The organism is Clostridium perfringens ATCC 13124 (assembly GCF_000013285.1).
Classification (GTDB): domain Bacteria; phylum Bacillota; class Clostridia; order Clostridiales; family Clostridiaceae; genus Sarcina; species Sarcina perfringens.
In genome coordinates this window covers 3,188,701-3,245,757 of the sequence record NC_008261.1, presented here as the reverse complement: position 1 = coordinate 3,245,757, position 57,057 = coordinate 3,188,701, and the positions used below count along the sequence as shown (strand labels likewise).

Genomic DNA, 57,057 nt, shown 5'->3' with positions numbered 1-57,057 from the left:
AAACAGTATGTCAAAAGCATTTTTTTTATTTCATATAAAATGGTTAAAATTCTATTGCTGTAATTAGAGTTAAGATAATTAGACAAAGTTTTACTAAAGTTAATAGTGTTTAATTCCTTTGATAAAAAATAAGTTGATAGTACAGTAAAAATAAGAAGCATAAAGGTATAAGGTAAATAACTTATTAATAAAAAAACTTTTTGAATTAGTTCAGTTCCAAAGGAAAGAATAAGTACAGTTATTTCTTTAAATGAAGATATTAAAGTATTTTTTATTAAGTTTAAAACTGCATTATCAATAAAGTTTACTTCAATCCAATTTTGTAGTGATATAAAATAATTTTGAAATTCCTTAGAGTTAGTATTTATTATTTCTTGAATATAGTTTGTTAAAGATGAAGATTCATAAGCTAAAGATGTAATAAATAATGTAAATAAAATTATTATTATTAAGAAAAAAATAAATGTACTTATAAAGGAAGCAAGCCCAACATTTAATTTAAATTTTTTTATTAAAAATTGAGTGGGTGTCTTTAGTAGCAATGAAAATATGAATGCTAGTAGAAAGGGTAAAGTATATTTTAATGTATTAAAAAATGTAAAAAATATAAGTGTGTATAAAATAAAAAACACACTTATTTTTTCACTTTTGATTATTAAATTTTTCATAGGTCAGAAGTCTACCTCCTTGAAATTAATTCTTTTATAACCTCAACAAATCTATAGACTTCTTCTATTGTATTAAAGTACCCTAAGCTTATTCTTATGCTTCCAGCTGGATATGAACCAACTGTCTTATGAGCAAGTGGAGTACAATGAATTCCTGTCCTACATGTTATGTTAAATTCACTATCTAACAAGAATCCCGCAAATTCAGGATCTATACCTTCTATATTGAAAGATATTGTTGAAGTTTTCTTTTTGGCATCCATAGAACCATAAATCTTAACTTCTGGAATTTCACATAATAAATCCATAGCTTTTTGGCATAATACTTCTTCTTTTGCTTTTATATTTTCAATGCCTTCTTTTTCTATGAATTTTATTCCCTCTAGAAGCCCTATTATTCCTGGAGTGTTTAAAGTTCCATATTCAAATTTATCAGGCAATTCTTGAGGATGTTCTATTAGTGAGGAATTACTTCCTGTTCCGCCAGAAAAGATATTTTTACATATAGAATTTAATTTATCATCTATAATAAAACCACCTATTCCTTGAGGTCCTAAAAGAGACTTATGACCTGTAAAGGCTAATGCATTTAAATTAAGTTCAGTCATATCAATTGGAATAACCCCTGCTGTTTGAGCAGAATCTAAAATAAAAAAGATATCATTTTCTTTACAAAGCTTCCCTATTTCTTTAATTGGTTGAATTGTTCCAACTAGGTTTGATGCATGAGATAAAATTATAAGCTTTGTGTTATTTTTTATTTTTTCTTTTATCTTTTCAACTGACACTAAACCTTCATTATTACATTGAACTATATCTAGTTCTACATTAGGAAGCTCCTCGCTAATTTTTACTAAAGGTCTTAAGACAGAATTATGTTCCATAGATGTAGTAATTATATGCCAATCAGATTTAATTATTCCTAAAAGTAACATATTTAATGATGTTGTAATATTATTTGTGAAAATAACATTTTCACTTTTAGGAAAATTAAAGAATTTAGCTATTTCATATCTACATTCATAGACAGCTCTACTACTTTGTAGAGCTGTAGATGAGGATCCTCTATTAGCACTTCCGCCTTCAAAACTCATATAATCAAACATAGCTTTTATTACAGAGTCAGGTTTAGGGAAAGTAGTTGCTGCATTATCAAAATATATTTTATTCATAAGCAAAAACCTCACATGAAAATTTTAAATATTCCGTATATAGTAAATCCTAATCCAAGTAAAATCATAAAATATTTTACACTTTTATCAGCCTTACCAGTAAGTTCTTTTTTTACTAGACTTCCACCTTTGGCAGCCATAAAATTTAATAATATAAACCAAGCTAAAGTTGTTATAAACATAGCACTTATGGCTACTAAAAAGAAATGTCTACCTGAAAGTTTCCATATACTCATTATTCCAGCACTTACAGCCATCCATACTGATAAAGTCATAGGGTTTACAAAGGTTATTAAAAAACCATTTATAAAACCATTACCAGTTTTATGACTATCTATAGTTTCAACACATTTTTCGTCTAAACTTTTTTGAGAAGATTTAAATATTAAATTAACTATTATAAGAACTAATCCTGAAATAATCCAAAAGGCACATTCTACATACCTATTTAAATTTAATAATTGGGCTACTCCGAAGTTTATTAATAATATGTACAAATAGTCAGCAGCTATTGCGCCTAATGAAACTTCAAAGCCTTTTTTAAATCCTTTATCTAGAGATTGTGTTGCAGCTTCTATTGCAGCTGGACCTAATGGTATAGAAACTAATAGGCCTGTTACAATTCCAGATAAAATAGCCTTTAAATAGAAAAAAGACATACTCAAACTCCTTTTACAGTTGTTTTTATAAATTTACATAATTATATTATAGTTCAAAATAGAAAAGCTTTCACCCTTATTTTGAAAGTGTTAACTTTTATGATATATACTTATAATATATACTAATAAAACGATATACTTTTTAGGAGGAAAAATAGTATGAAAGACTTTATCATGGTTTTTAATAATACACACGAGGCTATGGAAGGAGAAAGAATACTTAAAGAAAATGGAATATCATTTATAATAATGCCAACTCCAACTTACATAACAAAAAGTTGTGGAATAAGTTCAGCCTTTAATAAAGATCAATTAGAAAAGATAGAAACTTTAGAAATTAAATTTAAAAATATATATTCAATAACCAATAAAGGATTTGAAATATATAAATAATTATTTATTTCAAAATCATAAGGGGTGGTTTAATGTTATTAGATAGTTTGCTTGGAATTAATTTTGAATTTGATCACATTAAGCTTGGGAAAATAAAGATATCTTTATCTACTATTGATTTTCTATTAAAAAAATTTATAACAATATGTGTCATAGTTATTTTTATGATTTTGGTAATTAAAATAGGAAGCAAATTAATAGATAAAGCTGTACAAAAACAAATAGATACAAACTTTAAGTTCTCCTTAGACACAAGAAAGGCAAATACATTGGGAACTTTATTAAAAAGTATTTTGATGTATTCAGTATATTTTATAGGTATAACAACTATATTATCTATTATATTTGGAAATATATCTTGGGCCTTTGCCTCTGTAGGAGGAGTAGCCGTAGGTTTAGGAGCTCAAAGTTTTGTTAAAGATGTAATAAATGGGATATTTATACTTTTTGATAACCAATACAACGTTGGGGATTATGTAACCATAGAAGGTGTAAGTGGAATTGTAGAGGTAATAGGTCTTAGGACAACTGAGCTTAGGGATCAAGATGGTTCTCTTCATATTATTCCAAATGGAATGATAAGAATAGTAACAAATAATTGTAGAGGTGATATGAGAGTTCAGATTGATATTGGAATTTCATATAGCGATGATATAAATAAAGTAATAAACACTATAAACTCAGTTTGTGATACATATAATAAAGAAAATAATGATATAACAGAACCATTAAAGGTTTGGGGAGTTACAGACCTAACAAGTTCTAGTGTTAATCTTAGAATTTGTGGAAAAGTAAAATCCATGAAACTTTGGGAAACAGAAGTAGAGTTAAGAAAGAGAATAAAAATGACTCTTGATAAAAAGAAATATATGAAAGAAATAATTACAGGTTAATTTATATAAATTTTATTTTAGAGGAGGTTATTTAATTTGATAAACAAATTTTATATTGGTGATATAGTTAAAATGAGGAAAGTACATCCTTGTGGAAGTGATGAGTGGGAAGTTATAAGAGTTGGAGCTGATATTAAAATAAAATGTTTAGGATGCTCAAGAATTGTAATGATTCCTAGATCTAAATTCCAAAAGGGAGTAAAAAAGATTATAAAATCAAATGCTCCAGAGGAAGAAATTAATGAATAAAATTTTTAAAAAATAAATTTATAAAAGTTATGTTTACATTAATAAAGAGGGTTGCAATAACCCTCTTTTAATGTTAGAATATTTAATTGTAATCCCTGCTATGCTAGAGCATAGCCGTAGTCCAGAGGGAGGAGGTGTAAATGATGAGAAAATATGAAACTATATTCGTAGCTCACCCATCATTAGACGAGGAAGCTGTTAAAGCTTTAATCGAAAAATTCAAGGGTGTTATAGAAAACGGAAATGGTACAGTTGACAACGTTGATTTCTGGGGTAAGAGAAAATTAGCTTACGAAATCGCTAAAGTTAACGAAGGTTACTATACTTTAATCAACTTCACTGCTAACCCAGAATTACCAAAAGAGTTAGACAGAGTATTCGGAATAACTGACGGAATAATCAGACACATCATCGTTAAAGAAGAGCAATAAGAGGTGGTCGTAAATGAATAAAGTAGTTTTAATTGGTAGACTTACTAAAGATCCAGAGCTTAGATTTGCAGCAGGAAGCGGTACAGCAGTTGCAAGATTTACACTAGCTGTAAATAGACAATTCAAAAAAGATGAAGCTGATTTTATCAGTTGCATAGCTTTTGGAAAAACTGGTGAGACCATAGCTCAATATATTACTAAAGGCAGACAATTGGCTGTTTCAGGAAATATAAGAACTGGAAGTTATGAAGCTCAAGATGGAACTAGAAGATATACTACTGACGTAGTTGTTGAAAGTTTTGACTTTATCGATTCAGGAAATGGCGGAGCAAGAGGAAACTCAGGCTTTGGTTCAGGAAATGATTTCGGTGGTTCTTTCGGTATGCCAGACAATTCATTTAGTGATTCATCATTCAATAGTAATGATGATATGACACCAATTGATGATGGAGACATTCCATTCTAATTCAGATTTTAGGTAAGGAGGGAAATAGTGATGAGTAACGTAAAAAGAGGCGGAAAATTCAGAAGAGCAAGAAAAAAAGTTTGCATATTCTGCGTTGATAAAGCTGAATCAATAGATTACAAAGATGTAGCTAAATTAAAGAAATACATCACAGAAAGAGGTAAAATATTACCAAGAAGAATTTCTGGAACTTGTGCTAAGCATCAAAGACAATTAACAGATGCTATCAAGAGATCAAGAAATATCGCATTATTACCATTCACAACTGAGTAATGGTTGCAAACCCCTGATATTTTCAGGGGTTTTTTTATTATATATTAAATTATTATAATCATTAAAGTTTTTAAATAGTCTTATTAAATGGTTTAAGAAAATTTTATTTGTGTGGTAAGTATATTAAAGTGTATACTTATTAAAACATGTACACTTTAATATAAATGCTACTATAATTTAGAGTTTTTAAGGCTTATCTGAATTAAGTCTCATTTATTGCATAAGACTAAAAAAATAAATAAAATAAAGGTATATAATAAAGGGTATAATTGGGAGGGAAATATGAAAAAAGATAACTTTAATATCATGGGAGATATAAAGATTATTGAAGAAATAAAGGCTCAAATTATCTGCATATTAGGAGAACTATTTACACTTTTAACAAGAGGAAGTAATGTAGCAAAGGATGCCATAGTAAACTGCATAGCATCTTTAATTATTTTATTATACATTTTAGCAGATAAGTTAGGCCATTCTGCAATAGAAGTAGATGAGACAATTAAAAAAAGTTTAAAAATTGGTATAGTTGAAGAAGATAATTTAGAAAAACAAGGAGGTAACTTAACTAAATTATTTAATCATTTAAAAGAAAGAAGATAATTTATTTGGAGGAACATATGGAAGAAAAGAATAAGAGTAAATCTATAGTTGAAGCTGGAATAATGTCAGCAATAACATTTGTACTTATGATGCTTACTAGCTTACCAGGAATAGGTACAATAATAAGCTTTGCTATTCCAATTCCTATAGCTTTATTGTATTTAAAGTATAATCTTAAAACCTCTATTTGTTCTATTGTTATTAGTGGAATTTTGATTGGATTTTTCATGGGGTCTATATATGGAATTCAATTAGCCGTAACAAATGGAATTATAGGTTTGGTTTTAGGAACCTGTGTTAAAAAGAAATTCTCAGGAATAAAATCATTTATATATTTAATTGTAGCAAATACAATTGGTGTATTAATAGAAATAGCATTATTATTTTCAGTATTTACAGGAATTACATTTAATCAATATATAAATGAATTAGTAAATGTTTTTAATGAAGCTGCTAAAATAAGTGAACAAATGATGGGAAGTTCACAGGCCAACAATCAAATGATAGAGCTTATGAAGTCTATGGATGCAAGTTTTATAATTAATATGATACCTATGGTATTAGTTGTGGTTATAATAATGAGAGCATTTTTAAGTTATACTGTTGGAAAGTACATTATTAATAAATTAGGATTTAAATTAAACAGCTTACCACCTTTTTCAAAGTGGTTTTTTAACCCAATATTAATTGCGGCAGTTGTATTAATAAATCTTTTTGTTATGCTTTTAGTAAGCAAGGGATTAATAAGTAATAAGGGCATATATATGCTTACATTAAATTTATTATTTGCTATGCTTATAATTCAAGGATTGGCTGTAGTCTCAAATTTATTAAAGTATAGATATAGATTTAGCAATTTTTTAATAGTTTTTATAAGTATATTAATGGTTACTTCAATACCACAATTATTTGGAATATTAGGATTGATTGATGTATTAATTGATATAAGAGGTGTAGATCCAAATAGTTTAGGAAGTTACATTAAGGAGAAACTAAAAAAGAAAGTGCAATAACTAATATTTATATTTAGTAAGGGGCTGTTAAAATGAAATCAATATTGGAAGATTATAATAAATTTTTAGCTTACTTTGCATTTGTAGTTTTAGCATGCTTAGTATTTTGGAAATTAAACTTTAAAATAGTATCTTTAGTAATAGCTTTTATATATATAATATATTTAATCTATAAAATATCTGACTTTTTAAGAGAAGAAAAGGATGAGGAAGAAAAGATAGATAAATTATATAAAAATGTAGATGAGAAAGTTAAAGACAATATTTTTAATTTGATTTTCCCATTAACTATATTAAATTCTACTGGTGAAATAATATGGTATAACCATAAGTTTAGTAAGCTTATAAATAGTGAAGATTTACTAGAAACGAATTTAGTATCTGTTATAAAAGGTGTTGCTTTAGATAAGATCATTAGAACAGGAAAAGAAAATTCTCAAAATATAAAAATAAAAAGTAATATCTATGAAGTTTATAGTGAGGGTTTAAAATTAGATGAATCAGATAAAAAATATTTTTTAGTATTTTTTAATGATGTTACTTATTTAAAGAAGGCCACAAAAGAAAGTATAATGCTTTTAGAAGTTGATAATTTTAGTGAAGTTTTAAAAACAATAGATGATGACAAAAAACCATTACTTATAGCAGAAATAGAAAGAACAATAAATAACTATGGAAATTCACTAAATGCCATGATAAAAAAATATGATAATAGTAAATATATTTTATCAGTAGACGATGCTATTATTGGCAAGGAAATTTCTAAAAAGTTTGATATACTAGATACTATAAGAGAAATTAACTTAGGAAATGAAATAGAAGTAACCTTAAGCATAGGTGTTGGAAGAGGTGGAGAAACTCCTGCACAAAACCAAGATGATGCCACAAAGGCTAAGGAATTAGCTTTAGGTAGAGGTGGAGATCAAGCAGTTATTAAATCAGGTAAAAATATTGAGTTCTTTGGAGGAAATGCTAAGGAACTTGAAAAAAGAACAAGAGTTAGAGCTAGGGTTGTAGCCCATGTATTAAAAGAACTTGTCTATGAAAGTAGTACCGTTTATATAATGGGACATAAAAATCCTGATATGGATTGTTTTGGTGCTTCATTTGGTTTAGCTTCAGTAGTGAAGAAGTTAGGAAAAAATGTTAATATAGTATTAGAAAAAGATACTAATGCTATAGAATTTTTCTTAGATAGAGTTAAAGAAAAAGAAGAATATAGTAAACTATTTATATCTACTGAAGAAGCTAAAAAGAATATAGATGACAATACTTTATTAATAATAGTAGATGTTAATAGTGCAAATTATGTATTAGATAGAGAGTTAACAGAACTTATTGAAAGGGTGGTTGTAATAGACCATCACAGAAGAAGTCCTGAGGATATAAAAGGAGCACTATTAAATTATATTGAGGTATATGCTTCATCTACATCAGAACTTGTTACTGAAATGGTTCAGTATATGTTAGATAAGCCTAAATTAAATAGAATTGAAGCAGAAGGTCTTTTAGCTGGAATTTATATAGACACCAAGAATTTCTCTTTTAAAACCGGTGTAAGAACCTTTGAAGCAGCTTCATTTTTAAGAAGATTAGGTGCAGACACAGTAGAAATCAAAAAAATATTTAGTAATAACTTAGAAAATTATATAGCAAAAGCAGAAATAATAAAATCTGCAAAGGTAGAAAATAAAATAGCAATAGCAGTTTGCCCAGAAAATATTACTGATACTGTTGTGGCAGCTCAGGCTGCTGATGAACTTTTAAATATTACTGGAATACAAGCTTCATTTGTATTAATAAAATTAGGTGAAGATGTTGCTATAAGTGCAAGATCTTTAGGGGATATTAATGTTCAAGTGATTCTTGAAGAACTTGGTGGCGGAGGTCATATGACTATGGCTGGCGCTAAGATTAAGGATACCACTATTGACGAGGCTATAGAAAAAATAAAAGAAGCTATTGCAAAAAACTCAAGGGAAGGTGAATAAAATGAAAGTAATATTACTTCAAGACGTTAAAAAATTAGGTAAAAAAGGCGATGTTATAAATGCATCAGATGGATATGCTAGAAACTTTTTATTTCCAAAGAAATTAGCTCAAGAAGCTACTGATAATAATCTTCATATATTAAATAATAAAAAAGAGAACGAAAGAAGACAAAAGTTAGCTGAATTAGAAGCTGCTCAAGCTTTAGCTGCTGATTTAAAAGATAAAGTAATAAAAATAGATGGTAAGGCTGGAGATAATGGAAAATTATTCGGAGCTATAACTAGCAAAGATGTAGCAGGACTTATCAAAAAACAATTTAATGTAGAAGTTGATAAAAAGAAAATTGTTATGGATACAATAAAAATTGCAGGAACTTATAACATAGAAGTTAAACTATATCCAGAAGTTTCAACAAAAATGAAGGTTATGGTTGTTCCTGTTCAATAAGAGGAGGATTCTATTTTGAAATCAATTAAAGAATTAGAGGTTCTACAAGATGTTATGAATAGTGAACTTGGAGTAGAATCTCAAGTTGAAGCACTAAAAGATATAATAAATAATATATTAGACGAAGGTGCATTTAGAGCGAGAGTTATAAGATTTAAAGTACAAAATTATATAAATTCAACTGATCCTTATGAAAGACTTTATGGATTAAGTAAAATTGTTTCTGAAGGAAAGGGTTTAAGTGAAGTTCCAACTGAAGAAACTATAAATGAAGCTTTAGAAGATGTTTGTGCTATGATATCAGATGCTATTGCTAGAAGATATGTCCAAAATAAAATAGAAAAAGAAGTTGAACAATTCTTAATGGAAAAGCAAGAAAAGTATGTTGATGAACTTAGAGTAAACATAATGAAAAAGAAAAAAGGTCCAGAAAATGCTAAGACAGAGAAAAAGCTTGAGGAACTTGAAGAACTAGATGAAAGAGTTCCAAATAAGAATATAATGTCTTTATTAAGACCTGATTCATTTGATGAGGTAGTTGGTCAAGAGAGAGCTGTTAAGTCACTTCTTTCAAAACTAGCTTCACCATATCCTCAACATATAATACTTTATGGACCTCCAGGGGTTGGTAAAACAACAGCTGCTAGAATTGCTTTAGAAACAGCTAAGAAATTAAAATCAACTCCATTTGATGATAGATCAAAATTCATAGAGGTTAATGGTACAACTTTAAGATGGGATCCAAGAGAAATCACAAACCCACTTTTAGGTTCAGTACATGATCCAATATATCAAGGTAGCAAAAGAGACTTAGCTGAAATAGGAGTTCCAGAACCAAAACCAGGTTTAGTTACTGAAGCTCATGGTGGTATATTATTCATAGATGAAATTGGAGAATTAGATGAAATACTTCAAAATAAACTTTTAAAAGTTTTAGAAGATAAGAGAGTTGAATTCTCATCATCTTACTATGATCCAGATGATGAAAATACACCTAAATATATAAAATATCTTTTTGATAAGGGAGCTCCAGCAGACTTTGTTCTAATAGGAGCAACTACTAGAGAACCAGGAGAAATCAATCCTGCTTTACGTTCAAGATGTACAGAGGTTTATTTTGAACCACTATCATCAAGAGATATTGAAAAGATAGTATTAAATGCAGCTAAGAAGCTTAATGTTAAGCTTGAAGAAGGTTTAGAAAAGAAAATAGCTTCTTATACTATAGAAGGTAGAAGAGCTGTAAATATATTAGCAGATGCTTATGGTCATGCCATTTATGGCTTAGAGGGAGAAGTTCCAGAAGACTTAGAAATAACTTCAAAGGATTTAAATGAAGTTGTAAGCATAGGAAGATTTACTCCGTATGAAATACTAGAAAATTTAGAGGAAAAAGAAGTAGGTCATGTTTATGGACTTGGAGTTTCAGGATTCTTAGGCTCAACAATAGAGATTGAAGCCACTGCTTTTAAAGCTAAGAAAAAGGGTGCTGGAAAAATAAGATTCAATGATACTGCTGGTTCAATGGCTAAGGATTCTGTATTTAATGCTGCATCTGTAATAAAAAGGCTAACTGATAAGGATATAAATGACTATGATATACATGTTAACGTAATTGGTGGAGGAAAGATAGATGGACCATCTGCTGGAGCTGCCATTACCATATGTATAATGAGTGCTTTATTAGAAAAGCCAATAAGACAAGACTTAGCTATAACTGGAGAGATTTCTTTAAGAGGAAAGATTAAACCAGTTGGAGGTATATTTGAAAAAATATACGGGGCTAGAAGAAAGGGAATTAAGTTAGTAACTGTTCCTAAAGATAATGAAAATGAAATCCCTAAAGGATTAGAAGATATAGAAGTTAAAGCTATAAGTTCTATAGAAGAGCTTATGGAAATTGCTTTTAATTAAAAATAAAGAACCTAGATTTATTTCTAGGTTTTTTATTTTGTCTTTTAAATTTACCTAGTATAAATAAAACTATAGGTTTTTTACAAGATTTCATGTATTATATATATTGTGATAAAGCATTTTTTCTTGTTATTTTTCTATATATATTGATAAATTTTAATGTATTATATATAGTGGAGTAGTATTTTATTAATTAGTTTTTATAATTAAAAAATTAATTATGTATTATGTCACTAAATTATATTTTTTTGTATAAAGTAATTTATTTGGGATATATTGGATAATAACTGATGAAATTATAATAGAATATTTAATTATAAAAAGTTTAAGAAAAGTTTATAAGGTTTAAAATATCTTATAAACTTTTAATGATATTAGAAAATTATTTTAAGGGAAAGGAGGAAAATTAGGAATAATGGAAGCACCAGTAATGAAGAGTTTGCCACAAAGTATAGAAGCGGAACAATCTGTTTTAGGGGCAATGATAATAGATAGAACAACCATAGCTCAAGCCGCTGAGGTTTTAAACAAGGATTCATTTTATAGAGATGCTCATAAGGTAATATTTCAAAGTATAATAGAAATGTACCAAAGAGATCAAGCTGTAGACCAATTAACTCTTTTAGAGTATTTAAAATCTACTGATAGACTTGAAAAAGCCGGTGGTATAAGTTATGTAACAGAGATAAGTGCATCTGTACTTAGTACAGTTAACATAAAATCATACATAAAAATAGTTGATGAAAAAGCTATGCTTAGAAGACTTATAAAATCTTCTACAGAAATTATAGAGAATTGTTATAACAATCAAGAAGATGTTGAAAAAGTTATAGATTCAGCAGAGAAGAAAATATTTGATTTATCTGAAAAGAGATCATCAAATGATTTTGAACCTTTAAGTGTTGTTCTTGAAAGAGGTTTTGAGCAAATAGAGGCTATATTTAATAATGAAGGAGAACTTACAGGTGTTGGTTCTGGATTTAAAGACTTGGATGAGATGACCTCTGGATTCCAAAAGGGTGATATGGTGCTTATAGCAGCAAGACCATCTATGGGTAAAACAACCTTTGCTCTTAACATAGCAGAACATGCTGCCTTAAGAGAGGGAAAGAGTGTTGTTATATTCTCTTTGGAAATGTCAAAGGAACAGCTTGCATATAAGTTATTATGTTCAGAGGCTAATGTAGATATGTTAAGTCTTAGAACAGGTAAATTAACTCCTGAGGATTGGGACAATATAGCTAGAGCATCAGGCCCACTAGCATCAGCTAAGATATACATAGATGATACTGCTGGGGTTTCTGTAATGGAAATGAGATCTAAGTGTAGAAGATTAAAAATGGAATATGGAATAGATCTTATACTTATAGACTACTTACAACTTATGAGTGGAAGTGGTGAAAGTAGACAACAAGAAGTTGCGGAGATTTCAAGAAATATAAAAGCTATAGCTAAGGAAATGGAATGTCCAGTTATAGCCTTATCTCAGCTTTCTCGTGCTCCAGAGCAAAGAGCAGACCATAGACCTATGTTATCTGACCTTAGAGAATCTGGATCAATAGAGCAGGATGCTGACCTTGTTATGTTCTTATATAGAGATGAGTACTATAACAAGGAAACAGAAGATAAAAATGTTGGAGAATGTATAATAGCTAAGCAGAGAAACGGTCCAGTTGGAACAGTTAAGCTTGCATGGCTTGGTCAATACAGTAAATTTGCAGATTATGAAGCTATTCATAAGGATGTTTAATAAATTTAGGGTGTATCAGAATGCTGATATGCCCTTTAATTTTATTATTGGTAGCTACATATTAAAAGGTATATAATAATTAAAGTATTTATAATTAGATACTAAATAGTTAAAATGACTATTAAGAAATTAAGTTAATAAAATAATTACCATCTGTATTAAAAAGGAGAGGATAATATGAATAAAAAAATTGGATTCATAGGCTGCGGTAACATGGGAAGTGCTATGGTTTTAGGAATATTAAAGTCAGGTATTGTATGCAAAGAAAATATTATTGCATCATGTTCAAGAGAATCAAGTGCAGAAAGAATAAAAAATGAATTAGGAATAAACACAACTCTTGATAACAAAGAAGTTTGTAATAACAGTGACATAATATTTCTTGCGGTAAAGCCATATATGTATGAAAAAGTTATAAAAGAAATAAGAGATTGTGTAGACTTAAATAAGACTATTGTTACTATAGCAGCAGGAATTAATTTAAGTGATGTTGAAAAATGGTTTAAGAAAGAAACAAAAATAGTTAAGACTATGCCAAATACTCCAGCTTTAATAGGAGAAGCAATGAGCGCTATTTGTCCTAATGAATTAGTAAATGAAGAAGAATTAAAAGAAGTTATGGATATATTTAATGCTTTTGGAAAATCAGAAGTGTTAAGTGAGAAAGATTTCCATGGATTTATAGCACTTTGTGGGTCATCACCAGCTTATGTTTATATGTTTATAGAAGCTATGGCAGATGCTGCTGTTAGAGAGGGAATAAGTAGAGATAAGGCTTATAAATTAGCTGCTCAATCAGTATTAGGATCAGCTAAGATGGTTTTAGAAACTGGAGAGCATCCAGCTAAGTTAAAAGACAATGTTTGCTCACCGGGAGGAACAACTATTGAAGCTGTTTTAGAGTTAGAAGAGACTGGATTTAGAAGCTCTGTAATGAGTGCCATGAAAAAATGTTCAAAAAAATCTAAAAAAATGTAATGTTTTTTATTGACAAAAAATAAAAAAACATATATACTTTAATCATGATAATCATTATCAATTAGAGATTGATTATTATTCATGAACTGGATAAAGACAAACAAACACAAACATAACAAACACAAACAAACATAATAAAACTCCTACAAGAACTCCTAGATTTTCTAGGAGTTTTTTTCGTTTAAAATAATAATTTAATTATAAAATTATTATAAAGATGTATTACTAGATTTTTAGAGTCATATAATAGTACAAACAATATTAAGGAGGATTTAAAATGCCAATAGTACATTTCAGAGTTGACGGAAGACTTATTCATGGACAAGTAGCCTTGGCTTGGTCTAAAATGACAAATCCAAATCATATTATAGTTGCCAATGATATGGTTGCTAGTGATCCAAATCAACAAGCAATACTAAAATTAGCTGCTCCAAAGCAAGTAAGAATATCAATGCAGCCAGTTGATAAGGTTATTGCATACTTAAATAGAGGACTAGCTCCAAATGAGAGAGTTTTTCTATTAGTTAAGGATGTGGTAGATGCTAATAGGATTTATGAGGGTGGATTTAAATATATGGACCTTAATATAGGCAATATGACTCATAAACCAAATGCTAAAAAATTAAGTGAAAAACTATTTGTTACAGAAAAAGAGTTTGAAGCATTAAAAAGTTTGCTAGATAAAAATGTTAATTGCTACTTCCAAATGATTCCGACAGACTCAAAGCAAGATATTAGACCGTTAGTAGAGGCTTTTAAAAGTTAATTATTTTAAGGGGATTATACAATTTAATAATTAGGGGGATATGTTTATGCAAGAAATAGGAATTATACAAATTTTACTACTCTCTGTATGGGCTTTCCTAAGCATTAATGAGATGCTAGGTCCTTATCTAGGTTTATGGCATAGGCCGTTAATAGCTGGTTTTGGAGCAGGTCTTATCTTAGGAGATATTCAAACTGGTCTTTTTGTAGGGGCTACTTTAGAAATGATGTCTCTTGGAGTTCACTCATATGGTGGAGCTGTTGTTCCAGACTATACTACTGGTGCTATTTTAGGAGTTACTTTTGGTTATTTAACTGGAAGTTATGAAAGTGGTATTGCACTAGGAGTTCCAATAGCTTTATTAGGATCATACTTAGATGTATTAGCGAGATTATCTACTGGAATTTGTGCTCATAAAGCTGATTCACATGCTGCAAATGGAAACTTAAAAGGAATGTGGAGATGGCATTTATTTGGATCAATTCCATGGGGATTATCAAGAGCAATTCCTGTTTTCGTAGGTGCATTCTTTGGTTCAGAGGTTGCTACTGCATTTATAGAAAAGGTTCCTGTATGGTTAACTAATGGATTCGCTGCTGCAGGACGTGCAATGCCAGCATTAGGGGTTGCAATATTATTAAACTACCTACCAATAACTAAACAATGGTATTTTGCTATTATGGGATTCATATTAGTATGTTTCTTAAATTTACCAATGATCGCAGTTGGTTTAATAGGTCTTATAACTGCTGTTATTTACGTTGAGTTATATCATAAAAATGATGGAGCTAAAGTAAATAATGAGGAAGATTTTGAGCAGATAGGAGGCGAATTCTAATGGAATCTAAAATAACAAAAAAAGATTTATGGCAAGTCTTTTTAAACCATTTATTATTACAAATTTCTTGGTCATATGAAAGAATGCAGGCTTTAGGATTTGCAATTTCTATATCACCAATTTTAAAGAAGGTTTATAAAGATGACCCAGAGGGTATGAAAAAGGCTTTAACTAGACATATGGAATTTTTTAATACTTGTCCTAACTACGGTGCAACCGTTATCTTAGGTATAGTTGCTGCTTTAGAAGAACAAAAAGCTGATCCAGAGCTTATAAGAGGTATTAAAACTGGTATGATGGGGCCTTTAGCAGGTATCGGAGATAGTATGATGTTTGCAATCTTAGGACCATTATTAATATCTATACCAGCATCTATGGCTTTAACTGAAGATTTTACTGGTGCCTTAGTAGCTCTTATAATTACACAAATCATATTCATAAGCTGGAACTTATTTGTTAAGTGGAAACTTATAACTTTAGGTTATCAAAAGGGTGCAGATTTAGCTACAAGCTCAGCTGGCATGATGGATAAGGTTACTTTTGGAGCTGGAATCGTAGGATTAATAGTTGTTGGAGGTATGATTGGTTCAATAATCAATATTACAACTCCAATCCAAGCTAACTTTGGAGGATATGAATTTGTTCTTCAAACAACTTTAGATAGTTTATTCCCTAAACTACTTCCTGTTTTAGCTGTTTTAGGAGTATTCCACTTATTAAGAAATAAAAAGTGGAGCCCAGTCAAAATTGTTATATGTATGTTCATATTATTCACAACTTTAGGTGCTTTAGGAATAGTTGCATAATTTAAATAAGTATATTTTGTTTTGATTTAAGGTGGGCTGTATCAAAGGAGAGTAATAAAGCTTAAAAGAATATTATTAAAATTACTTATTAATATTGTTTATGAGTTTTATTAAAAAGTTATTTTGATACAGTCCATATATTAATAAATAGGTTTTTAGGAGGCAAAGAAGGATGATAGGTGTACTAGTAGCAACTCACGGTGAAATGGCAAAAGGGTTATTTGATGCAATAGATATGATTTGTGGAACCCAAGAGAAATTTAGCATAGTATCTTTAAAAAGAGGACAAGATGCAGAAAGTTTTGGTGAAGAGCTTGGAGAAAAAATAAATGAATTAAATAGTGGTGAGGGAGTGGTGGTTCTTGTAGATTTATTAGGAGCAACTCCAATGAATCAATCAGCCTTAAATTTATATAAATCAGATAAGGTAGAGGTAATAACAGGGGTAAACTTGCCTATGGTTGTTACTGCAACAATGGAGAGAGATTGTTTTAGTGATATAAAAGAATTAGTTGAAAAGATAAAAAATGATGGCAAAGATAGTGTTTGTAGTGTGAGAGAATTATTAAACATATAAGAAAGTGGGGAGACCAATGAAAACTTTTATGATTATTTTATTAGTTCTAGTAGCAGTATTTTTAGTTTGGTATATTGTTAGTTTTAAAGGTGTTAACAAAGATAAAGCTAGGATAATAGAGCAACAGATTAATTTAAAAGTAGGCTCAAATGTTGTTTTAAGTAGTGGTATACATGGAAAGGTTTCAAAGGTTAATAAAGAAACTGTAGAGATTATAATAGACAAAACAAAAAATATTACTATGACTGTAGAAAGGTATTGTGTCTCTAAGGTTTTATAAAATTGAAAATAATTATTTTTAAAGACTCACAGTTTGTATATACTGTGAGTTTATGCTTTATAGAGAAAAACATTGAAAAAAAATAGTAAATATGATAACACTATAAATAGTATTATTAGAATTTAGGGGTGGAAGAATGTTTAAGAGAAGCAGGGGCATAGCCCTGTATCATCAATTAGAAACAGAGCTAATTGATCTTATAAATAGCGGAGAACTTAAGGAAAATGATAAGTTACCATCTGAAAGAGAATTATGTGAGCAATATAATGTTAGTAGAACAACAGCTAGGCAAGCCATTGGAGAATTAGAAAGAAAAGAGTATGTATATAAGGTCCATGGAAAGGGAACTTTTATATCTCCTAAAGTGTATAAACAACAATTATTAAAATTTTATAGTTTTACTGAAGAAATGAAAAAGCTTGGGAAAAATCCATCTTCAAAAATATTATCCTTTGATTTAATAAGAGCTGACAATAAGATTTCTGAAAAATTAAAAGTGGAAGAAAACTCACTGGTATATAAGATAGTAAGACTAAGAATAGCAGATGAAGTTCCAATGATGGTAGAGTGTACTTATTTACCTGAATATAGATTTATTGATTTGAAAGAAAAGATGCTTAAAGAAAAGCCTATGTATGATATATTTAGAGAAGTCTATAATGTTAGTCTAACTAAGGCTAAGGAAAGTTTTAAACCAATATTAATTTCAAAGAGTGATTCAAAATTATTAAATGTGGAAGATGGTACAGCTGCAATGAGAATTGAAAGAGTTACCTTTGAAAATGAAAGAGTTATAGAGTATACAGTAAGTGTTTCAAGAGGAGATAAATTTGAATATACTGTAGTTTTAGAAGAAGATTAATAAAGTAAAGAGACATCAAAAAAATTGATGTCTCTTTTATATATAAAATTAAATAATTAAGCTTTACCATTACTACCACAAAGAAGAATCTTGTGTTCAACTATTTTCTTCATAGCCTCTTTACCTGGAGTCATATATTTTCTTGGGTCATTAGCCTTTGGATTAGCTATGAAATAATCTTTTACTGCATCTGAAAATGGAATCTTTAAGTCTGTAGCAACATTAACCTTGCATATTCCAAGTTCTATAGCTTTTTTAACTAATTCATCTGGAACATCAGATGCACCATGTAAAACTAAAGGTACAGATACCTTTTCTCTAATTTTAACTAATCTATCAAAGTCTAATTTAGGAGTTCCTTTATATAATCCATGAGCAGTTCCAATTGCTATAGCAAGTGAGTCTACACCTGTTCTTTCAACAAATTCTAAAGCTGCATCAGGGTCTGTATATGCTCCTTCATTTTCATCTACCACTAAGTCATCTTCAACTCCAACAAGTTTACCAAGTTCAGCTTCAACAGTAGCGTCATATCTATGAGCAAAGTCTACAACTTCTTTTACCATGTTTACATTGTCTTCAAAGGAAAGATGGGAAGCATCTATCATACAAGATTTAAATCCAGTTATTATATGACTTTTTATAAGCTTTGGATCTTCAAAGTGGTCAAGGTGAATTGCTATTGGAATATCATATTTTTGAGAGGCTACTTCAGCCATAGCTACTATATAATCTGGACCAGCATAATCAATAGTTCCAGGAGTACCTGCGATTATGACAGGAGAGTTAAGCTCAGCGGCAGTCTCAACAACTACTTGAAAAGTTTCTAGATTGTGTATGTTAAAAGCAGGAATAGCATATCCTCCTTTTTGAGCTCTTAAAAGCATATCTTTAGTAGATTTAATTTTATTCATAAAAAACACCTCTCATAAATTAATTATTATATTCGTGAATTATAACCCCTTGAACAACTCTATTAACTGTTCCATCAGGTCTTGGATTATCAGGAGAAATTCCAAGTCTTAAAGAGTTAAAGAAAGAAATCATTTGACCAAATATTATATAATTAAATGCTATAAATGTATCATCTAATTTAGATCCATTAGCTGTTATATATTTATGAGAAATTTCCTTAAGATTTTCTCTGTCAAAATAATTTAAAACAGCAACCTTTTGAGTACCTTCATCATTATAAACTTCTTTTATTAAGTCATAATCATAAAGAGCTGTATAATCATTTGTAGAGCATAAGAATATAACTAAAGTATTATTATTTATTATTGACTTAGGACCATGTCTAAAGCCTAAGATTGATTCACAAACAGTAACTTGTTTACCAGAAGTTAATTCTAAATTTTTAAGAGCCATTTCATGGCAAAGACCCTTTAAGGCGCCAGAACCTACATAAACAATTCTTTCTGCTCCTAAATCTGAAATTGCTTTTGCATCTTTCCATTGATTATCAAGAGAAGCTTGTCCTTTAGTAGCTAATTCTTCAACGATTTTTTTATTTTCTTCTAGATTAGCTATATCAAATAAAAGTAGAGTAGCTAATGTCATACAAGTAAAGGAACTTGTCATAGCAAAACTCTTATCATTTGATTTTTCTGGCATTAATAAAACTAAGTTTCCTTCTTTTTCTTGAGACTTCTTAGCAAGCTCACCCTCTTTATTACAAGTAACAACTATGTGTGCTAGATTTTTAACTTTCTTTTCAAATAAATCATAAGTTCCAACACTTTCTGGGCTATTACCAGAACGAGCATAAGAAACTAAGATGGTATTTGCATTTTCATCTATATATTCATCTGGATTTGAAACGAAGTCAGTAGTTGCTATAGCTTCAACTCTTTTACCTAACTTTTTAGCTAAATAAAGATATATGGTATCTCCAACATAGGCAGATGTTCCTGCTCCAGTTAAGATTATTCTTACATTGTCTTTATTTAAATTTTTTTCTAAGAATTTATTTATAGCTTCTTTATTATTTTCTACTATGTTTAAAGTCTCTTTCCATAATTCTGGTTGTTGATATATTTCATTGGCTGTATAAGTGGCTTTTAAGCTGGATAATTCTTCTTGAGTAAATCCAAAAATTTTATTCATAAATCTCACCCCTATTATAATGTTGTCATTACCAGTTGGTAGAAATAAAAAAGCACCAAAGATAATGATGTTATTACAAGTTAATATTACAATATTATCATAATAAATGTCAATAATTTACTAGTAACTTTGAAGAAATACCAATATAAAATTAAAAAGCGTATATTAATATTGAATGCTAATTATTTAAAAATAAAATGAGCATATATAATTACATATGCTCATTAAAAAATAATTATTTATCTTTACCAAAAACTTTTTCTTTTAATTTAAGTCCTGTTTTAGTAATTGCTAAACCACCTAAGGCAGTTTCTCTTAGAGAAGCAGGTAAAGATTTTCCTACTCTATACATAGCTTCAACTGTATCATCAAAAGGTATCTTGCTATGTATGCCTGCCATAACTAAGTCGGCAGTTGTTAAGGCGCTAACTGCTCCTGCAAAATTTCTTTTAGCACAAGGTACTTCTACTAAGCCAGCTATTGGATCACAAACTAGACCAAGTATATTTTTAAATACTATTGCCCCAGCATCTAAAGCCATTTCTGGAGTTCCACCCATCATTTCTACAGTGGCAGCAGCTCCCATAGCAGCAGCAGACCCACATTCAGCTTGGCATCCACCTTCAGCACCGGCTAATGTTGCATTTTGCGCAATTATCATACCTACAGCAGAGGATGCTAATAAACCTTGAATAAGTTCTTCATCACTTAGATTTAATCTTTCTCCTACAGTCAATATTACAGCTGGTAATATTCCGCAAGAACCAGCTGTTGGGCATGCCACTATTCTTCCCATAGAAGCATTTACTTCTGAACAAGATAAGGCTCTTGCCATAGCGCCAACCATAACATTCCCAGTTAAAGTATCCCCTTTTTCTAAGTATTTTTTTAATTTATAAGCATCTCCGCCAATTAATCCACTTACAGAATAAACTTCTTTTTCTTGCCCTTCATTAGCTGCTTCTTTCATAACTTGAAGAACTTTTTCCATACCTTTTATTACATCTTCTCTAGTACAGTTTTTACTTTCCATTTCATATTGAATAGCGTATTCAGCTAAGGAGAAATTATTCTCTCTACATATTTCTAATAATTCAGCACCGCTTCTTGCAATCATCTAAATATCCTCCTTTACTGGGTTTATAACAACTAGTTTTTCAACAGCTTCAACTTTCTTAATTTCATCAATAATGTCCTTTGTAATAGGGCTATCCATTTCAAAGACCATTCTTGCAGCCTTTCCTCTTTCTGTTCTAAAGACTTTCATGAAAGCTATATTAATATTATGCTCATAAACTATGGCTGTTACTTTAGATACAGCTCCAGGAACATCTTTATGTGAGATTATTAGTGTTGGGTATTCACCAGTAAATTCAACAACGCTACCATTTACCTCAGTGATTTTAATACTTCCACCACCTATTGATGATCCTACTATTTCATGAAAAACACCATCAATATCTTCAATTATAAATTTAACTGTATTAGGATGTGCATCTCCTAAATCAACTTCTTTAAACTCTATTTCAATATTTTTTTCTTTTGCTATTTCTAAAGAATTTCTAAGGTGTGTATCAGAAGGTTCCATTCCAAGGATACCTGCTACTAAAGCTTTATCTGTACCATGACCTTTATAAGTTTTGCCAAAAGAACCGTGTAAAAGAAAAGTAACTTTTTTCATTGGTTTACCACAGATTGCTCTAGCTACTTTTCCAAGTCTAGCAGCCCCTGCAGTATGAGAGCTAGATGGTCCAATCATAATTGGTCCAAGGATATCGAAAACACCATATGTATTCATTTTTTATCCTCCTTTGTTATATTTAATAAAATAAGATTTTTAGTGTCTAATTAAGTAATTCTTTCGTTAAATATAGTATAACATTTTTAAAAATCAAAATTGAAATTTTATCTAAATTTAATGTTAATAATTTAATTAGTTTTAGAAGTAAAAATATTTAGTAAAAAATCAATTTATTGATAAGAATAAGTATAAGGAAAAGAGTAATATTAATGAGAATTTTGACGAAGAAATATTATTAAATTAAATATTATTTAATTGAATTAAATAAAATGAACTTTAGGACTAAAAATATGTTAAAATATTCGTTTTTATTGCCTTGACCTAAGAGTTTTACTCTGTTAATATGGTATAGGACAATGAAATTTATAGCAAAAATACCTATAAATACGAACGTTGTCTACTCGGAAAAAGTTAATCAACCGTTATGGTTTATAAAAAAAGAATGTTAATGTTCTTTTTATAAGGAGGAAATAAAAAATGTCAGCATTTGTTGTATTAGGAGCTCAATGGGGAGACGAAGGAAAAGGAAAGATGACAGATTACTTAGCAGAAGAGGCAGAAGTAGTTGTTAGATTCCAAGGAGGAAATAACGCTGGACATACAGTTGAAGTTGAAGACAAACAATACAAGTTACACTTAATACCTTCAGGAATATTACATGACGAGAAATTAAACGTAATAGGAAATGGTGTTGTAGTAGATCCTAAAGCACTATTTACAGAAATAGATTATTTAGAAGGCTTAGGAGTAAAAGTAACTCCAGAGAAATTAATAGTTAGTGATAGAGCACATCTTATAATGCCATACCACATAACTTTAGATAAGTTAAAAGAAAAAGCTAGAGGAAAAAATGATATAGGAACTACTTGCAAAGGAATAGGTCCTTGTTATACAGATAAATATGAAAGATCAGGAATAAGAGTTTGTGACCTTATGCACAAAGATTCTTTTGCTGAAAAATTAAGAATAAACATCGAAATGAAAAATGGATACATCAAATTATTAGGTGGAGAAGAGTTAAACTTCGATGAAATATACAATGAATATATGGCATTTGCTGAAAGATTAAGACCATATGTTAAAGATACTTCAGTTGAAATATACAACGCTATCCAAGCTGATAAAAATGTATTATTTGAAGGAGCTCAAGGAATGCTTCTTGATATAGACTATGGAACTTATCCATATGTTACATCATCAAACACAACTTCATGTGGAGTTGCTAGTGGAGCAGGTATAGGACCAAACATGGTAACTAATGCTGTTGGTATAGCTAAAGCTTATACTACAAGAGTTGGTAAAGGACCATTCCCAACAGAGCTTGAAAATGAAACTGGTGATTGGATAAGAGAAAAAGGTCATGAGTACGGAGTAACTACAGGAAGATCAAGAAGATGTGGTTGGTTAGACCTTGTTATCTTAAAAACTACTACAAGAGTTTGTGGATTAACTTCATTAGTAGTAACTAAAATAGATACATTAGCTGGATTAGATAAAATACAAATGTGTGTTGGATATGAATTAGATGGAAAAGTTATAGATTACTTCCCAGCTAGTTTAGAAGATTTAGCTAGATGTAAACCAGTATATGAAGAGTTCGAAGGATGGGGAGAAGAAGTTGCTGATGCAAGAAGCTACGAAGAGTTACCAGAGAACGCTAAAACTTACTTAAGAAGAATAGAAGAGTTCACAGGAACTAAAGTTTCTATAGTTGGTGTTGGACCAAAGAGAAACCAAACTATAAGAGTAAGAGAAGAACTTTAATAAGTAGTAAAGAATAATTACTTTAAAATAGCTTAAGATTATTTAATCTTAAGCTATTTTTTATTTTAGGGTATAATATTTTTAAATTAATTTAGAATAAAATTATGTAATTTAAGAGGAGAATTGTATGGGATATATAATGGATTTAAGAAAAGAACTTCCTAATCCACATAGACCACTTATAATGTGTTCAGCTGGAATAATAATAATTGATAAAAAGGGAAGGGTATTATTACAAAAAAGAACTGACAATAATAAATGGGGACTTCCTGGAGGAAGTTTAGAGCTTGGCGAAAGTTTTGAGGAAGCTGCTATTAGAGAGGCATACGAAGAAGTGGGGCTTAAGGTCAAGAGTTTAAGCTTATTTAATGTTTACTCTGGTAAAGAGTGTTACAATAAATATCCTAATGGGGATGAAATTTATAACGCATCTTCTATATTTATTTCAAATGATTATGAAGGAGAAGTAATCTTAGATGGAGAAGAAAGTGCAGATGCTGTATTTTTTAAAAAGGTAGATATTCCTTCACTAGAAGAGGTTAATCCTCCAGATAGGATTGTGATAAAAGATATAATAGAAAAATTAAATATAGAAAAGTATATATAAGTTTTATTTTAAATATTATAATTCAGAGTGAAATACTTGTATTTGAAATTTATAGGGAGTATAATTAAGGATATAACTTTTAATTTAATTAAGAGAGGTGTAGTTTATTATGATAACTAAAGACATGACAATTGGAGAAGTAATAAGAAAAATGCCAACAGCTGCTGAGGTATTAATGAGCTTTGGTATGGGATGTGTTGGATGCCCATCAGCTCAAGCTGAAACTTTAGAAGAGGCTGCAATAGTTCATGGAATAAACTTAGACGATTTAATAGAAGCTATAAATAACATAGAATATTAATTTTAAGCTCTGTTTAAAATAAGAAGTGCTTTTTTAATAGGTGCTTCTTATTTTTATACTATTTACTTTAAAAGTTAATTATTAAGTTTAAATATAAGATTAATTTAAATACATTGTTTATAAATTATATATTTAAAAAATTTTTTTGAAAAAAATAAAAAATAACTATTGATAAATAATAATTATTATTATATAATAATGACATAAGGTTGATGAGGAAATACATCAACAAAAAAACACTTAAATAAAGACTTTTAAATTATGATATAAATTGAAATTAGATAAATTGTTTGTTTTGTAGGAGGAATAAGATTATGAAAAAATTTGTTTGTACAGTATGTGGATATGTTTATGAAGGAGAAAAAGCACCAGAAAAATGTCCAGTATGTGGAGTTGGAGCTGACAAGTTCATAGAGCAAGGAGAAGACCTAGCATTTGCAGATGAGCACAGAATCGGAGTTGCTAAAGGTGTAGATGAAAGAATAATCGAAGGATTACAAGCTAACTTTGTAGGAGAATGTACAGAAGTAGGAATGTACTTAGCTATGTCAAGACAAGCTGACAGAGAAGGATTCCCAGAAGTTGCTGAAGCTTATAAAAGAATAGCTTTCGAAGAAGCAGAACATGCTGCTAAATTCGCAGAAATGTTAGGAGAAGTTGTAGAAGCTGATACAAAAGCTAACTTACAAGCAAGAGTAAATGCAGAGCATGGAGCTTGCCAAGGTAAGAAAGATTTAGCTACTTTAGCTAAACAATTAAACTTAGATGCAATCCACGACACAGTTCACGAAATGTGTAAAGATGAAGCTAGACACGGAAAAGCTTTCGCTGGATTATTAAACAGATACTTTAAATAAGAATCCATCACAAATTGTTTGTATTGATATATTTATAAAGAAAACACCACTAAAACACCTAGTTTAGTGGTGTTTTTCTAGTTTGAAAGGTATTTTTTGATTTGATATACTTCCAAATGAGGAGTGATTAAAATGGGGAAAGCTTATGAAAAAGTTTATGAAGTTACTTATGGAGAAACAGATGGAAGAAAAGACTGTAGAATAACTTCAATGATGAACTTCTTTTCAGACTGTTGCTTAAGTCAAGAAGAAAAGAATTCAATGAACTATGCAGATAATAGCAGTGAAACTACTTGGGTATTTTTTGATTATGAAATAATAGTTAATAGATATCCAAGATATAGAGAGAAAATTAAGGTAAAAACTTATGTTGAATCTATAAGAAAGTTTTATTCTAACAGAGTATTTGAGGCTTATGATATGGATGGGGCCTTAGTAGCTAGGGCTGATGTATTAGCCTTCTTAATAAACAAAAAAACTAGAAGACCAGCTAGAATAAGCGATGAAGAATATGAGATTCATGGATTAAGTAAGGAGTCTTCAAAATTATTAAGAAAAAAATTAAACTTTGAGAAATTTGATAAAGAAGATTTAGAGATGAATTTTCACATAAGATATTTAGATATAGATCTAAATATGCATGTAAGTAATATTAAGTATGTAGAGTGGATTTTAGAAACAGTACCAGTTGATATTGTTCTAAATTACAAAATGAAAAAAATAAAAATAAAATTTGAAAAAGAAATTACATATGGTCATAATGTAATTATAAAGTCAAAAATAATTAAGGGTGAAGATGAAGTAAAGGTTCTTCATAAAGTAGAAAATGAAGAGGGAGAAAGCATTACTTTAGCAGAAACTTATTGGTATTAAAATTTTTCTAGGAGAATTAATTATGAGCGAAAATAAATTTATGAAAAAATATGATGTACTATATTATGATTCAGATGTTAATAAAAACATAAGAATGGTTCCACTTATGAAAATCTTTGGTGATGTATCTGCAATCCATGAGGAAGAGTTAGCTTATGAAGGAATTAAGTATTTAAAAGATCATGAATTAAGTTGGATTATTTATAGTTATTCAATAGATATAAAAAAGCCAATACCATATAAAAGTTCAATAAATGTGGAAACTTATCTAGAAGGAATAAAGAAATTTTATGCTTGTAGAGTATATAAAGTTTATAATGAAAAAAATGAACTTGTGGCTGAAGGAAAGATTATTTTCTTATTAATAGATTTAGAAAAGCGTAGAGCTGTTAGAATACCTAAAGAGTATTGTGAGTTAATAAACATGAGTGATACTGGAGAGGTAGAGTTAAAATCAACTAAAGTTGAAAAATTAATTAGAGAAGATTTAGAATCAAATATTTCTGTAAGAAGAAGTGATATAGATTTTAATAAGCATGTTAATAACACTAAATACTTAGAATGGACTATGGAAGCTACACCAGAGTGTATTTTAGATGAATATAGCCTTATATCAGCTAAAATAAAGTATGAGAAGGAAGTTAGACTTGGAGATGATGTAAATATTGTTTGCCAATGGGATGAGATTGAAGAAGGTTATAAGTGCCTTTACAAGATTGTAAACAATAGGTTAGGAGAAGTTTCAGCTTCAATAGAAACAATTTGGAAAAAAGAGTTTTAAAAGTAATAAAACCCTCGGTATGGCTAGGAGTTTTTAGCCTAGTTATACCAAGGGTTTTGTATTAAATAAAAATAAATTTTATTTAATTAAAAAATATATTATTCATAGAAAATATATTACTGAAGGGTACAAGAAAGTGCAGCAGTAAATCCAGAACTCCAAGCCCATTGAAGATTAAATCCACCACAATCTCCATCTACATCTAATAATTCACCACAAAAATAAAGGTTATCTACTAACTTTGACTGAAGAGTTTCAGAATCAACTTCCTTTGTATTTATTCCACCAGTAGTTACCTGAGCTGCTTGGAAGCCATTTGTTCCAATACATTTAAATTCCCAAGATTTCATAAGGTTTATTAAGGCTTTTTTCTCTTTCCAAGTAAGTTCATAACATGGTTTATGTAAATTATCTATACCTGCTTCTCTTAATAATATAGGTATCATTTTTTTGTTAACAACACCTATAAGTGAGTTTATAACTTCTCTACAAGAAAAAACAGCAAAATGTCCTTCTAAGAAATCTTCTAATTCCTTTAATGATTTATCAGGCATCATATCAACTAAGATTTTAACCTCTTTACCTTTAAAGCATCCTAAGGAAGCTTCTCTAGATATTTGTAATATTGGAGGGCCAGATATGCCGTAGTCTGTAAAAAGAATCTCTCCAAATTCTTTTCTAATACTTTTTCCATCACATAAAACTTCAGCATAACCATTAAACTTTATTCCTGATAAAGCTTTAAGTTTATTGTGAGATAGTTTTAATTGTACTATAGCTGGATTAGGTTCAATAATAGAGTGGCCTAAACTTTTAGCAAGAGTATATCCAGAGCCATCAGAACCAGTTTTAGGAGCAGATTTTCCTCCACAAGCCATTATTAACTTTTTACACTTAATCACAGGTGAATCCTCATTTCCTGTGGATAAAGTAAATTTACCCTTAGATTTGTGGATAGATTTTACTTTGTAAGAATTATAAACAGGAATTTCACGTTCTTCTAAGGCCATTTTTAAAATATCTACAACAGAAGAGGCCTGTAAAGATTGAGGATAATTTTTCCCTTTTTCAAGTTCTATTATTGGTAATCCTAGATTAAGAAAAAAGGCTTTTGTATCTTCTACAGAAAATTTATTTAAAGATTTAATAAAAAATCCATCATTTGCACTATGAAAGTTTTCAAATGGAAAACTTATTAATGAATTTGTTATATTACATCTACCGTTTCCTGTAGTAAGAATTTTTTTACCTATTCTGTCTGTTCCTTCAACTATGGCAACATCTAATCCAAAATTCTTTGCTGTAATTGCAGCTGTCATACCAGAAGCTCCGCCTCCTATAATAACTACATCATGGTATATCATAAGTTTAATTTCTCCCTTCTAAATTTGTATATATTAATAATCAAAATAATTTTCTAAAATTCTTATATGTTTAATCATAACATTTCTAAGTTTGAATTGTATCATATTTGACTAGTAATAGATACTTAAAGAGAAGAAATTATAAGGTTATATTATTTTATTTAAGGAGTAATACTAAATAATGAGGTGAATATTATGAAATTTAGGATTACCAATGAAAATATAGAGGGGTATAATACAGAATTAAAGATTAGAAGAATGAATTATGATCAAGTAGTGGTAAATTATCAAAATAATTCTGGAATAAAAACATTTAAAATTAATGAGGGAGAATTAGTTTCAGAAGGAGAAGTTGATGATATAATTAAAAAATACAATGACTTATTAAAAATAAAAATAAACAGAGGAACATCAGCTTTATTTTATAAAGGTATAATAGATTCAATTGAAGAATCTATTGAGGAAGTAAAATCCTTAAAAGTTTTAAATGATTTTACTAAATCAACAAGTAAAAGAGGAATTTGGGATAAAGAGATACTTATATACCTAAACGAAAGCTATCCAATAAAAATTGAAGCAAGTGGAAGAAATTTTAGGGAAGATAGTTATAAGTTCAATATTAAGGTTCTAGAAGAAGCAGAATTCATTGAAATGTGCCATTTTAATATAGGAAAATTAAAGAATCAAATAGGTTGGAGAGAAAGGCAGTTAAATGTCTATAAAAAAATAGTTGAAAAAATAGAAAAAGAGAGTAATTTTGAGTAAAATGGCGAATTGTAATTATAATTTTATTAAATAGCTATAAATGGCCTAAAATAACTAAAAAAAGTGTTGACATAACTTTAGTTTTTGGGTATTATATTCCTTGTCAGGTCGCCAAGTGCGAAAGACGAAAAACAAAATAAACAAATTTAGTTTAAAGCTAAAACTGGTCAAAAATGATGTGGTTTTAAGAGTTAATGTGGCCCCTTGGTCAAGCGGTTAAGACACCACCCTTTCACGGTGGTAACAGGGGTTCGATTCCCCTAGGGGTCACCAACATGGTCGCATAGCTCAGCTGGGAGAGCACCTGCCTTACAAGCAGGGGGTCACAGGTTCGATCCCTGTTGCGACCACCATAAAACTTTTAATGGCTCAGTAGCTCAGTTGGTTAGAGTGCCGGCCTGTCACGCCGGAGGTCGAGGGTTCGAGCCCCTTCTGAGTCGCCACATTTTTGGCCCCTTGGTCAAGCGGTTAAGACACCACCCTTTCACGGTGGTAACAGGGGTTCGATTCCCCTAGGGGTCACCATATTACGGTCGCATAGCTCAGCTGGGAGAGCACCTGCCTTACAAGCAGGGGGTCACAGGTTCGATCCCTGTTGCGACCACCATAAAAGTTTTTAATGGCTCAGTAGCTCAGTTGGTTAGAGTGCCGGCCTGTCACGCCGGAGGTCGAGGGTTCGAGCCCCTTCTGAGTCGCCAGTTTTGGCCCCTTGGTCAAGCGGTTAAGACACCACCCTTTCACGGTGGTAACAGGGGTTCGATTCCCCTAGGGGTCACCATATATACGGTCGCATAGCTCAGCTGGGAGAGCACCTGCCTTACAAGCAGGGGGTCACAGGTTCGATCCCTGTTGCGACCACCAAAACTTTTAATGGCTCAGTAGCTCAGTTGGTTAGAGTGCCGGCCTGTCACGCCGGAGGTCGAGGGTTCGAGCCCCTTCTGAGTCGCCACATGCTGGTGTGGCTCAATTGGCAGAGCAGCTGACTTGTAATCAGCAGGTTATCGGTTCAAGTCCGATCATCAGCTCCAAAGAACTTCAGTTAAACTGAAGTTTTTTTTTATTCTTTTAGAGAGTAATTCGCCATTTAATTTATTTATGCAAAAAAGTACACCTTATCTTTTAAGTAAGATAAGGTGTATTTTTTCTTTTTTGAAGATTTTTCTTTATTCTTATGTCATCTCCGTAAGTTTTAAATAGAAGAAAGTTTCCTAGCAATCTAGAAGTTATTCTTTCTGCATAAGCTTGCTTCAATTCAGGAAGATTTAAATTTGTAGATATAATCATCTTTTTATTTAATAATATTTTTTTGTTTAGAAGGGTAAATAACTCAGTTGTAGAGAAATCAGTTATTTGTTCTGCGCCTAAGTCATCTATAACAAGTAAGTCACAATTTATAAGCAAATCTTCTAATTCATGATCATTATTAAATCGTATTTCTCTAAGATTTCTAATAAGTTCATCTGATGTTCTATAAACTACAAGAAATCCATTATCTAATAATTCTTTAGCTATGCAATAAGTTAAAAATGTTTTTCCAGTTCCAGGACTACCATAGAAAAGTATATTTTCATTATGCTTATCAAATTTAGGGATATATCCATTAACCATTTTATCAATGATTATTTGCATATTTTCTCTTGGAGAATATTTTTCATTACCATTATTTAAAGGAGAAAAAACATTTATATCAAATTTTGAAAAATTATTTAGCTTTAAAGCATCAGCCATATGAGAATTTTCATAGTATATGTCTACAAGTTTTTTCTTATAACAAATACATTTTTTAGTGCCTATATATCCTGTATCTTTGCAAGATTGACAGGTATAATGCATATCTAAATAATCTTTTGGATATCCACTCATAGCAAGTAGTTGATCTTTTTCATCTCTAAGATTTTCAATTTCTTTTTTTAATTTTTCAAAACTTTCTTTTTCATGTTTTCTTAAAGCAAGCATTGAAAGTTTTAAAGAAAGCTTATTTATTTCTCTTTCATACTCAAAAACTTGAGGTAGCTTTTCTTTTAACTCTTTTTGTCTATTAGCTAGATTTGATTTTTCTTTTTGACGGATTTTTTCATACATATCCATCAATTGACTTTTATAACCTTTAATCATTCAATATCCCATCCTAACAATTGTTTTTCTAAGGAATCATAGTCATAATCTCTTTGGGTAAAGTTTGCTTCTCTAGCTGGTTTCTTTTGAATTGGAGCTGAATTATTTTTGTTAAATGGTTTTTTTATACTAGATGTCTTTTTAATATCTTTTTTTGCCACATCATCAAGCGTTTTTATACCATCTTTAAACCATTTACCTAAGATACCATCTATATATTTAAAATCAGCTCTGTTTAAACGTTCAAAGCATATATCACAAGCCTTAAGTATTAACTCAACAGAGAAGTTATAAGTTAAAAGCCACTTTTCCATCATAGTTTCCTGTGGCTTCATTATTTCGGTATTTTGAATTCCTAAATACTTAAGAATTTTTCTTATTTTAACCCATTTGTCTTCTGTTTTAGTTATATAAGCTTGAGCTTCCTCTATTGATTTTATTCCGGCATTATGCCATCCAAGAGCCACTGTCTCTATGTATCTAACATCTTTTTTACCCTTAGATACACAGTACTCTATTAGTATTAATATAAGCTCTGAGGAAAAATTAAGCTCTGTTTGCCAAGAAAGATAAGTTGTCATTTCCTTTGTGGATAAAGGACGACATATAAGCTTTTCTATATCTTTGAGCATATCCTTAGTGTTATTTTCATCAAGGGCTGATAATAAATCAACAGAGTTTTGACTTGATGAATGATTACCTTCTGATAAGTCTAAAAATTCTATTTTAAAGTTATTCATTTTATCTATAGGAACTAGTTTTATAACACCTTCGTCATGCCAATAATTAAGAGCATTCATTATATCTGATTCTAAAAGATTTAAGTTTGTTGCTAAAATTGAAGAGTTAACTCCAGGTTCTCCAGTGAAATTATATTTTAGCAATAATAAATAAACCTTAATAAATTCTCCACGAGCTTTAGGCATATATTCTTCTAGGAATACATTACTAACAGGAGTAAACTTAGTGGCTGAGTTTTTTAACATAAAAGTACTCAAAAAATAACCACCTTTCTAGATTTATAAATAGTCTAAATTTTAAAATGTATATAAATAAAAAATAGACTATGTTTAATTATATCAAAGTGTCTTTTCTATAACAATAAAGGAGGCTTCTATAAATTGCAAAAAATATTTTATTTACATGAATAATTTTTTGTTAAGTGGGAACATTAATTTACGTGTTTAAATTTATACTAAAATTTTTATTAAAAGGAGAATTATGAATATGAGTATTTCAGAGGGTGAGGGGAGAAACTTTATTAAAGTTTTTCTAATTACCTTAATTATTTTATTTTGTACAGTTAAAACTAATGTTTTTGCTAACTCTTTATATCAAAGATGGGGAAGTGAAAAACTTATTTTTGTAAATATGCCTTGTATGGCTAATGTTTATGTGGAGGCTTATGAATTATCTCTAAATAACAAAGGTATAGGGTATATAGGAAATCCTGATACAGTTGAAACTGTTTTAAATAAAATAAAACAAACATACATAGATAAGGCTTCTGAAAAGGGAGTTTTAGTTAAAGAAGTAAATTTTGATACAAAAATAGATTTAAAAAAGAAAATGATTCAATCTAAAGATTTAAGTTCAGTAGAGGATATAACTTCAAAGATAATGCTTGCTAATGATATTTTAGAAGAGTCATTACTAGATGTAACTATTGAAGCTGAAATTGATGAAGTGGCATCAATAGAGCCAGCAGTTGAAGTTATAAAACTAGAAGACAAGTATTTAGGAGAAAATACTATTAAAGAAGGAAAATGGGGAGAGAAAAAGGTTAAAAAGAAAGTAACATTTGTAAATGGAAAAGAATCAGAAAGTGAAATAATATCTGAATCAGTTTTGAAAGAAGCTGAGAGTACAAAAATATATAAGGGAATAAAAAATCCAATTAACTCTAATATGGCATTTTTAACTCATCCAACTAGAGGAGGAGTTATAACATCTGTCTTTGGAGAAAAGAGTAGAGGAGGCCATAGAGGGGTTGATATAGCGGTTCCTAGTGGAACACCAATAGGAGCTGCTTTTGATGGTGTAGTAAGTTTTGTTGGATATGACGACATATATGGCAATATGGTTAAGATAAAACACGATGATAATACAGAAACTCTCTACGCTCATGCTAGTTATATATTAACTGAGCTTGGAAAAGAAGTGAAAAAAGGTGAGACTATTGCCAAAGTTGGTAGTACTGGAAGAAGTACGGGGCCTCACCTGCATTTAGAACTTATATATAAGGGTAATCCTATTAATCCTGTAGATTATATAAGTTAGTTTTAAATATTTTCAAGTAAAAAAGATAAATCTATGACTCCTTCTCCAACAGAATCAGAAGGTAGTTCATATTTATTATTAGAAGCTATTTTTAATAAAGAACATAAATCTTTGTAATTTAGTTCTGGCTTGGCCTCTAAAAGTAGTGCACATACTCCAGATATGTAGGCACAGGCTAAGGAGGTTCCTTGAAAGACTGTGTAACTACTATCTAATTTATGAGGATATAGTTTTATTCCATTTCTTTCAGAAATATATTTTTTATCTGAGTTTAAGCACATTATATTAGCACAGGCTGCACAAAAATCTGGTTTTTTCACATTAGAATTTCCAGATGAAGAAAATTTAAAAGTTGTTGTTGGTGTCTTTGTAGAATCTATACCACCAACTGTTATACACCAAGGAGATAATGCTAAGCCTTGAATAGTGTTATCTCCTTCTATACTTCCAGAAGGGACAACAGGAATAATATTTTTACTAACTGCTAACTTAAAAAGTTCGTTAAAGTAATCTGATATTTTAATATTATGGCTAGTAAGTTCAAAAGGTAAACATAAAACTCTTATAGGATTATTCTCTTGATTTATAAGAGTTTCAATGGCGAAAAGTATATCTGAAACATAGCCCTTTCCATTAGCATCAAAGGCCTTTATACAAGATATTTTGGTGTTTTCTGCAATTCCTCTAAAAACAAGCTTTGATGAATATCCACTTCCACATATAATCCCACTTAAAGCAGTTCCATGTCCATTATCATCATAAGGATAAGAATAGTTGTTTAATAAATCTAAAAACATATCTATTTTGTTTGTAGGATTTGTTAGATCTTGATGAGGATAGACTCCACTATCAATTAAACCAATAGATACATTCTTGCCAGTAAAATTAAAAGATTTATTGGTGGCAATTCTATTAGCAGTACCTATACTAAGCCCACAAAGTATAGCATGGTCATCAAAAGAAATAAATTCTACCTCAGGATATTCAATTAACCTATTAATAGCTTTTGGTGTAAGAATAGCGCAAATCAAATTTAATGACTTAATTTCTCTTATAACAATACCTCTAAGCTTAGGTATTTTCTTTGTTATATCTTCCATAAATTTTTTGCATTTTATAAGAACTCTATAATTCGTATAATAAGAGCGATTTATATAAATTTTTAGATTGCTATCCAATTTTTGTTTTATTGAAAACATAATAAATACTCCCATATTATTTATTATTTTATAATATATGAATGGGAGTATGATTTTGACAATGTATTAACTTTTCCATTTAAAAATGATAATTCCAACTATCATTAATATGATTCCTAAATAATTGTGGGCAGCAAATCTGATTTTTTCACTATCAAAAAGGGCAAAAGCATCTATTATTCCTGCTGTTAAGAGTTGGGATATTAAGATTATTGATATACCAAAGGTTGGTCCTAAGCTTCCTACAGCAGCCATAACAGTATAGGTTATAACAACACCAATTGCTCCTCCTAGTAGATATATTTTGTTTACAGAACGAAGTTCAGAGTAATTACCGTTTCTTAGCATAAGCATAATAAGCAGTGCTAAAACAAAAGCAGACCCTTGAACTATGGTATTTGTTTCCCAAACACCTATCTTTTCTGAAACTCTTGTGTTAAAAACTCCTTGGATACTCATTGCTGCTCCAGAAATAATTGCTAAAATAATACCAAGCATAATAAATCACCTCAAGCTTAGTATTTCCACAAATAAAAAAATAACTCTCTAAATTTTAGAGAGCTATCTTACAACAATCATTTTTGAAAAAAATTTCTTCTATTTGATTTATTGAAAAACCTAAGCTTATTCCTAAGCTTATAAAATCTTCAAATAATGTTTTATAGTGATCAATAGATGGAGATATTATTAAGTCATTTACATCTATAAGTAAAGTTAAAAATTGATCGCTTAAACAATAATCATTTGGTTTAACTATTAATTTCTTTAAGCAAGTATAATTTTTATTTAAGCCTATAGTAAGGATTTGTTTTAAACAATCGATATATTTTTCTAAAACTAATTGTTTTGAAACTCTAGATTTATTGCTATCATTCCAATAAATAAAGCATTTTGTTTCATCAGCTAATTCGCTTATTTTAACTTGAAGCGCTAAGTACATTCTAGTTGCAACTTTATAGTCATTTAAATTACTATCGATAACAAGTTCCTTGTTAAACTTATCTTGTTGAATAAAAAAATTATCTAACTCCATGAGTATATCCCCCTATCTTCTTAAGCAAAAAATGCTTACTAGTTAATTTTACAGAATCTTTTCACAATTGAAAAGGAGCGAAAACGAATACAAATCTAAAAAGTTACGAAATGTTAATTTACAATTATTTTAACCTAAGTTAATTGAATATATGTCATATAAATATTAATATAAATAGACACAATATAAATTATTTAGTAATTTCTTAGATCGTATGATTTTACAGGGATTTCTCTTTTGTTATTTTGAAATCTCCAAAGTTCTATTTTAGAAATTTTTAATATGTTCTTTTGAGAAGATTCTCTTAAGTTAAAAACAGTAGGTTGCGTATTATTCTTTTTATGATTTTCTTTAAAGTTAGGGGTGTTTATAGGTATGTATAGAGGAGAGTCAACACGCTCCCTAACATTAAAACCATGTAACTTTAACATATCATTGAATAATCTATGAATTTTTTTAATATAACCTTTGTTTTCGATTTGTAAGTTTAGAGCTTTATTAGTACTTTCATTAAACTCAGCACTACCAGTTAACTCTATCTTAAATTTCTTATAAGGTTTGATTAATTTAAGGACCACTTCATCTAGTTTATCTAGATTGGGGTTATCAATTGTTTCAAGAGGAATGTGTAAACTTATATGATTTCTTGGTAATTTGTATTTCCTTAATAAACCTCTTTGAAGTGATTCAAGGGATTTACAAGACTCCTCATCAAACAATGCTACTAAATAATATTTCATAACAAAACCTCTCTTGAATATTAGTTTGTTCCAAATAAATACAAACTTTGTTATAAATTATAACATATAGAATTTTTAAAAAAAATAATAAGAGAGAAATTTCAGAATAAAAAGTATTTTTAGACAATATAAATTGGGTAAATTTTAAAAGTAAACAATAAAAAAAATCTTTAAATATTAGCTTATTATGATATAATGAAAATTATGAGTAATACTTTAAATTTCACGGTTTAGCCAGTTTAAATATGGTTAATCGAAATAAAAAATTTAACTAAACAAGAATAAAAAAGAAGAAAATGGTAATTGTATACATATAAAAAATTAGCAAGGGTGAATTGTATGAATAGATTAATTATAAATGGCGGTAAAGCTTTAAAGGGATCTATAGAAATAAACGGAGCTAAAAATGCTGCCGTAGCTATATTACCGGCAGCTATACTAGCTAGCAAAGGTGAATGTATTATTGATAATGTACCAGATATAGCTGATGTACATTGCTTAGAGAGAATAATTAGATCATTAGGATGTAATGTTGAAAAATTAGATAATAACACATTAAAGATAAATGCTGAAGAAATAAAAACTGTAGAAGCTTGTGGAAATGATGTAAGAAAAATGAGAGCTTCTTATTATTTCATAGGAGCACTTTTAGCACGTTTTAAAGAGGCTAAAGTTGAACTTCCAGGAGGTTGTCCAATAGGAGTTAGACCTATTGACCAACATATAAAAGGATTTGAAGCACTAGGAGCTAAGGTTTCAATAGAGCATGGTGCTGTAAATATAATGGCAGAAAAATTAATAGGAACAAATATATTCTTTGACGTAGTAAGTGTTGGAGCTACTATAAACCTTATGATAGCGGCAACTTTAGCAGAAGGAACTACAGTGTTAGAAAATGCTGCAAGAGAGCCACACGTAGTAGACGTAGCAAACTTTTTAAATGCTATGGGAGCTAATGTTAAAGGGGCAGGGACGGATGTCATAAGAATCAAAGGTGTTAAGGAATTAAAAGGCTGTAATTATAGTGTTGTACCTGATCAAATAGAAGCAGGAACATTTATGATAGCAGCGGCAGCTACAAGAGGAGACGTAACAATTCAAAATGTTATACCAAAGCACTTAGAATCAATTTCAGCTAAGCTTTTAGAAATGGGAGCTAAAGTAGAAGAGGGAGACGATAGTGTTAGAGTTTATGTTGATGGAGATTTAAAAGGAGTAAATTTAAAAACTGCTCCATATCCAGGATTCCCAACAGACGTTCAACAACCAATGTGTACTCTACTATCTACAGCTAAAGGTAGAAGTATAATAGTTGAAACTATATGGGAAAATAGACATAAGCATGTAGATGAACTTAAAAAAATGGGAGCTACTATAAAAGTTGAAGGAAGATCAGCTATTATAGATGGTGTAGATAGACTTACAGGGGCTGTTGTTAAGGCTACTGACTTAAGAGCAGGAGCTGCAATGGTTATCGCAGGTTTAATTTCTGATGGAGTTACAGAAATAACAAGTATTGAACACATAGATAGAGGATACCCTCATATAGAAGAAAAGTTCAGAATGCTTGGTGCTGATATAGTCAGAAAATAAGAACAATAAATGGGGGAAATATATGATTTTTTGTTCACTATATAGTGGAAGCAGTGGTAATAGCATATTAGTAGGTTCAAAAAAAACTAAAATACTAATTGATGCAGGATTATCAGGCAAAAAAATAATAGATGGTTTACAAGAAGTAGGTCAAAATCCAAATGAGATTGATGGTATTTTCATAACCCATGAGCATAGTGACCATATAAAAGGAGCAGGTATATTATCAAGAAAATTTAATATACCTATATATGCAAATGAGCTTACTTGGAAAGCCATGGAGAAATCCCTAGGAAAAATAAAAGAAGAAAATATAAAAATTATGCCTAAGAGAAGCACCATGAGTTTAAATGATTTAGATATAACATCTTTTAATACTCCACACGATTCTGTGGCTTCAACAGGTTATACTATAAAGCACAAAGGAAAAAGTGCAAGTATTGCGACTGATATTGGAACATTTACAGAGGAAATATTAAGAAATATTAGAGAATCTGAAGTTATTTTATTAGAATCAAATCATGATGTACAGATGGTTAAGTTTGGACCATACCCTTATGAACTAAAAAGAAGGGTACTTAGTGAGGTTGGACATTTATCTAATGAAGATTGCGGAAAAGCTATCGTTGATATAATGAAGCATGATAAGCATAGAAAAATAATATTAGGTCATTTAAGCAATACTAATAATGTGCCAGAATTAGCTGAACAAGCTGTTATTAATGTATTAAATGCACATAAAATTAACATAGGGAAAGATTTAGAGCTTAAGTTAGCAGATAGACATAAACCAAGTAGTTATATAAGTTTTTAAGTAAGGGGAATTTATATGAAAAAAGGGATGATTTTATTAATTCTATCATCTTTTTTGTTAGTTGGATGTGACAGCATAAAAATGGATAAGTTAGCAGCTAACAATAATGAGAGGGTAAAAACAATAGCTAATGATTTAATAGGAGATATTGATTTATCTTTATACTTTGATGGAACTAAGGATGAACAAAATCCTAAAATAGAGCAACAAGAAATACTTGTTGATGGTGATGAAATTTTAGGGCAGTATTTAATACAAGCTCTTATTCAAGGGCCATCTCAAAAGGGAAGTTTAGCTCCTATATTACCTAAGGATACTAAATTATTATCTTTTGATATAAAAGATGATATTGCAATCATAAATTTAAGCAAAGAAGCTATTGTAAATATGAGTGCAACTAAAGAACAGGCAACCTTAGAAGGTATAATAGCTACAATAACCCAAATACCAAGTATTAATAAGATTAATATACTTGTTGATAATCAAATGGTTGATTCATTAGGTGGTAATTTTGACATTAGTAAACCTTTCGGAAAAGAAGATATACCTAATTTAAAGATAAATAATTAGGGAATTTGTAAAAATGTAAACAAATAATTTCATATGTATTAAAAATATATATTTTATATGTTTATTAATTAGTAAAATATTGAAATATATTGTCTAAATTATTATAATTTTGATATAAAGTTGATTAAAAAGGAGAAGGAAGTATGAGTTTATATAAGCAATGGACAGACATGGTTGTAGAATATGTTAAGGTTAAGGGAGAAGCTGCATTCTGGAAAGAATATAGTGATGTAGAAACTAAAATATACAAAGATTTATTAGCTAATCACAAAGAAGTTAAGAAAGCTACAATTGCAGATTTAGCTAAAGAATACGGTACAACAGAAGAGTTTGTAATGGGATTCGTAGATGGAATAAACGATAGTTTAAAAACTCCATATGACTTAGAAAAAGTTGAAAGCAATACAGAATTATCATTTGATATAGACTTTGAAAATTTATACTATAATATGTTAGATGCAAAAGCAGATTACTTATTTAACTTACCTCAATGGGATGCTATATTCTCAGGAGAAAAGAGAAGAGAAATCCAATTCAGATACAGAGATTCAAAAACTGTAAGAAATGAAGAAGTTAAAGTTGGAAGAAATGAACCATGTCCATGTGGAAGTGGAAAGAAATATAAAAAGTGTTGTGGAAAATAATTAATTTTTTGAATAGGTAGACCTAGTCTACCTCTTTTTTATGTGCTTTTTTAAGATTTTAATATGATATAATTTAAGTATTAATTATTTTGGGGGAGTTTATATTATGGATAAGAATGTTATGTGGTTAAGAGAATGTAGAATTAATAAAGTTATAAAAGCTTTAGAAGAAAATAATATGAATGGATATTTAGTAAATTCAAAAGAAGAACTTATAAGTAAGATAGAAGAATTAACTAATAGTGGAGATATAGTAGCTTGTGGAGGCTCTATGTCCTTATTTGAAGCTGGAGTTATAGATCATCTTAGAAGTGGAAGATATGAATTTTTAGATAGATATAAAGAGGGGTTAAAACCTGAAGATATAAAAAAGATATACAGAGGTGCCTTTTCATCAGATGTATATTTCACAAGTACAAATGCAATTACTGAAGAGGGTGAAATATATAATGTTGATGGTAATGGAAACAGAGTAGCAGCTATGCTTTATGGACCAGATAAGGTCATAATTGTAGCAGGATATAATAAAATTGTTGAAAATTTAAGTGAAGCTATACAAAGAAATAGAAGGATTTCAGCTCCTGCTAATGCAAAAAGATTAAATAAGAAAACACCTTGTGCTAAGGTGGGAAATTGCATGGATTGTAAAAGTCCAGAAAAGATATGTAGAGAATATACTTTAATCAGAAGTCAAAGTAATTCAAATAGAATACATGTAATATTTTTAAATGAAGAATTAGGATATTAAAATTTACAAGTAAGAACATGTAAAAATGTTCTTACTTTTTTTATAAATCTGAATTTGATACAGAATGATAATTTGTAAATAATTATTATTAAATGTATTGCTTTGCAATTATTAAATTTTGAAAATTAATAAAGTCTTTTTATTAAGAAATTAATATTACTAAATTGTAAGTAGAATACAATGGTATTATAATATGAACATGGTTCAAATAAAAAAGGAGATGAAAGTAATGTCAAAAGAATTAATTATAGCAATAATATTTATGAATTTAGCACTATTATTTTATAGTATAGGTGTTTGGTCTGAAAAGATTCAAAAAACTTTAAAACTATGGCACTTAGCATTTTTCTACTTAGGTCTAATTTGTGATACTACAGGAACTGGAGCTATGGAAAAGATAGCTGGGGGAATAAACTTTAGTTTCCACACAATAACAGGTGGAGCAGCATTAATATTAATGTTAGTACATGCTATCTGGGCAACTGTAGTTTTAGTAAAGAAAGATAAAAATATGATAGCTAAATTCCACAAATTTAGTATAATTGTTTGGGTAATTTGGTTAATACCATTCTTTACAGGAGCTGCAATGCATATGCTATAAAAAGTTTAAAAGACTATGTAAGAATATATCTTGCATAGTCTTTTTTATATATAAAAATTAATATTTTAGTTTTAAAATATTATGGTATTTAAAATTTATTAAGACCATGTACTAAAAATTAATAACTCATTTATATATCTCACTAATTATGAATTATTAATAAGAGGTATAGGGTATTTTATAGGATTACTAAGAGCTTTACTTTATGGTAATATTATTGGTAGTTAAAACTAGGAGGGCGAAAGATGAATATAACAGTTATTTCAGTAGGGAAACTAAAGGAAAAGTATTTAAAGCAAGCTATAGATGAGTATTCAAAAAGATTAAGTAGATATTGCAAATTAGAAATAATAGAACTTCCTGATGAGAAAACACCAGATAATGCTTCAGAAAAAGAGGAGCTTCAAATAAAAGAAAAAGAAGGTAAGTTAATACTTTCAAAAATAAAGGATAATATGCATGTAATTGCTATGGATTTAAAAGGTAATGAAATAACTTCTGAGAAATTTTCAAAGTATATAGAGAATTGTGGAGTTATGGGAAATTCAAATATTACCTTTGTAATTGGAGGAAGCCTTGGTTTATCACAAGAAGTAATAAAAAGAGCTGATTACAAATTATGCTTTTCAAAAATGACATTTCCCCATCAATTATTTAGAGTAATGTTATTAGAACAAGTTTATAGAGCATTTAGAATTATGAAGAATGAACCTTATCACAAATAATGGATATTTTTACTTTAAATAGATTAAAATGAATTAAGAGAAATAGACTAAATAAAACTTAATATAAATGATAAACTAGTTGAATATCTAGTAAAATAAGGATGAGTACCTATTAAGGGTATTCCTTTTTCTTTTATGTTAAGAAATATTCGATTAAAGGTGTTGAATTTAGATATAGTTATATAGAAAAAAATGTATTAATTTTAAATAATTAAAAAAAATAAATATAAAAGGTTGTAAATAGTTAAGTACTATGTTATACTAAAATAGTAGCAGAGTAGCTAACAAAAAAAGTTTCATTTAGATAAATAGTTCTCAAAATTAGAGATTATATATCCATTTAGAATCTTTAATTTTAGGAGGAATGTTTATGTCAGATAAAACATTAAAATGCAGAGATTGCGGAAGTGAATTCATATTTTCAGTAGGAGAGCAAGAATTCTACAAAGAAAAAGGATTTGAAAATGAGCCAACAAGATGTATATCTTGTAGAAGAGCTAAAAAAGAGCAAAATAGAAGATAATTTTAGATTATTATAGGTTGTGGTTTAAACTACAACCTTTTTTTATGTAAAAATATTATAAAAACCTCACTTAATACTGATACGGAGAAACGTACCATAAATAGAATTAAAAAAAGCCTGTTTTAAATAAAAACAGGCTTTTTTTAATATAAAGTTTTTAACTATCTACCATAGTTCCACCATTTACATGAAGAACTTGTCCTGTTACGTAGGAGGAATCATCAGATGCTAAGTAGACATATGCTGGTGCGAGTTCAAAAGGTTGACCAGCACGTTTCATTGGGACATCAGATCCAAAACGAGCTACTTCTTCCTCTGAAAAACTTGATACTATAAGAGGAGTCCAAATAGGACCTGGAGCTACTGCGTTAACTCTTATTCCATTTTTAACGATTGATTGTGAAAGTGATCTTGTAAAGGTAACTACAGCACCTTTGGTTGAGGAGTAATCTATAAGATTTTCCTTGCCTTGGTAAGCAGTAACAGAGGTAGTATTTACTATTGTACTTCCTCTTTTCATGTATTTTAAAGCTTCTTGTGTAAGATAGAACATTGAGAAAATATTTATTTTAAAGGTTAATTCAAGTTGCTCTTGTGAAATACAGTTTATATTATTTTGAGGGAATTGAACTCCAGCATTATTTATTAAAACATCTATCCCACCTAAAGTTTCCACTGTAAATCTAACTAATTTTTCACAGAAGTTTTTATTAGAAATATCACCAGGAACTAAGTAGCATTTTCCACCATATTTTTCTACATATTTCTTTGTGGTTTCAGCATCATCATTTTCGTAAAGATAAGAGATTACAATATTTGCTCCTTCTTTTGCAAATGCTATAGAAACTGCTCTACCAATTCCACTATCACCACCAGTAATAAGAACTGATTTTCCTTTTAATTTTTCACTGCCCTTATAATCAGGATTATCAAATATAGGACTAGGAACCATTATTGATTCTATTCCAGGTTGAACTGATTGATGTTGAGGTGGGAATTTCTTTGGTAACTTTTCAAAGTTTATACTATTATCACAATATGGATTCATTAGACACTCCTTAGGTATTTATAATACTAGTTATTTTATGAAGAGATAATTATATTTGTGATTTTAAAGAGAGAATTTCAACTTTTTCATAATTAAAATCAAGAAATTTATTATAAATATTATTATAATTTAAGTTCTTACAATTTAATTTAAGTTTTATTAGGAATATTATTTCATATAGTAGTCAACATATAAGTGCAAAGAAAGATATTAAGAGACTACTGTGATAAACATGATTTATATGAAGAATATAGATATTGATATATATGTAGAAAATTTAATAGTAGAGTCAATTGGAGTATGTAATGATTCAAGTTGTGAATATGTATATTTAGGTATAAAAGGTACTTCAATAGAAGTAATCCAGTAGATTTGATTAGATATGCTCAAAATTAGGATTAATTATAGAAGGCGGTCTTTTTTAAAATACACTATATTTATTAAAATAATATTTTTATTATTTTGTAAATTTTTATAATTTTATATTTATATATTAATTAAAATTTTATAAATATTAAAAATAATTTAGGAATAATTAACATTAAAGTAATTGAATAGTAAACAATGGTGGTGATAAAATTAATAAAAAATAAGTAAATGGAGGGGTTTTTTTATGAAAAAAAAGCTTATAATGGCGCTGATAGTTGCATTATCAGCTCAGGGGATGGAAACTGTATATGCACAAGATATAGTTGATACAGTTGAAAATAGAATAGAAGTTCAAGAGTCAAACTATGCTTCATTAAAGGTTATAACTGAAGGAAAAGGAACAGTAGCAATAAATGGCCAAACTTTAACTGGTGGAGATGTATCAGTAAAAGCTGGTGAATCAGTAAGAGTAAATGTAAATCCAGCAGAAGGATATGAATTAGATAAGGTAGAAGTTAATGGTGTAGTATTAACAAAAGACAATGCACCATCAGCAATGGAAAGCTTAGCTAATGGATATTTTGATTATACATTCTGGGGAGACCAAGCAAACTCAATAAAAGTAACATTTGCTAAGGTTGAAACTAATCAAACAATACTAAATGTAACAACAGAAGGAAAAGGATCAGTAGAAATAAATGGACAAACTTTAACTGGTGGAGATGTATCAGTAAAAACTGGTGAATCAGTAAGAGTAAAAGTAAATCCATCAGAAGGATATGAATTAGATAAGGTAGAAGTTAATGGTGTAGTATTAACAAAAGACAATGCACCATCAGCAATGGAAAGCTTAGCTAATGGATATTTTGACTATACATTCTGGGGAGATCAAGCAAACTCAGTAAAAGTAACATTTGCTAAAGTTGAAACTAATCAAACAACATTAAAAGTAACAACAGAAGGAAATGGATCAGTAGAAATAAATGGTCAAACTCTAACTGGAGGAGACGTATTAGTAAAAACTGGTGAATCAGTAAGAGTAAAAGTAAATCCAGCAGAAGGATACAAAGTAGACAAAGTAGAAGTTAATGGAATTGTCTTAACAAAAGACAATGCAGCATCAGCGGTAGAAAGCTTAGCTAAGAATGGATATTTTGACTATACATTCTGGGGAGATCAAGCAAACTCAATAAAAGTAACATTTTCTAAAGTTGAAACTAATCAAACAATACTAAATGTAACAACAGAAGGAAATGGATCAGTAGAAATAAATGGACAAACTTTAACTGGTGGAGATGTATCAGTAAAACCTGGTGAATCAGTAAGAGTAAAAGTAAATCCAGCAGCAGGATATAAATTAGATAAAGTAGAAGTTAATGGAATTATCTTAACAAAAGATAATGCAGCATCAGCAGTAGAAAGCTTAGCTAAGAATGGATATTTTGACTATACATTCTGGGGAGATCAAGCAAACTCAATAAAAGTAACATTTGCTAAGGTTGAAGCTAAGGAAACAGTTATAAATGTAACAACTGAGGGAAAAGGAACAGTAGTACTAAATAACCAAGAGCTAACTGGTGGAGACGTATTAGTAAAGACTGGAGAAGAAGTAAGAGTAAAAGTAAATCCAGCAGAGGGATATAAATTAGATAAAGTAGAAGTTAATGGAATTGTCTTAACAAAAGACAATGCAGCATCAGCAGTAGAAAGCTTAGCTAAGAATGGATACTTTGACTATACATTCTGGGGAGACCAAGCAAACTCAATAAAAATAACATTTGCTAAGCTTGAAACTAATCAAACAATACTAAATGTAACAACAGAAGGAAATGGATCAGTAGAAATAAATGGTCAAACTCTAACTGGAGGAGACGTATTAGTAAAGACTGGAGAAGAAGTAAGAGTAACAGTTAACCCAGCAGAAGGATACAAAGTAGACAAAGTAGAAGTTAATGGAATTGTCTTAACAAAAGACAATGCAGCATCAGCAGTAGAAAGCTTAGCTAAGAATGGATACTTTGACTATACATTCTGGGGAGACCAAGCAAACTCAATAAAAATAACATTTTCTAAGGTGGAAAACTCTGATAATCCTACAGAAGAGCAAAAGCCAGGAGATGAACAAAAACCAGGAGATGAACAAAAACCAGGTGAAGAGCAAAAGCCAGGAGATGAACAAAAGCCAGGAGATGAACAAAAACCAGGAGATGAACAAAAACCAGGTGAAGAGCAAAAGCCAGGTGAAGAACAAAAGCCAGGAGATGAGCAAAAACCAAGTGAAGAGCAAAAGCCAGGTGAAGAACAAAAACCAGGAGATGAGCAAAAACCAGGTGAAGAGCAAAAGCCAGGTGAAGAACAAAAACCAGGAGATGAGGAAATAAAAGAAGAACTACCTCAAACAGGTGCACCTGTTAATGCAGCTTCTATGGGCATGCTAGGACTAACATCTTTACTTGGAGGATTATTCCTAAAGAAAAAGAGATAATATAATTATTATTAAATTAATGTAAGGAAGAAGTTAATTTAGCTTCTTCCTTATTTTTATTTAAATATATTAGTAAGTGATTATCAATTTTTTATAGCTTTATTACATATAATTGTAAACCATATCAAAGCTATACTTAAAAGAACATGTGAAAGACCAGATATATGATTTAAACCTACAAAATCATGACCTAATACTTGAAATGTTCCCCTAATAGTAAATGTAACTACTAAGTATATTAATGAAATATTATAAAAAATACACCATTTTTTAAAATTTTTATTTTGGGATAACTTAAAGTTCTTCTCTAAAAGTAAAACTAAAATAAAAAATATAAATCCAAAAGTTAAGATATGAGTATGAATAATTGATAGTGATGTTTTTCCTTCAAATCCATTAATCTTTGTAAATTCCCTATAAAATACACCCATAGCTAGTCCTAAAATTAAATAAAAAGTTGCTAAGTTAAAATATTTTTTCATTTATACACCTCCCATATTGATAAAAATTATTTGTTAATATTAATTACAAATAATGATATAACTTTTAAAAAGTTTTTTCAACAGAAATAAAAGGGGATTTATATTATTTAAAGTAATTTTAATAATAAGATTACAATTAATAAATTAAAAATAAAGAGTAGTATATAGTCTAATAAATCATAAAAAATATAATAGATAAAAGATAAATACTTTATTATAAAATTTTATATATTTAATGTGAATTTTCAAAAAAAAGTTGTGATAATACTAAGATAAATATAAAATTTATCTTTATAATATGTATCTTAATAAAATATATTAAATTCATACACTTTATATGAATTTAAGTAGATCTTAAATTTGTTTAATCAACAATTAGTAAATATTTAATATTATAATTTTAAAACTCTTAAATTAAAATTTTTAATAGGAATATTATTTCATATAGTGGTCAACATATAAATGTAAAGAAAGCTATTAAGATTAAAAATGAGTAGCACTTTACAAAGGATCAATTTATAGAAGGAGGTAATCTTATGGGAAATGAAAGTTATAGAAAACAAAATAGTGATGGTAGCATATTAAAGTGGATAGGAAGATTTGTTTTAGTTGCCATAGTATTAGTAATAACATCATTTGTAACTCCAGGATTTTCAATACATGGACTATGGTCATTTTTATTAGCTGCTGTCGTAATATCAGTGTTAGATTATTTAGTAGAATTATTTATGGGTGTTGATGCATCACCATTTGGGAAAGGAATAAAAGGTTTTATAATAGCTGCAATAATAATATATTTAACTCAATTCTTAGTTCCAAACATGGGAGTTTCAATTATAGGAGCATTACTGGCTGCTGTAGTTATAGGAATAATAGATGCTGTAATTCCAAATAAAATTATGTAAAATTAAATTTAAATATTTTAATTAATAAAAACTGCTATTAATTTAATTAATGGCAGTTTTTATTATGATTTTTTGAATTACATCAATAAATTTTTGTAACCATAAAAAGTTTTAAAATATTTAATTGTTATATTTTAATAAAACACATAAAATCTTAAGATTTCTATATTAAGATAAACAGAAATTTAGAAATTAAGTTTATAATATAAATATGATTAGCTTGTGATTAAGAGCTTAAGGGGGTGATTTATTATGGTTAATCTAATGATACTAAGTGGTATAGTACTACTTACATGTATAATATCTAGTAAAATTTTCTATAAATGGGGTGTGCCTGTACTTTTAGTATTTATTATAATAGGAATGTTATTTGGATCTGATGGAATTGGTGGTATATATTTTGATAACTATAATATTACTTATTCTTTATCATCTATAGCGTTAGTATTTATAATGTTTTATGGTGGTTTTTGTACTGAATGGAAAAAAGCAAGGTCTGTAGCTATACCTTCAATTATGTTATCTACACTAGGTGTTATAATAACAGCAGGACTTACAGGATTGTTTTGTCATTTTGTATTAAAAACAAGTATATTTGAGGGTTTATTATTAGGATGTATTGTTGCTTCTACAGATGCTGCTTCAGTTATATCTATTCTTCGTTCAAGGAATTTAAAATTAAAAAATAATATTGATACATTAGTAGAGTTTGAAAGTGGTAGTAATGATCCAACGGCATACATGCTGACAAGTGTTATGTTAATTTTTATTACTAGTAATGAATCAGTAGGTATTGGTCTTTTAGGAATGATTTTTAAACAAATAGTTTTTGGAGTGACAGTAGGATTATTTCTATCAAAACTTGCAGTTTTTATATTAAGAAAAGTGGAATTTGAAATTGAGGGTTTATATCCTATTTTTACTATAACTGTAGCTATTTTAGCTTATTCAATAAGTGAATTCTTAGGTGGAAATGGTTATTTAAGTGTATTTATTGCTGGTATAGTAATGGGAAATTCAAAAATACCTCATAAGAAGAGTTTGAATCATTTTTTTGATGGATTATCATGGATAATGCAAATAATTTTATTTTTCATGTTAGGACTTTTAGCCTTTCCATCACAATTACCAAGCATAGCATTTGAGGGAATAGCTATTTCAATATTTTTAATATTAGTAGGCAGACCTATAGCAGTCTTTACTATATTAAGTTGGTTTAAAGTTCCAATTAAAGAGCAGATGTTTATATCTTGGGTTGGACTTAGAGGGGCAGGTTCATTAGTTTTTGCAATATATGCAATTACTAAGACCTCAGCTATTGAAAATGATATTTTTCATATTATATTTTTTATAGCATTATTCTCAGTAGCAATTCAGGGAACGTTAATACCTTGGTTTGCAAAGAAGCTAGATTTAATATGTTATGAAGATGATAACCATGAAGATAATATGAAAAATAATATAAAAGATTACATTTTTGAAGTTAAAGTTGGAGAAAATAATAAGGTTGTAAATAAAGCTATTATGGATTCAGAAATTCCAGATGAGATTTTAATTGTTATGATAAAAAGAGATAATAAAGTTGTTATTCCAAAAGGTTTTACAATAATTAAGCCTAATGATACTTTGGTTTTAACAAGTGAGAATAACGAAATTATGAATAGCTTTTTAGATGAAATAAGATAATAAAAAATGGGATACTTTTATTTAAAAGTATCCCATTTTTTTATTAATATTTGAAGTGTGTGATGTTATAATATTATGGATAAAAAATAGAATTAAAAGATAAGAATAAGTGAGGATTTTTTTATGAGCAAATATGCGATACTTGCAAATCCAGGTCATAATCGTATTTATTTTGATACAGCGCTTAAGATTGCAGTTTCAGAATTACAAGCAATTGCAGATGCTTATGATATGGAGATAAAGGAGATTGGAGAAGGGAATTTAGGTCTTCCAGCATCAATATGCTTTAGTACTAATAGAGAGCTTAAGGAAGAAGACTTTAAAGCATTAAGTTTTTCATCAATTTATTATGCCTTATTTGAAATAGTAGAGGGAAATCTTTTAAGACCTATTAGTGTCCCAGATTTTCATACATTCCCTGAAAGTATGGTTCAAATATTAAAATATAATGGAAAGACAAATGAGCAATTTACTAGACTTATGGTAAATTTAGCTTTAAGTGCTTGTAAAACAGGAAGTAAAAAGATAACTTTATTAGATCCTATGTGTGGTAAAGGTACAACTTTATATGAAGGATTCATAAGAGGGTTTGATGTTAAAGGAATAGAGATAAATGAGCAATGGACTCAAGAGATTCAAACTTATGTTGTTAGATTTTTAAAAGAAGGAAAGTTTAAGCATAAAGTTGAAAAATCTAAGGTGTCAGATTCTAAAAAGAAGAAAATAGCTAATGTGTTTAATTTAACTGCCGCAGCAGAAAAGAATGCTTTTAATTCAGGAGATGTTCAATCATTCCAGTTATTTAATTCAGATACTAGAAAAGCAGATCTTCTTATTAAGAAAAAATCTTGTGATATTATAATATCTGATTTACCTTATGGGGTTCAGCATGGAAGTAAGAATGATAGAAATTCTCTTATGGAAAGAAGTCCACTAGGGCTTTTAAAAGAAGCGATTCCAGCATGGCATAATGCATTAAAAACTAAAGGAAGTTTAGTACTTTCATACAATGAATTTACTATGAAATATGATGAGGTAGCTATTGCTTTAGAGGAAAATGGATTTAAAGTTCTTGATGAAACATCTTATCATAATTATTTACATAGAGTAGATCAATCAATAAATAGAAATTTAATAGTAGCTGTAAAAGCTTAAAAGTAGAGGATTACTAATTAAGTAATCCTTTATTTTTTACAAATTTAACTTAATTTTTATATAGTTTTTTTATATTGCTAATAGTATAATTTAAGGTAATAATTTGTAATATAAATAAGTTGGTTTAGGGGGAAAAATGAGGAAAAAGCTAATAATTACAGCTATAATAGGTTTAATATTAATTGGAGGAACAACTACAGGAATAGTTTTAAATAATAACTATTTTAAGGAAAAACAAGAGAGTGTTGCTGAAAAGGAAGAGCATATTAGTAGTGAAAAAGATCAAAATAATAAAGATGAAAAAGAAGAAAATAATACAGGCGATTTAGAAGAAAGCAAAGAAAATAATGAAAAAGATAGTTCTAATAAAGAAGATAGTAATAAAAAGCCAGAAGAACAAGAAGTAAATGATAAATATACAATATTCTATAAAGCTCGTGATGCTTATAATAGAGAAGATTTTGATGAAGCCATAAGATTATATGAAACCATAACAGATAAAGATGTTTTAGCCAAGGTTGAATATGAGAAAGATAGATTTTACTTTGCGAAAAAAATAAATGATGAGATAAATGAAGGACAAAAACTTTATGATTCAGGTAAATACTTTGAAGCGAAAGTATTTATGAGCAAGTTAATTAGAGGAAATTATATGTTACCTAATCAAGAAGCTAGAGCTAATAAAATATATGAAGAAGCTAGTTCAAAAGTTACAAAGGAAGAAGTGGAAAAGGTAAATGGAAAATTTACTTTTGAGAAGGCTGTTGAACTTGTAAAAAAAGAAATAGGAGATAATCCTAATAATACATATGAAAATTTTCAAGAATATACAGATATAAATGGGGCAAAGGTTTATCAAGTAATTGTTAAAAAGAATGGGGATAGTAATAACTCAGAACTTTTTGTGGTTAGCTCAGATGGAAGTGTTTTATCAGGATCTTAAAATAAGAATAAAAACTTTAAAATTTAGCAAATTATAATATATTCTATTATTAGTCAATATTTTAGAAGATTATAGCAATTTATCTTTAAAAAGCTTAAAATTTGTCATTATTATTAGACTATGATATTATATAAGCCTATAAGTAAATCCCTATATGTATAAATCAATATTTATACTAAGGAGAATTTAGTTAATGAACGGAGGATATGTATAATGGATAAATTACCAAATTGCCCTAAATGTAATTCAGAATACACTTATGAAGATGGAAGTCTTTTAGTTTGCCCAGAATGTGCTTATGAGTGGACTCCAGGAAGTGAAAATGCAGATGAGGATGTATTAGTAGTTAAAGACTCAAACGGAAATATACTTCAAGATGGAGATACTGTAACTATAATAAAAGACCTTAAAGTAAAAGGTGCTTCATCAGCTTTAAAAAAGGGTACAAAAGTTAAGAACATACGTCTAGTTGAAGGAGATCACAACATAGATTGTAAAATAGATGGATTTGGAGCTATGAGCTTAAAATCAGAATTCGTTAAAAAAATTTAATTAAACAGCAATAAGGAACATATTAGTATGTTCCTTTTTATTTTGGAATTTAACTAATATAATTAGGTTTAATTCTATTTAAGATTAAATAATTAATATTTAAGAAAAGGAATCAATTAATTATATTGATATATAATAAGAACATAATGATTTAATAAATTAATTAATACAATGTAATTTGAAAACGATAAATTAAGAAAAATCTATAAAATACTATCAAAAAGGTTTATTTGTAAACTAATTTTTGATACTATAGTAATTAAGAGTTTTTAAGTCTTTTTAAATTTATAATTTTAAGATAGGACATAGGGGGATGTGTTTATTTTAGCTTTATTAAATGGAGGTGTTTAAATGAAGTGGAGTAACATTTTAAAAGTGTTTAAGAGAGATGTGAAAGCAATAATAAAAAATCCGATAGCACTTTTAATAATAGGTGGAATATGCTTTATACCATCACTTTACGCATGGGTAAATATAGCGGCATGTTGGGATCCTTATGAAAATACTAGCAGCGTTCCCATTGCTGTAGTAAATAATGATAAAGGGGCTTCATTCAATGGGAAAGAAATGAACATAGGTAATGAAGTGATTGATGAATTAAAGAATAATCATGCCATTGGGTGGAAATTTGTTGATACGAAAAAAGCAGATAGGGGATTAATAGATGGTACCTATTATGCAATGATAGAGATTCCAGAAGATTTTTCTGAAGACTTAACTAGTGTTTTATCTGAAAATCCTACAAAGCCTGAAATAATATACAAGGTTAACACAAAAGCTAACCCTGTTGCAGGTAAAATAACAGGAGTTGCACAAAGTACTCTTGTAAATCAAATAACATCAAATTTTATAACTACTGTTAATGAGACAGCATTTTCTTCATTAAATGATTTAGGATATGATGTAGATAAAAATAAAGATAATATTATTAAGTTAAAAAATTCTATAATAGCTATAGATAAAAATATGAGTGCTATTAAAAATATGCTTAACAATATAAATAGTAACTCATCAAATTTAAGCACATATTTAAAAGAAGTTCAAAGTACCATGCCATCAATAACAAGTGGTTTAAATAATATATCTCAGAATGCTCAGAATACTGGTAGTTTAATAAATACTTCTAAAGAATCTTTAAATAGTACCTTTGATAATATAAGGTTAAACTTAAGTGAATCACAAACATCATTAGATAAGGTACAAAGTAATTTAGATGATTTATCTTCAATGGCTAATGATGCAAGTTCTGCTAAGATTAATGCACTAATAAGTAAATCTATTAATGAAATAGATAAAGTTGATAATAGTGTTACAGCTGTAATTAACTTTTTAGATGCTATTAATAAAAAAATTGCTAATGAAAAGATAGCTAATATGATAACTTCATTAAAAAATGTTCAAAATTCCTTAGCAGAAGAGAAAACTAAGCTTAATGATTTACAAAGCAAAGTTAATAGTGGTCAAAATGTAGATAAAGGACTTCTTAGTTCAATAAGTGATTTAACTAAGAAAATAGAAGGGCAAGTAGATAATTCTTTAAATAGATTTGATAATGATACAAGACCGGCTTTAAATACAATTGCTGATGGACTTGTTACTGCTACTAAAGGGGCATCAGATTTATTAGGAAAAGCAAATGGTTTAGTTGATCAAATAAATAATTTATTAAGTACAGCTAATCAAGGATCTCAGCTTGCAAATTCAACATCAGAAAAATTAAAAAATAGTTTAGAAGAATTTTCAGGTGTTATAAGTGAATTAAGTTCAAAACTTCAAGATGTTAGTGATGATGATCTTGGAAAAATAGTTGGAATACTACAAAGTAATCCAGAATTTATGGGAGATTTTATTGCAAATCCATTTAATATAGAGGTAGATGCAATATACAAAGTAGCTAACTATGGATCAGGAATGGCGCCAATATATTCAGTTTTAGCCTTATGGGTTGGTTCATTAATCTTAATATCATTATTAAAAACAGAGTCAGCTGAATTTGAAGGTAGTGAGAATATAAATTTAAGAGAAAGACATTTTGGAAAGATGTTAACTTTCGTAAGCTTAGGAATACTACAAGGGTTCATAGTAGCCTTTGGGGATAAGTTCCTTTTAGGAGTTCAAACAGTAAATACAGCATTATTAATTTTTGTATCAATGTTTGCTTCAGCTGTGTTCACTATAATTGTATTTACGCTTATGTCTGTCTTTGGAAACCTAGGTAAAGCCTTAGCTATTATACTTATGGTTTTACAATTAGCAGGTAGTGGTGGATCATATCCTATACAAGTAGATCCATTATTCTTTAGAATAATTCAACCAACTTTCCCATTTACTTATGCCATATCAGGGTATAGGGAAGCTATAGCAGGACCGTTAGTAAGTACTGTGATTTTAGATTTTGCTATTTTAACCATAATGGGATTGGTATTTATACTTCTAGGATATTTATTAAAAGGACCTTTAAATCCTAGGGTTAGAAAATTTGAAGACATGTTTGAAGAATCTGGAATAGCAGAATAAGCTGTATTTTAAGAGGTGAATTATGAAGAAAATTTTTAAAGTCTTTCGAAGAGATTTAAGAAATATAAGGAAAAATCCAGCGGCTTTAGCAATAGTCATTGGTTTATGTATAATACCATCTCTTTATGCTTGGATTAACATTAAGGCATGTTGGGACCCTTATGTTAATACAGGAAATTTACCAGTTGCCGTTGTCAATAATGACAAGGGCGCTGAGGTAAATGGTAAAGAGATAAATGTAGGTAAGGAAGTAATTGATGAACTTAAAAAGAATGATGCTATAGGATGGCAATTTGTAGATGCATGGCAAGGAAATTATGGATTAAATGAAGGTAAGTATTATGCAATGATTGAAATACCTTCAGATTTCTCAGAGGGATTAACAAGTTTAATTACAGGAAGTCCTCAAAAGCCGGATATAATTTATAAAGTAAATGAAAAATCTAATGCTATAGCAAACAAAATAACAAATGTTGCAAAGAATAAAGTTACAGATGAAATAAAATCTAACTTTGTTGATACTGTAAATAAAGAAGCTTTTGATATTTTAAATCAATTAGGTGGAAAGTTAGAAACTAATAAACCGGAAATATTAAAAGTGAGAGATACATTACAAAGTGCTAATAGTAGTTTAAAGGAAATTCAAGATTTTGTTCAAAAAGCTAATGGAGATTCAAAAAGTTTAAGTAGTTATCTTTCTAGTGTAAGAAATGATTTACCAAAGGTAACAGATCAAATAAATAATTTACAAACTACTGTTGAGGCAAGTAAAAGTTTAATAAATTCAACACAACAAACAGTTAACGCTGTATCAAATAGCTTTAGCAGTGATGTTGTAACAATGCAATCAACAAACCAGGAATTACAAAGTTTACTTTCAAAGCTTAAAGAATTAAATAATGCTATGGATACAACTAAGATGGTTGAAACTGTAGATAAGTTAATAAAATTAACAGATTCATTAAATAAAATTATAGATAATAATCTTAAAGCTTTAGAAAAAATAAATTCCGTAATACCAAATAATAAAATAGGTAATTTAATAAATAAGTTAAATACTGCAAAAAATTTAGTATCTAAAGAAAGAGAACAATTAGTTGCTTTAAAAACAGCATTATCAAACAATGAAAGTAAGGAAAATATAGCTAATGCTATAGAGTCTGTTTCTACAATAAGTACTGAAACAAGCTCAGCTTTAATAAATGTTTCAAATACTTTTTATAATGATGGAGCACCAGCTTTAAATACTATTGGAAATTCATTAAAAGGTGGATTAGATACAGCAAACTCAGTATTAGAAACAACAAAGGTAGTTGTTCCACAGCTAAATGCTTTAACTACTTTTGGTATAGCTAGTAGTGATGTAGCTAGTCAACAAGCTGATCAAGTAACAAGTAAGCTTAGTGAGTTCCAAGACGCAATTAGTCAATTAATAGAAAAAACTTCAGGATTAACTGAGGAGAATTTAAATAACCTAATAGATTTAATGAGTAAGAATCCAGAAGAAATAGCATCATTTATATCCTCTCCTATAACAGTAAAAGAGGAACAGGTTTATGATGCAGGAATATTTGGAGTAGGACTTACACCATTTTATACAACTTTAGCAATTTGGGTTGGTTCATTATTACTTACATCATTATTAACAGCAGAGTGTGAGGATTTTGAAGATGGAACAAAATTAAATCTTATCCAAAAGCATTTTGGTAAAATGTTATTATTCTTGACTATATCATTAATTCAAACAGTAATAGTAGTTTTAGGGGATATATATATATTAGGAGTAAATCCTGCAAATATGCCATTGATGTTTGGATTCGCAATAGTTAGTTCTATTGTATTTACGGTAATGATATTTACCTTAGTATCATTATTTGGAAACATAGGTAAAGCAATAGCCATTGTTATAATGGTATTCCAAGTAGCAGGTGCTGGAGGAATTTATCCAATACAGACAAATCCAAAAATATTTGAGGTTCTACAACCTTTATGGCCATTTACTTATTCTATAGATGGATTTAGAGAAGCTATAGCTGGGCCAATATGGGATTCTGTATCTAAGGATATGAAAGCCTTAGGAATAT

The 57,057-nt window shown here is 29.1% G+C and carries 60 protein-coding genes and 10 tRNA genes (2 of these 70 cut by a window edge); 54 read left to right on the top strand and 16 right to left on the bottom strand.

From position 1 onward, the window contains the following. The 3 genes in view from ytvI to CPF_RS14585 are tightly spaced (at most 11 nt apart) and all read right to left on the bottom strand, a layout consistent with a single transcriptional unit that may run on beyond the window. A protein-coding gene (gene ytvI / locus CPF_RS14595; RefSeq protein ID WP_011591193.1) for a sporulation integral membrane protein YtvI crosses the window boundary here: on the bottom strand, positions 1-668 show its 5' portion. Its footprint begins 397 nt before the window's first position; 668 of the gene's 1,065 nt are visible here — the first part of the coding sequence; it begins with the start codon at positions 666-668; its stop codon lies beyond the left edge, outside the window. A gap of 11 nt (positions 669-679) precedes the next feature. Further along, complete coding sequence (locus CPF_RS14590; RefSeq protein ID WP_011591192.1) at positions 680-1,840, bottom strand: aminotransferase class V-fold PLP-dependent enzyme; 1,161 nt, start codon at positions 1,838-1,840, stop codon at positions 680-682. Between the two features lie 11 nt (positions 1,841-1,851). Continuing rightward, positions 1,852-2,499: a LysE family translocator gene (locus CPF_RS14585; RefSeq protein ID WP_003459974.1), complete on the bottom strand. Its 648-nt coding sequence runs from the start codon at positions 2,497-2,499 to the stop codon at positions 1,852-1,854. 159 nt (positions 2,500-2,658) lie between these two features. On the opposite strand from CPF_RS14585, the gene CPF_RS14580 reads away from it, so the two are divergent. The 19 genes from CPF_RS14580 (at position 2,659) to CPF_RS14490 (ending at position 18,027) form a co-directional block, all read left to right on the top strand. After that, entirely contained in the window at positions 2,659-2,892 is a 234-nt protein-coding gene (locus tag CPF_RS14580) for a DUF3343 domain-containing protein (protein WP_003460020.1), read from the top strand. Positions 2,893-2,924: 32 nt separating this feature from the next. Then, positions 2,925-3,785, top strand: a complete 861-nt coding sequence (locus tag CPF_RS14575; protein WP_003466073.1) for a mechanosensitive ion channel family protein — start codon at positions 2,925-2,927, stop codon at positions 3,783-3,785. A 36-nt stretch (positions 3,786-3,821) separates the two neighbouring features. Further along, entirely contained in the window at positions 3,822-4,034 is a 213-nt protein-coding gene (locus CPF_RS14570) for a DUF951 domain-containing protein (RefSeq protein ID WP_003459977.1), read from the top strand. A gap of 143 nt (positions 4,035-4,177) precedes the next feature. Next, positions 4,178-4,465 (top strand): 30S ribosomal protein S6, encoded by a 288-nt coding sequence (gene rpsF, locus CPF_RS14565; RefSeq protein ID WP_003479405.1) that lies wholly within the window; start codon positions 4,178-4,180, stop codon positions 4,463-4,465. Positions 4,466-4,478: 13 nt separating this feature from the next. After that, positions 4,479-4,931: a single-stranded DNA-binding protein gene (locus CPF_RS14560; protein WP_003451037.1), complete on the top strand. Its 453-nt coding sequence runs from the start codon at positions 4,479-4,481 to the stop codon at positions 4,929-4,931. A 30-nt stretch (positions 4,932-4,961) separates the two neighbouring features. Beyond that, entirely contained in the window at positions 4,962-5,204 is a 243-nt protein-coding gene (gene rpsR, locus CPF_RS14555) for a 30S ribosomal protein S18 (RefSeq protein WP_003451020.1), read from the top strand. A gap of 282 nt (positions 5,205-5,486) precedes the next feature. Next, positions 5,487-5,804 (top strand): MazG-like family protein, encoded by a 318-nt coding sequence (locus CPF_RS14550; RefSeq protein WP_003459975.1) that lies wholly within the window; start codon positions 5,487-5,489, stop codon positions 5,802-5,804. A gap of 17 nt (positions 5,805-5,821) precedes the next feature. Further along, a complete protein-coding gene (locus tag CPF_RS14545) occupies positions 5,822-6,817 on the top strand; it encodes a YybS family protein (RefSeq protein ID WP_011591191.1) in 996 nt (331 codons plus the stop codon). A 32-nt stretch (positions 6,818-6,849) separates the two neighbouring features. Beyond that, positions 6,850-8,808 (top strand): DHH family phosphoesterase, encoded by a 1,959-nt coding sequence (locus tag CPF_RS14540; RefSeq protein WP_011591190.1) that lies wholly within the window; start codon positions 6,850-6,852, stop codon positions 8,806-8,808. Position 8,809: 1 nt separating this feature from the next. Next, complete coding sequence (gene rplI / locus CPF_RS14535) at positions 8,810-9,256, top strand: 50S ribosomal protein L9 (protein WP_003451030.1); 447 nt, start codon at positions 8,810-8,812, stop codon at positions 9,254-9,256. A gap of 15 nt (positions 9,257-9,271) precedes the next feature. Beyond that, positions 9,272-11,170: a Lon family ATP-dependent protease gene (lonC, locus tag CPF_RS14530; protein ID WP_003459992.1), complete on the top strand. Its 1,899-nt coding sequence runs from the start codon at positions 9,272-9,274 to the stop codon at positions 11,168-11,170. Positions 11,171-11,585: 415 nt separating this feature from the next. Continuing rightward, the gene (locus CPF_RS14525) at positions 11,586-12,920 is read left to right on the top strand and encodes a replicative DNA helicase (RefSeq protein WP_003451036.1); all 1,335 of its coding nucleotides are present in this window, start codon (positions 11,586-11,588) and stop codon (positions 12,918-12,920) included. A 177-nt stretch (positions 12,921-13,097) separates the two neighbouring features. Further along, positions 13,098-13,898, top strand: coding sequence for a pyrroline-5-carboxylate reductase (gene proC / locus CPF_RS14520; protein ID WP_003459984.1), 801 nt, complete (start codon positions 13,098-13,100; stop codon positions 13,896-13,898). 277 nt (positions 13,899-14,175) lie between these two features. Continuing rightward, complete coding sequence (locus tag CPF_RS14515; RefSeq protein WP_003451042.1) at positions 14,176-14,664, top strand: PTS sugar transporter subunit IIB; 489 nt, start codon at positions 14,176-14,178, stop codon at positions 14,662-14,664. A 46-nt stretch (positions 14,665-14,710) separates the two neighbouring features. Further along, a complete protein-coding gene (locus tag CPF_RS14510; protein WP_003451051.1) occupies positions 14,711-15,502 on the top strand; it encodes a PTS mannose/fructose/sorbose/N-acetylgalactosamine transporter subunit IIC in 792 nt (263 codons plus the stop codon). Continuing rightward, a complete protein-coding gene (locus CPF_RS14505) occupies positions 15,502-16,308 on the top strand; it encodes a PTS system mannose/fructose/sorbose family transporter subunit IID (protein WP_003460011.1) in 807 nt (268 codons plus the stop codon). Before CPF_RS14510 ends, CPF_RS14505 begins: the two co-directional genes overlap by 1 nt. 172 nt (positions 16,309-16,480) lie before the next feature. Further along, a complete protein-coding gene (locus CPF_RS14500) occupies positions 16,481-16,885 on the top strand; it encodes a PTS sugar transporter subunit IIA (RefSeq protein ID WP_003451031.1) in 405 nt (134 codons plus the stop codon). A 16-nt stretch (positions 16,886-16,901) separates the two neighbouring features. Then, on the top strand, positions 16,902-17,165 hold the full coding sequence (locus tag CPF_RS14495; protein ID WP_011010999.1) for a preprotein translocase subunit YajC: 264 nt from the start codon (positions 16,902-16,904) through the stop codon (positions 17,163-17,165). A 136-nt stretch (positions 17,166-17,301) separates the two neighbouring features. Next, positions 17,302-18,027, top strand: a complete 726-nt coding sequence (locus CPF_RS14490; protein ID WP_003466360.1) for a GntR family transcriptional regulator — start codon at positions 17,302-17,304, stop codon at positions 18,025-18,027. Between the two features lie 56 nt (positions 18,028-18,083). On the opposite strand, the gene CPF_RS14485 is transcribed toward CPF_RS14490, so the two are convergent. The 4 genes from CPF_RS14485 to sdaAB all read right to left on the bottom strand — a co-directional run bounded on the left by CPF_RS14485 (position 18,084) and on the right by sdaAB (position 21,931). Continuing rightward, positions 18,084-18,941, bottom strand: coding sequence for a tagatose bisphosphate family class II aldolase (locus tag CPF_RS14485; RefSeq protein WP_011010998.1), 858 nt, complete (start codon positions 18,939-18,941; stop codon positions 18,084-18,086). Positions 18,942-18,960: 19 nt separating this feature from the next. After that, positions 18,961-20,133: an SIS domain-containing protein gene (locus tag CPF_RS14480; RefSeq protein ID WP_011591189.1), complete on the bottom strand. Its 1,173-nt coding sequence runs from the start codon at positions 20,131-20,133 to the stop codon at positions 18,961-18,963. A 235-nt stretch (positions 20,134-20,368) separates the two neighbouring features. Continuing rightward, positions 20,369-21,250, bottom strand: coding sequence for an L-serine ammonia-lyase, iron-sulfur-dependent, subunit alpha (gene sdaAA / locus CPF_RS14475; protein WP_003451046.1), 882 nt, complete (start codon positions 21,248-21,250; stop codon positions 20,369-20,371). Further along, the gene (sdaAB, locus tag CPF_RS14470; RefSeq protein WP_003459996.1) at positions 21,251-21,931 is read right to left on the bottom strand and encodes an L-serine ammonia-lyase, iron-sulfur-dependent subunit beta; all 681 of its coding nucleotides are present in this window, start codon (positions 21,929-21,931) and stop codon (positions 21,251-21,253) included. 480 nt (positions 21,932-22,411) lie between these two features. Here sdaAB and CPF_RS14465 point away from each other — a divergent pair, with 480 nt between their 5' ends. The 6 genes from CPF_RS14465 (at position 22,412) to CPF_RS14440 (ending at position 27,117) form a co-directional block, all read left to right on the top strand. Further along, positions 22,412-23,698 (top strand): adenylosuccinate synthase, encoded by a 1,287-nt coding sequence (locus tag CPF_RS14465; RefSeq protein ID WP_003450991.1) that lies wholly within the window; start codon positions 22,412-22,414, stop codon positions 23,696-23,698. Between the two features lie 127 nt (positions 23,699-23,825). Next, complete coding sequence (locus CPF_RS14460; protein WP_003472888.1) at positions 23,826-24,305, top strand: NUDIX hydrolase; 480 nt, start codon at positions 23,826-23,828, stop codon at positions 24,303-24,305. Positions 24,306-24,414: 109 nt separating this feature from the next. After that, on the top strand, positions 24,415-24,606 hold the full coding sequence (locus CPF_RS14455; RefSeq protein WP_003451010.1) for a DUF1858 domain-containing protein: 192 nt from the start codon (positions 24,415-24,417) through the stop codon (positions 24,604-24,606). A 314-nt stretch (positions 24,607-24,920) separates the two neighbouring features. Continuing rightward, the gene (locus CPF_RS14450) at positions 24,921-25,463 is read left to right on the top strand and encodes an NADH peroxidase (RefSeq protein WP_011591188.1); all 543 of its coding nucleotides are present in this window, start codon (positions 24,921-24,923) and stop codon (positions 25,461-25,463) included. Positions 25,464-25,595: 132 nt separating this feature from the next. After that, positions 25,596-26,336, top strand: coding sequence for an acyl-[acyl-carrier-protein] thioesterase (locus CPF_RS14445; RefSeq protein WP_011591187.1), 741 nt, complete (start codon positions 25,596-25,598; stop codon positions 26,334-26,336). A gap of 22 nt (positions 26,337-26,358) precedes the next feature. Then, positions 26,359-27,117, top strand: coding sequence for an acyl-ACP thioesterase domain-containing protein (locus CPF_RS14440; RefSeq protein WP_003456854.1), 759 nt, complete (start codon positions 26,359-26,361; stop codon positions 27,115-27,117). A 116-nt stretch (positions 27,118-27,233) separates the two neighbouring features. Here CPF_RS14440 and CPF_RS14435 read toward each other — a convergent pair whose 3' ends face one another. Continuing rightward, a complete protein-coding gene (locus CPF_RS14435) occupies positions 27,234-28,481 on the bottom strand; it encodes an NAD(P)/FAD-dependent oxidoreductase (RefSeq protein WP_003456905.1) in 1,248 nt (415 codons plus the stop codon). A gap of 195 nt (positions 28,482-28,676) precedes the next feature. On the opposite strand from CPF_RS14435, the gene CPF_RS14430 reads away from it, so the two are divergent. The 11 genes from CPF_RS14430 (at position 28,677) to CPF_RS14380 (ending at position 30,274) form a co-directional block, all read left to right on the top strand. Continuing rightward, on the top strand, positions 28,677-29,246 hold the full coding sequence (locus tag CPF_RS14430) for a hypothetical protein (RefSeq protein ID WP_011591186.1): 570 nt from the start codon (positions 28,677-28,679) through the stop codon (positions 29,244-29,246). Between the two features lie 198 nt (positions 29,247-29,444). Next, positions 29,445-29,519 (top strand) — tRNA-Glu (locus tag CPF_RS14425). Between the two features lie 4 nt (positions 29,520-29,523). Next, positions 29,524-29,599: transfer RNA gene (locus CPF_RS14420), tRNA-Val, on the top strand. A 13-nt stretch (positions 29,600-29,612) separates the two neighbouring features. Then, positions 29,613-29,689 (top strand) — tRNA-Asp (locus CPF_RS14415). Positions 29,690-29,696: 7 nt separating this feature from the next. After that, positions 29,697-29,771 (top strand) — tRNA-Glu (locus CPF_RS14410). A gap of 6 nt (positions 29,772-29,777) precedes the next feature. Continuing rightward, positions 29,778-29,853 (top strand) — tRNA-Val (locus CPF_RS14405). A 14-nt stretch (positions 29,854-29,867) separates the two neighbouring features. Beyond that, positions 29,868-29,944 (top strand) — tRNA-Asp (locus tag CPF_RS14400). Positions 29,945-29,949: 5 nt separating this feature from the next. Then, positions 29,950-30,024 (top strand) — tRNA-Glu (locus tag CPF_RS14395). 7 nt (positions 30,025-30,031) lie between these two features. Continuing rightward, positions 30,032-30,107: transfer RNA gene (locus CPF_RS14390), tRNA-Val, on the top strand. An 11-nt stretch (positions 30,108-30,118) separates the two neighbouring features. Next, a tRNA-Asp gene (locus CPF_RS14385) sits at positions 30,119-30,195 on the top strand. Between the two features lie 3 nt (positions 30,196-30,198). Next, a tRNA-Thr gene (locus tag CPF_RS14380) sits at positions 30,199-30,274 on the top strand. Between the two features lie 91 nt (positions 30,275-30,365). Here CPF_RS14380 and CPF_RS14375 read toward each other — a convergent pair. Then, a complete protein-coding gene (locus CPF_RS14375; RefSeq protein WP_003456704.1) occupies positions 30,366-31,361 on the bottom strand; it encodes an ATP-binding protein in 996 nt (331 codons plus the stop codon). After that, a complete protein-coding gene (locus CPF_RS14370; RefSeq protein WP_003456897.1) occupies positions 31,358-32,359 on the bottom strand; it encodes a DnaD domain protein in 1,002 nt (333 codons plus the stop codon). The genes CPF_RS14375 and CPF_RS14370 overlap by 4 nt, the downstream gene beginning before the upstream one ends. A 229-nt stretch (positions 32,360-32,588) precedes the next feature. Between CPF_RS14370 and CPF_RS14365 the strand changes: the two genes are divergently transcribed. After that, positions 32,589-33,641 (top strand): M23 family metallopeptidase, encoded by a 1,053-nt coding sequence (locus tag CPF_RS14365; protein WP_011591185.1) that lies wholly within the window; start codon positions 32,589-32,591, stop codon positions 33,639-33,641. A 2-nt stretch (positions 33,642-33,643) separates the two neighbouring features. Here the strand turns inward: CPF_RS14365 and CPF_RS14360 are convergent, their stop codons facing one another. From CPF_RS14360 to CPF_RS14345, 4 genes are all read right to left on the bottom strand, one after another. Continuing rightward, positions 33,644-34,840, bottom strand: coding sequence for a S8 family serine peptidase (locus CPF_RS14360; RefSeq protein WP_004456928.1), 1,197 nt, complete (start codon positions 34,838-34,840; stop codon positions 33,644-33,646). A 66-nt stretch (positions 34,841-34,906) separates the two neighbouring features. After that, complete coding sequence (locus tag CPF_RS14355; RefSeq protein ID WP_003475850.1) at positions 34,907-35,338, bottom strand: DMT family transporter; 432 nt, start codon at positions 35,336-35,338, stop codon at positions 34,907-34,909. Positions 35,339-35,393: 55 nt separating this feature from the next. Further along, positions 35,394-35,873 carry a dUTP diphosphatase gene (locus CPF_RS14350; protein ID WP_003456877.1) on the bottom strand — a complete coding sequence of 160 codons (480 nt, stop codon included), beginning with the start codon at positions 35,871-35,873 and terminating at the stop codon, positions 35,394-35,396. A 194-nt stretch (positions 35,874-36,067) separates the two neighbouring features. Beyond that, positions 36,068-36,613, bottom strand: coding sequence for a 2'-5' RNA ligase family protein (locus CPF_RS14345; protein ID WP_011591184.1), 546 nt, complete (start codon positions 36,611-36,613; stop codon positions 36,068-36,070). A gap of 339 nt (positions 36,614-36,952) precedes the next feature. On the opposite strand from CPF_RS14345, the gene CPF_RS14340 reads away from it, so the two are divergent. The 8 genes from CPF_RS14340 to CPF_RS14305 all read left to right on the top strand — a co-directional run bounded on the left by CPF_RS14340 (position 36,953) and on the right by CPF_RS14305 (position 42,831). Next, positions 36,953-38,206 (top strand): UDP-N-acetylglucosamine 1-carboxyvinyltransferase, encoded by a 1,254-nt coding sequence (locus CPF_RS14340; RefSeq protein WP_003456772.1) that lies wholly within the window; start codon positions 36,953-36,955, stop codon positions 38,204-38,206. A gap of 22 nt (positions 38,207-38,228) precedes the next feature. Then, positions 38,229-39,020: an MBL fold metallo-hydrolase gene (locus tag CPF_RS14335; protein ID WP_011591183.1), complete on the top strand. Its 792-nt coding sequence runs from the start codon at positions 38,229-38,231 to the stop codon at positions 39,018-39,020. Between the two features lie 15 nt (positions 39,021-39,035). Next, on the top strand, positions 39,036-39,590 hold the full coding sequence (locus CPF_RS14330; protein WP_003456832.1) for a GerMN domain-containing protein: 555 nt from the start codon (positions 39,036-39,038) through the stop codon (positions 39,588-39,590). A 143-nt stretch (positions 39,591-39,733) separates the two neighbouring features. After that, on the top strand, positions 39,734-40,234 hold the full coding sequence (locus CPF_RS14325; RefSeq protein ID WP_003456869.1) for an SEC-C metal-binding domain-containing protein: 501 nt from the start codon (positions 39,734-39,736) through the stop codon (positions 40,232-40,234). A gap of 106 nt (positions 40,235-40,340) precedes the next feature. Then, positions 40,341-40,982 (top strand): lactate utilization protein, encoded by a 642-nt coding sequence (locus tag CPF_RS14320; protein WP_003456852.1) that lies wholly within the window; start codon positions 40,341-40,343, stop codon positions 40,980-40,982. Between the two features lie 229 nt (positions 40,983-41,211). Continuing rightward, the gene (locus tag CPF_RS14315; protein ID WP_011591182.1) at positions 41,212-41,583 is read left to right on the top strand and encodes an HsmA family protein; all 372 of its coding nucleotides are present in this window, start codon (positions 41,212-41,214) and stop codon (positions 41,581-41,583) included. 245 nt (positions 41,584-41,828) lie between these two features. Further along, entirely contained in the window at positions 41,829-42,308 is a 480-nt protein-coding gene (rlmH, locus tag CPF_RS14310) for a 23S rRNA (pseudouridine(1915)-N(3))-methyltransferase RlmH (protein ID WP_003456814.1), read from the top strand. A 370-nt stretch (positions 42,309-42,678) separates the two neighbouring features. Then, positions 42,679-42,831 carry a zinc-ribbon domain-containing protein gene (locus tag CPF_RS14305; protein ID WP_003479385.1) on the top strand — a complete coding sequence of 51 codons (153 nt, stop codon included), beginning with the start codon at positions 42,679-42,681 and terminating at the stop codon, positions 42,829-42,831. Between the two features lie 157 nt (positions 42,832-42,988). Here CPF_RS14305 and CPF_RS14300 read toward each other — a convergent pair whose 3' ends face one another. Continuing rightward, positions 42,989-43,879 carry an SDR family oxidoreductase gene (locus tag CPF_RS14300; RefSeq protein ID WP_011591181.1) on the bottom strand — a complete coding sequence of 297 codons (891 nt, stop codon included), beginning with the start codon at positions 43,877-43,879 and terminating at the stop codon, positions 42,989-42,991. Positions 43,880-44,102: 223 nt separating this feature from the next. Here CPF_RS14300 and CPF_RS15050 point away from each other — a divergent pair, with 223 nt between their 5' ends. Further along, the gene (locus CPF_RS15050) at positions 44,103-44,249 is read left to right on the top strand and encodes a hypothetical protein (RefSeq protein WP_003456797.1); all 147 of its coding nucleotides are present in this window, start codon (positions 44,103-44,105) and stop codon (positions 44,247-44,249) included. 243 nt (positions 44,250-44,492) lie between these two features. After that, complete coding sequence (locus CPF_RS14295) at positions 44,493-46,733, top strand: InlB B-repeat-containing protein (protein ID WP_011591180.1); 2,241 nt, start codon at positions 44,493-44,495, stop codon at positions 46,731-46,733. 83 nt (positions 46,734-46,816) lie between these two features. Here CPF_RS14295 and CPF_RS14290 read toward each other — a convergent pair whose 3' ends face one another. Next, positions 46,817-47,215 (bottom strand): DUF2871 domain-containing protein, encoded by a 399-nt coding sequence (locus CPF_RS14290; protein WP_003456879.1) that lies wholly within the window; start codon positions 47,213-47,215, stop codon positions 46,817-46,819. Positions 47,216-47,751: 536 nt separating this feature from the next. Here CPF_RS14290 and CPF_RS14285 point away from each other — a divergent pair. The 7 genes from CPF_RS14285 to CPF_RS14255 form a co-directional block, all read left to right on the top strand. Further along, positions 47,752-48,120, top strand: coding sequence for a phage holin family protein (locus tag CPF_RS14285; RefSeq protein ID WP_003456828.1), 369 nt, complete (start codon positions 47,752-47,754; stop codon positions 48,118-48,120). Positions 48,121-48,372: 252 nt separating this feature from the next. After that, positions 48,373-49,806 (top strand): potassium/proton antiporter, encoded by a 1,434-nt coding sequence (locus tag CPF_RS14280; RefSeq protein WP_003482523.1) that lies wholly within the window; start codon positions 48,373-48,375, stop codon positions 49,804-49,806. A 123-nt stretch (positions 49,807-49,929) separates the two neighbouring features. After that, on the top strand, positions 49,930-50,961 hold the full coding sequence (locus CPF_RS14275) for a TRM11 family SAM-dependent methyltransferase (protein WP_003456679.1): 1,032 nt from the start codon (positions 49,930-49,932) through the stop codon (positions 50,959-50,961). A 136-nt stretch (positions 50,962-51,097) separates the two neighbouring features. Next, positions 51,098-51,904, top strand: coding sequence for a hypothetical protein (locus CPF_RS14270; RefSeq protein ID WP_003456862.1), 807 nt, complete (start codon positions 51,098-51,100; stop codon positions 51,902-51,904). A gap of 213 nt (positions 51,905-52,117) precedes the next feature. Next, positions 52,118-52,456: a zinc ribbon domain-containing protein YjdM gene (locus CPF_RS14265; RefSeq protein ID WP_003456718.1), complete on the top strand. Its 339-nt coding sequence runs from the start codon at positions 52,118-52,120 to the stop codon at positions 52,454-52,456. A gap of 351 nt (positions 52,457-52,807) precedes the next feature. Further along, positions 52,808-54,973, top strand: a complete 2,166-nt coding sequence (locus CPF_RS14260) for a YhgE/Pip domain-containing protein (RefSeq protein ID WP_011591179.1) — start codon at positions 52,808-52,810, stop codon at positions 54,971-54,973. 22 nt (positions 54,974-54,995) lie between these two features. Continuing rightward, a protein-coding gene (locus CPF_RS14255) for a YhgE/Pip family protein (RefSeq protein WP_003456789.1) crosses the window boundary here: on the top strand, positions 54,996-57,057 show its 5' portion. It continues 95 nt past the right edge of the window; 2,062 of the gene's 2,157 nt are visible here — the first part of the coding sequence; the start codon lies at positions 54,996-54,998; the stop codon falls past the right edge of the window.

What these genes read in the sequence shown, in the direction of transcription:
- CPF_RS14590 (WP_011591192.1), bottom strand. Translation starts at nt 1,840, where the DNA reads ATGAATAAAATATATTTTGATAATGCAGCAACTACTTTCCCTAAACCT.
- CPF_RS14585 (WP_003459974.1), bottom strand. Translation starts at nt 2,499, where the DNA reads ATGTCTTTTTTCTATTTAAAGGCTATTTTATCTGGAATTGTAACAGGC.
- CPF_RS14580 (WP_003460020.1), top strand. Translation starts at nt 2,659, where the DNA reads ATGAAAGACTTTATCATGGTTTTTAATAATACACACGAGGCTATGGAA.
- CPF_RS14575 (WP_003466073.1), top strand. Translation starts at nt 2,925, where the DNA reads ATGTTATTAGATAGTTTGCTTGGAATTAATTTTGAATTTGATCACATT.
- rpsF (WP_003479405.1), top strand. Translation starts at nt 4,178, where the DNA reads ATGAGAAAATATGAAACTATATTCGTAGCTCACCCATCATTAGACGAG.
- CPF_RS14560 (WP_003451037.1), top strand. Translation starts at nt 4,479, where the DNA reads ATGAATAAAGTAGTTTTAATTGGTAGACTTACTAAAGATCCAGAGCTT.
- rpsR (WP_003451020.1), top strand. Translation starts at nt 4,962, where the DNA reads ATGAGTAACGTAAAAAGAGGCGGAAAATTCAGAAGAGCAAGAAAAAAA.
- CPF_RS14550 (WP_003459975.1), top strand. Translation starts at nt 5,487, where the DNA reads ATGAAAAAAGATAACTTTAATATCATGGGAGATATAAAGATTATTGAA.
- CPF_RS14545 (WP_011591191.1), top strand. Translation starts at nt 5,822, where the DNA reads ATGGAAGAAAAGAATAAGAGTAAATCTATAGTTGAAGCTGGAATAATG.
- CPF_RS14540 (WP_011591190.1), top strand. Translation starts at nt 6,850, where the DNA reads ATGAAATCAATATTGGAAGATTATAATAAATTTTTAGCTTACTTTGCA.
- rplI (WP_003451030.1), top strand. Translation starts at nt 8,810, where the DNA reads ATGAAAGTAATATTACTTCAAGACGTTAAAAAATTAGGTAAAAAAGGC.
- CPF_RS14525 (WP_003451036.1), top strand. Translation starts at nt 11,586, where the DNA reads ATGGAAGCACCAGTAATGAAGAGTTTGCCACAAAGTATAGAAGCGGAA.
- proC (WP_003459984.1), top strand. Translation starts at nt 13,098, where the DNA reads ATGAATAAAAAAATTGGATTCATAGGCTGCGGTAACATGGGAAGTGCT.
- CPF_RS14515 (WP_003451042.1), top strand. Translation starts at nt 14,176, where the DNA reads ATGCCAATAGTACATTTCAGAGTTGACGGAAGACTTATTCATGGACAA.
- CPF_RS14510 (WP_003451051.1), top strand. Translation starts at nt 14,711, where the DNA reads ATGCAAGAAATAGGAATTATACAAATTTTACTACTCTCTGTATGGGCT.
- CPF_RS14505 (WP_003460011.1), top strand. Translation starts at nt 15,502, where the DNA reads ATGGAATCTAAAATAACAAAAAAAGATTTATGGCAAGTCTTTTTAAAC.
- CPF_RS14500 (WP_003451031.1), top strand. Translation starts at nt 16,481, where the DNA reads ATGATAGGTGTACTAGTAGCAACTCACGGTGAAATGGCAAAAGGGTTA.
- CPF_RS14495 (WP_011010999.1), top strand. Translation starts at nt 16,902, where the DNA reads ATGAAAACTTTTATGATTATTTTATTAGTTCTAGTAGCAGTATTTTTA.
- CPF_RS14490 (WP_003466360.1), top strand. Translation starts at nt 17,302, where the DNA reads ATGTTTAAGAGAAGCAGGGGCATAGCCCTGTATCATCAATTAGAAACA.
- CPF_RS14485 (WP_011010998.1), bottom strand. Translation starts at nt 18,941, where the DNA reads ATGAATAAAATTAAATCTACTAAAGATATGCTTTTAAGAGCTCAAAAA.
- CPF_RS14480 (WP_011591189.1), bottom strand. Translation starts at nt 20,133, where the DNA reads ATGAATAAAATTTTTGGATTTACTCAAGAAGAATTATCCAGCTTAAAA.
- sdaAA (WP_003451046.1), bottom strand. Translation starts at nt 21,250, where the DNA reads ATGATTGCAAGAAGCGGTGCTGAATTATTAGAAATATGTAGAGAGAAT.
- sdaAB (WP_003459996.1), bottom strand. Translation starts at nt 21,931, where the DNA reads ATGAATACATATGGTGTTTTCGATATCCTTGGACCAATTATGATTGGA.
- CPF_RS14465 (WP_003450991.1), top strand. Translation starts at nt 22,412, where the DNA reads ATGTCAGCATTTGTTGTATTAGGAGCTCAATGGGGAGACGAAGGAAAA.
- CPF_RS14460 (WP_003472888.1), top strand. Translation starts at nt 23,826, where the DNA reads ATGGGATATATAATGGATTTAAGAAAAGAACTTCCTAATCCACATAGA.
- CPF_RS14455 (WP_003451010.1), top strand. Translation starts at nt 24,415, where the DNA reads ATGATAACTAAAGACATGACAATTGGAGAAGTAATAAGAAAAATGCCA.
- CPF_RS14450 (WP_011591188.1), top strand. Translation starts at nt 24,921, where the DNA reads ATGAAAAAATTTGTTTGTACAGTATGTGGATATGTTTATGAAGGAGAA.
- CPF_RS14445 (WP_011591187.1), top strand. Translation starts at nt 25,596, where the DNA reads ATGGGGAAAGCTTATGAAAAAGTTTATGAAGTTACTTATGGAGAAACA.
- CPF_RS14440 (WP_003456854.1), top strand. Translation starts at nt 26,359, where the DNA reads ATGAGCGAAAATAAATTTATGAAAAAATATGATGTACTATATTATGAT.
- CPF_RS14435 (WP_003456905.1), bottom strand. Translation starts at nt 28,481, where the DNA reads ATGATATACCATGATGTAGTTATTATAGGAGGCGGAGCTTCTGGTATG.
- CPF_RS14430 (WP_011591186.1), top strand. Translation starts at nt 28,677, where the DNA reads ATGAAATTTAGGATTACCAATGAAAATATAGAGGGGTATAATACAGAA.
- CPF_RS14375 (WP_003456704.1), bottom strand. Translation starts at nt 31,361, where the DNA reads ATGATTAAAGGTTATAAAAGTCAATTGATGGATATGTATGAAAAAATC.
- CPF_RS14365 (WP_011591185.1), top strand. Translation starts at nt 32,589, where the DNA reads ATGAGTATTTCAGAGGGTGAGGGGAGAAACTTTATTAAAGTTTTTCTA.
- CPF_RS14360 (WP_004456928.1), bottom strand. Translation starts at nt 34,840, where the DNA reads ATGTTTTCAATAAAACAAAAATTGGATAGCAATCTAAAAATTTATATA.
- CPF_RS14355 (WP_003475850.1), bottom strand. Translation starts at nt 35,338, where the DNA reads ATGCTTGGTATTATTTTAGCAATTATTTCTGGAGCAGCAATGAGTATC.
- CPF_RS14350 (WP_003456877.1), bottom strand. Translation starts at nt 35,873, where the DNA reads ATGGAGTTAGATAATTTTTTTATTCAACAAGATAAGTTTAACAAGGAA.
- CPF_RS14345 (WP_011591184.1), bottom strand. Translation starts at nt 36,613, where the DNA reads ATGAAATATTATTTAGTAGCATTGTTTGATGAGGAGTCTTGTAAATCC.
- CPF_RS14340 (WP_003456772.1), top strand. Translation starts at nt 36,953, where the DNA reads ATGAATAGATTAATTATAAATGGCGGTAAAGCTTTAAAGGGATCTATA.
- CPF_RS14335 (WP_011591183.1), top strand. Translation starts at nt 38,229, where the DNA reads ATGATTTTTTGTTCACTATATAGTGGAAGCAGTGGTAATAGCATATTA.
- CPF_RS14330 (WP_003456832.1), top strand. Translation starts at nt 39,036, where the DNA reads ATGAAAAAAGGGATGATTTTATTAATTCTATCATCTTTTTTGTTAGTT.
- CPF_RS14325 (WP_003456869.1), top strand. Translation starts at nt 39,734, where the DNA reads ATGAGTTTATATAAGCAATGGACAGACATGGTTGTAGAATATGTTAAG.
- CPF_RS14320 (WP_003456852.1), top strand. Translation starts at nt 40,341, where the DNA reads ATGGATAAGAATGTTATGTGGTTAAGAGAATGTAGAATTAATAAAGTT.
- CPF_RS14315 (WP_011591182.1), top strand. Translation starts at nt 41,212, where the DNA reads ATGTCAAAAGAATTAATTATAGCAATAATATTTATGAATTTAGCACTA.
- rlmH (WP_003456814.1), top strand. Translation starts at nt 41,829, where the DNA reads ATGAATATAACAGTTATTTCAGTAGGGAAACTAAAGGAAAAGTATTTA.
- CPF_RS14305 (WP_003479385.1), top strand. Translation starts at nt 42,679, where the DNA reads ATGTCAGATAAAACATTAAAATGCAGAGATTGCGGAAGTGAATTCATA.
- CPF_RS14300 (WP_011591181.1), bottom strand. Translation starts at nt 43,879, where the DNA reads ATGAATCCATATTGTGATAATAGTATAAACTTTGAAAAGTTACCAAAG.
- CPF_RS14295 (WP_011591180.1), top strand. Translation starts at nt 44,493, where the DNA reads ATGAAAAAAAAGCTTATAATGGCGCTGATAGTTGCATTATCAGCTCAG.
- CPF_RS14290 (WP_003456879.1), bottom strand. Translation starts at nt 47,215, where the DNA reads ATGAAAAAATATTTTAACTTAGCAACTTTTTATTTAATTTTAGGACTA.
- CPF_RS14285 (WP_003456828.1), top strand. Translation starts at nt 47,752, where the DNA reads ATGGGAAATGAAAGTTATAGAAAACAAAATAGTGATGGTAGCATATTA.
- CPF_RS14280 (WP_003482523.1), top strand. Translation starts at nt 48,373, where the DNA reads ATGGTTAATCTAATGATACTAAGTGGTATAGTACTACTTACATGTATA.
- CPF_RS14275 (WP_003456679.1), top strand. Translation starts at nt 49,930, where the DNA reads ATGAGCAAATATGCGATACTTGCAAATCCAGGTCATAATCGTATTTAT.
- CPF_RS14270 (WP_003456862.1), top strand. Translation starts at nt 51,098, where the DNA reads ATGAGGAAAAAGCTAATAATTACAGCTATAATAGGTTTAATATTAATT.
- CPF_RS14265 (WP_003456718.1), top strand. Translation starts at nt 52,118, where the DNA reads ATGGATAAATTACCAAATTGCCCTAAATGTAATTCAGAATACACTTAT.
- CPF_RS14260 (WP_011591179.1), top strand. Translation starts at nt 52,808, where the DNA reads ATGAAGTGGAGTAACATTTTAAAAGTGTTTAAGAGAGATGTGAAAGCA.